Below are 54,163 nucleotides of genomic sequence, written 5' to 3'. Positions count from 1 at the left end.
GTTCTCGAACAGCTGCGGGATGGCCAGCTGGCCGTTCGTCACCTTCACGCCGGCGGCGATCGCCATGAAGCCGAGGAGGGCGAGCAGGCCCAGCATCAGCGAGTACAGCGGCAGGATCGTGGTGTTGCGGCGGATCACGTTGCGGCTCCTGGAGGAGAGCGTCGCCGTGATCGAGTGCGGGTACATGAAGAGCGCCAGCGCCGAGCCGAGCGCGAGCGTCGCGTACGTCCACTGGCCGGCCTCGCCGGGCACGAGCGCGCCCTTCGGCTTGCCGGTGGCCGGGTTGATCGTCTTGTACGCCTCGGCCGCCTTGCCGAAGATCTCGTCGAAGCCGCCCAGCTTGATCGGGATGTAGATGATCGCCACCGCGATGACGATGTAGATCAGGGTGTCCTTGACGAAGGCGATGAGCGCCGGGGCGCGCAGGCCGGAGGAGTACGTGTACGCCGCGAGGACGCCGAAGGCGATGAGCAGCGGCAGGTCCTTGACGAACCAGTTGGTGTTCTCGCCGCCGCCGACGCCCATCACGTCCAGGACGGCCTGGATGCCGACGAGCTGGAGCGCGATGTACGGCATGGTGGCGAGGATGCCGGTGACCGCGACCGCGAGCGACAGGCCCTTGGAGCCGAAGCGGCCGCGCACGAAGTCGGAGGTGGTGACGTATCCGTGCTTGTGCGAGACCGACCAGAGGCGCGGCAGGAAGGTGAAGATCAGCGGGTACACCAGGATCGTGTACGGGACGGCGAAGAAGCCGGCCGCGCCCGCCGCGTAGATGGCCGCGGGGACGGCGACGAAGGTGTACGCCGTGTAGAGGTCGCCGCCGAGCAGGAACCAGGTGACCCAGGTGCCGAACGACCGGCCGCCCAGGCCCCATTCGTCGAGGCTGTTCTCGTTCTCGGCCTTGCGCCAGCGCGCGGCCAGGAAGCCCATGACCGTGACGGCCAGGAAGAAGAAGACGAAGACGCCGAGCGCCACGCCGTTCACGCCGTCCTTCATCGCGCGTCACCTCCCTTGCGGGCGCGCTGGTCCAGCTGCCACAGCTTGTACGCGACCATGGTGAGCACCGTGGAGATCAGCACCCAGAGCATCTGGTACCAGTAGAAGAACGGGATGCCGGCGAAGAGCGGTTCGACCTTCGCGTAGGAGCTCACCCAGAGCATGGCCACGAACGGGGCGAACAGACAGAGGGCGATCACCACTCTGAGCGGGGTGACGACCGATTGTTTCCCTTGTGCCGCTTGTGACATGGAGATCCCGTCCACTTTGCCGATGATCTGGTGACGCCGAGGAAATCTAGGGGACCGTCGCCGTTCTCGGAACCCCCGTCCGTATCACGGATCTGTTCCTCGGACGGTTCAGAGCCATCCCTCCTTCGTCGCCCGTACCCCCGCCTCGAACCGGCTGCGCGCGCCGAGCCTGTTCATCAGCTCCGAGCTCATCCGCCGCACGGTCCGCAGCGAGACCCCGAGCCGCCGGGCCGCGATGTCGTCCGTGCAGCCGATGCCGAGGAGCATCAGCAACTCCCGCTCCTGCGGGGAGAGGTCGTGGGCGTCGCGGCGCGGGGCCTCGCCGAAGGGGGTGCCCGCGTCCCACAGCCGGTCGAAGAGGACCATGAGCGCGTGGACCAGGCCGGGGCTGCGCACTTCGAGGGCGCCGGCGCGGCCGTCCTCCGGGTCGACGGGGACGAGGGCGGCCTCGCGGTCGACGATCACCATGAGCATCGGGACGACGGGCACGGTCCGCGCCTCGCCGCCGAGGTCGCAGTACCAGCGGACGTACTCGACGGTCGGCGGGTCGTTGCGGAAGCTCTCCTGGTAGATCGAGCGGATCCTCACCCCGCGTTCCAGGGCGAGTTGGTCGAGCGGCTGGCTCGCGTCCATCGTGTCGGGGAGCTGGGCGCCGCCGGGCAGCAGCGAGAGGCACTCGGTGCGGGCGTTCGCGGCCAGGTCCTCCAGGCGTTCGCGGACGTGGTCGAGGCCCGTGATGCGGTCCACGAGGTCGTGCCGGACGCCCGGTTCCGGGCAGTCGGCGTAGGAGGCGAGGATGCCGGCCACCGCCCGGCCCGCCTGCTCGACCTGGCGCTTGCGTTTGCTCAGCTCGGCCTCGGCGCGGGAGAGCAGGAACGAGAAGCCGACGTCCGGGTTGAAGGGTTCGACCTCTCCCGAGGTGTCGTCCATGAGGACGAGCTTGAGGTCCGCGAGGCAGGCGAGCGCCTCGCGGACCTCCGGCTCGGGGCGGCCCAGGTGGGCCGCCATGTCCGTCACGTCGTACTCGGGTCGCTCCAGGAGCAGTCGGTAGACGGCCTCCGTCGACTCCTGTATGCCGAGCGCCTCCAGCATCGGTGATTCCCCCTCGTCACGTTCCGTGGCGCGACCGGTCGGGCCGGTGATCGCGGTCGTCGATGCTAGAGGGGATGGTCCCTCTAGGTCTAGACCAATCGGAATGAACTCGCGGGTGAGGCCACGCGGGTACGGCGGCCAGCGCGTCCACCACCGCGCCCGCCGCGAACCCCGAGACCAGCAGGGCCAGTTCGACCTGCGGACCGATCCCCACCGCGAGCACCGCCAGCGCGCCCGCGCCCGCCGCCACGATCCCCGCCCGGCCGGGGCCGCCCGCCGACCGCTCCAGCGACACGCAGAACGCGAAGGTGCCCACCACCAGCGGCACCCAGCCCGTCACCGCGCCGGCCCCCGCGGGGCCCCACTGCCACAGCACCACGAGCGCCCCCGCCGACGCGCCCGCCGCGAGCAGCCCGCCGAGGACCGCCCGCGCCGCCGGACCCCGCCCCCGCCGCCGGGCGAGGACCCCGAACGCGGCCAGGGCCGCCGACGGGACCGCGTACGGCAGCAGCCCGTACACCCCGTCCACCAGATCCCGGTCCACCACACCCGAACCGCCCACCAGGGCGCCCGTGCCGGCCAGCGCCGACCGCAGCGCCGTCACCGTCCCCGCCCCGGCCGCCGTCATCGGCTCCGCCTCCGGCACGACGACCACCAGGGCGGAGCCCGGGCGGCGCCAGTCGGCGGGCGCCGCCGCGAGCAGCACGCCCGGCACCCGCGCCGCCCGCGCGGCCACCGCCGCCGCGTCCGCGCCCTCGGGTACCAGGACCTCCAGCGGGTTCAGCACCCCCGAGGGCACGCCGGCCGCCGTCAGCAGGTCCAGACCGTCCCGGGCCGGACCGCTCGCCACCAGGGCACGCGCCTCCGGGTTGCCGACCCGCAGCTGCGTGGCCGCGCCGGTGAGCAGGACGAGGAGGGCGAGACCGACGGCGGGGAGAGACGCGGAGAGGACCCGGTTGCCCTGGACGGGACCGGCCGCCGGGAGCGCGCGGGGGATCCGTACGGGCCTCGGCACCGCCCGAGGCCCCACCACCGGCCCCACCACCGGCCCCAGCGTGAGCGCCGCCGCCGTGCCCACCGCGCAGACCGCGAGGCCCGCCACCCCGACCGACCGCAGGAACGCCGCCGGGAAGAGCGCCAGGACCGCGCAGGCCGCCGCGCCCGCCGCGCCGCCCGTCACCGCCGCACGGGCCGCGGCCGCACCCGGCGGCCGCGCCCGGCGGTGCACCGCGACCACGAGCGCCGTCACCGGCACCAGGTACACCACGACGAAGCTGATCTCGGTGAACCCCGCCACCGCCTCCACCAGGACCAGCGCCCCCACCGAGGTCACGGCCGCGAGCAGCAGCGGCGCCAGGACCCCGAGCGGCGAGCGGAACGCCAGGACCAGCACGAGCAGCAGCCCCACCGCGCAGACCGCCTTCGCCGCGAGGGCCACCGCGCCCGGCCCCGCGAGCGCGCTGTCGTGCTGGAGCGGCAGGACGCCCGTCACCTCGACCCGGGCGCCGGGCAGCGCCGACCGCAGCCCCGCGCGCAGCGTGACCGCCGCCTCCTCGACCGCCGTCAGGCCCGCCAGGTCCGGCTTCCCGGCGGCCGGGTAGACCAGCGCGTACTCGGTCCGCCCGTCCGCGCCGAGGAACCCCTCGTCGCCCGTCGCCGCGTACGAGACGGTCCGCGCGCCCGGCCCCGCCGCCCGCTCCAGAGCGTCCGCGAGGGCCTGTGCGTCCCGCGCATCCGGCCAGGTCACGACCGCGACCAGCGGGGCGACCGCGGCCCCGTTCCCGTACCGCTCCTGGACCGCCAGGTTCGCCCGGTGGCCCGGCCCGTCGGACGCGGTGAAGGACTGGTCGAGCCGCCCGAGGCCGAGCACCGCCACCGCCCCGCCGAGCAGCAGCACGAGCAGCCACACCACCCCGACCGCCACCCGGTGCCGCAGCGCCGCGGTCCGTACGCGCTCAGTCCACATCGTCGAGCTGCTTCCTGAGCTCCTCGTCCAGCCGCAGCCCCACCGCGCCCAGGGTCTCGTCCAGCTGCTCCGGCGAACTCGCCCCGATCACCGGAAGGACGGGCAGCTCACCGCCCGACGCCCAGGCCAGGACCACCTGGTTCGCGGTCACCCCGAGCTCCGCCGCCACCTCGGCGAGCACCTTCAGACGCCGCTCGGAGCCCGCGTGCCGGTACTGCTCCGGGATCTCCTTGCCCGGATCGGTGTACGCCCCCGTCAGCTGGGTCGTGTACGCCGTGAACGTCAGCTCCGGCCGCGTCCCCAGGTAGTCGAGCAGCTCCTCCGAGGCGTGCGGGTTCACCCCGAACTCCGCCCCGGGGCGCGGCCGGAGGTAGGTGTACCGCTGCTGCACGGCCGCGTAGTCCGGCAGGTCGGCGGCGGCCGCCGCGCCCCGGGACTCCTCGATCCGCCAGGCCGCGAAGTTCGAGCAGCCGGCCCGGCCGATCTTCCCGACGTCCGCGAGCTCGGCGAAGACGCCCATCGTCTCCGCGACCGGCGTCGCCCGGTCGTCGATGTGCGCGTAGTACAGGTCGATCCGGTCCGTGCCCAGGTTCCGCAGGCTCGCCTCCACCTGGCGGCGGACCACCGGCGCCGAGAGGCCCTCCGCGCACTCCGGCCAGGCCGAGCCCGGCGGGTCCGGCAGCGCACCGACCTTCGTGGCGATGACCATCTCGTCCCGGACGCCCCGGCTGCGCAGCCAGCGCCCGATGAGCAGCTCGCTCTCGGCGCCGGTCGCGCCCGGCTCCCAGAAGGCGTAGGTGTTCGCGGTGTCGATGAAGGTGCCGCCTGCCTCGTGGAAGCGGTCGAGGACGGCGAAGGCCGCGGCCTCGTCGATCCGGGTGCCGAACGGCAGGGTGCCCAGGCAGAGCGTGGACACACGGGGGCCGTCGGGGCCGCCCAGGTTCGTGTACTCCATGGTCGTGTCTTCTCTCTCAGAGGGTGACGGTCAGTTCCTGGACGAGGTGGTCCGAGAGGCCCTCCGCGTCACGGAAGCGGTACGAGCCGACCCGGGCGCCGCCGCCGGTGAACGCCCAGTCGATCCGCCAGAGCCGCAGCCGCGCACGGGCGTTCCAGCTGGCCGGCAGGACCGAACGGCAGGCGCCGACCGCGTCGCGCAGCGAGCGGGGCATCCGGCGGATGTCGCCGATGGCGGCGCTGGTGTTGAAGTCGCCGGTCACCAGGACCGGGTGCGGATTGCCCCGCAGATCGGCGACGAGCGCCGCGTACTCCCGGTCGCGGGCCGCCGCCCGGCGCCGCATGTCCCGGAAGAACGCCGGACGCAGCGGGTTCATCACCGTGAGCTGCACCGGGATGTGCACGTTGTACGTCGACAGGACACCGTCCCCGACCCGCAGGTCCACCCGCAGCGAGCAGGCGCCGACCGGCACCGGCGGCCCGGCGGGCGGGAACCGGGACAGCGTCACGGAGTTGTTGCCGACGGCCAGGTGGTGGCCGGGGAACTCCGCCCGCAGCCGGGCCTCGTCGTCGATGTCCCAGACCTCGCCGCCCTCGAAGCCGTTCAGGTACTCCTGGAGGACGTACACGTCGGCGCCGAGCGAGCGCAGGAAGGCGTAGTAGCGGTCGGGGTCGCCGCCCTGGTTCCAGTGCTGGGTGTTCCAGGACACCAGCCGCAGCCCCTCCCCGCCGGCCGCACGGCGGAGCCCCCGCAGGTTGATCCCGTTCTGCGGCCACGCCACGAGGAGGCAGCCCGCGGCGAGCGCCGCCGCGAGCCGGCCGCCGGCGGCGAGCGCGGCGGCGAGCAGGGCGAGCGGCACGGCCGCGAGGGCCACCGGCGGAAGCAGCGAGACCGCGAGCCACGGCCACCAGCGGCCGTTGAGCACCAGGTGCAGGGCCAGGAAGACCGCCCAGGCGAGGGCGCAGTACAGGACCATCGCCGTCATCCGCTCCCCGGCAGCGACACCCACAGGTCCTGCACGGCATGGTCGGACAGCTCCTCCGGAGCGCCGAAGTCGTACCGCTCGGCCCGCGCCCCGTTCCCGGTGAACGCCCAGTCGGTCCGCCAGAAGGGCTTCCAGCCGCCCTCCTCCCAGCTCGTCGGGTACGGGTCGGTGCTAACCTCCGCCGCGTCGTCGAGGCGCTCCCGCAGCGGGTCCAGGTCCGACATCGCGGCCGTCGCGTTGAAGTCGCCGGCCACGACCACGGGGTTGCGGTTGGCCGCCAGGTCGGCTTCGAGGCCCTCGTACTGCGCCCGGCGGGGGGCGAACCGTTCCCGCATGTGGCGGTAGAAGGCGGCGGAGAGGAGACCGTCCGGCATGCTGTTCCACACCGGCATGTGCACGTTGTAGAAGGACACCGTGCGGCCCCTGACCAGGACGTCCGTGCGCAGCACCTTGTTCGCGCGGTACTCCGTCGGCCAGTCCGCGCCGGGCGGCACCTCCCGGGCCGGGCCCACGGCCGGCTGCCGCAGGATCGGGAAGCGGGAGAGCGTCACCAGCTCGCCCCGGACCGCGAGCCGGTAGCCGGGGAACTCCCGGCGCAGCCGCGCCAGGTCGTCGACCGGCAGCTTCTCCTTCCGGTCGGCGGTGACGTGCTGGTACTCGTGCAGCAGGTACACGTCGGCGTCCTTCGCCTTCAGGAAGGCGTAGAAGTGGTCCTGGGTGCCGAGGAGCTGGTTCCACGAGTTGGTGTTCCAGGCGAAGACCCGCACCGCGTCCGGTCCCGGCCGCGGCTCCGTCCGCCACAGGGCCGCCGGGTCGAGGCCCGACTGCCCGAAGCCCAGGAGGAGGGCGAGCGCGGCGGCGGCGAGGGCCCGCCACCTGGCCGCGACCCGGGCGAGCGGGACGAGGGCCGCGAGGGCCAGGGGCACCAGGACGAAGGCGGCCGGCGGCACGATGCCGACGAGCTGCCCGAGCCAGACGCGGCCGTCCGCCGCCCACTCGACGAGGAGCAGGACGAGCCAGGCGAGGGCGGCTCCCAGGACGAGCGGGTTCCGGCGGTTCCGTACGGGCACGTCCCGAGCCGGCGCGAGCGTGTCAGCCACGGTCGGCACCCACGGTCGCCCGCGCGAGGTCGGGCCGCGGCTGCGGGTCGTACAGGTGCCGGAACCGCTTCGAGCACAGCCACTGCACGCCCGCGACCCCGATCGCCGCGAACACCGTCAGGTTCACCAGGAAGTTGACCGCCACGAAGTACCCGAGGAACAGCCGCCCCCGGTGCCGCCGCACCTCGCGGTACATGTCCAGGTCGCCCCAGACGCCGAGCAGGAACAGGGCGAGCGGGAGCAGTGCCCACGCGGCCCCCCACAGCAGGGGCGCGGCGAGGGCGGCGACCGTCAGGGGCGCGGCCAGGCTGGCGCCCGCGCGCGGGCCGGTGACGAAGCCGCCCTGGAGGTGGCGCCGGCCGAGGATGAGGGGCACGGCGAGCCGGGCGCGGGCGAAGACCTTGTCGAGGACGATCCGCACGGTGTCGTCGTGGTCGTGCCGGCCGCGCACCTCCAGGGAGCTGAGCACCGTGTACCGCTCGGAGATCCGGCGCCCGTAGTCCTGGTCCTCGGTGTGCCGCAGGATCGGGTTGAACGGCCCGACCTCGTCGAAGACCCGCCGGGGCATGGCCAGGATCGCGGTGTGGACGGTGTCGATGACCCCCTCCGACTTCAGCAGCAGGTAGTACTGCTGGAGCGAGCGGTACTCCTCGATCAGGCTGTCCCGGATCAGCGGCTCCGGCTCGTAGGTGCCGCAGATCGCGCCGTACCCCTGCCCGGAGGCGAGGAGTTCGACGGACTTCGCGACCGCGTCGGGGTGCATGGCGACGTCGGAGTCGAGGAAGACCAGGATCTCGCCGGAGGAGAGCTCCGCGCCGAGGTTGCGGGCGACGGCGACCCCGCTGTTGACGCCGGTGGAGACCACGCGCGCGCCGGCCGCGGAGGCGATCGCCGCGGAGTCGTCGGTGGAGCAGTCGTCGACGACGACGATCTCGACGTTCGGGTACGTCTGGGCGAGGGCGGCCTCGACGCACAGGCCGATCGAGCGGCCGTAGTTGTAGTTGGGGACGATGACGGAGACCAGGGGGAGGGACATGATCGGGTACTCCTAGAAGAGGACCTTGGCGAGGGAGAGGGCCCCCTGCCGCCACGGTTCGACACTGGTGACGCCCTCGCTCTTCCGCGCGGGGCGGGCGGTCCGCTGCTGTGCCTGCTGTTGTGCCTGCCACCAGGCGAAGGTGCGCAGGATCGCGTCCTGGTTGGAGTGCTTCGGCCGGAAGCCGAGGACGTCCCTGGCCTTGTCGGTGGAGACGAAGCTGTCGTCGAGGAGCTTGTGGAGCAGGCGTCCGTAGACGGGGGAGAGTCCGGAGCGCTGGAGCAGGCTGAGCGCGGCGAGCGCGGGCCTCGCGGGCAGCGAGCGGACCCGCTTGCCGTGCCCGGCCGCGTCCAGGACGGCCTGGAAGTCCTCGCGTATCGTGCCGAACTCGGTGGCGCCGAGGTTGAACGTGTCGTCGGCGCGCTCGGCGGGCGCCTCCATCGCGGTGACGACCGCGTCGACCAGGTCGGCCACGTCGAACATCTGGATGCGGACGTCGCCCCGGCCGAGGACGGGGAAGTTCCGGCCCTCGGCCGCCCACTCGAAGAGCATCGCGAAGAGCCCCATCCGGCCGGGCCCGAGGAAGGTCTTGGGCCGCAGGATCGGCACGCACGTCCCCCGTCCCCGGAAGCGCTCCGCGACCTCCTCGGCCTCCGCCTTCGCGGCGCTGTACGTGTCGACGGGCTCGCGCGGGTACTCCTCCGGGGTCGGCACCACCTTCGGCAGTCCGTACACGGCGGTCGAGGAGATGTGCACGACCCTGGGCACGGCGTTCGCCTCGGCGGCCGCCAGGACCGCCTCCGTGCCGCCGACGATCACCGAGCGGATGGTGTCCGCCGGGTAGCTGGGCAGGGCGGCGGCGCAGTGCACCACCACGTCGGCGTCCGCCGTGGCCCGCTTCATCGCCGCGGCGTCCCGGACGTCCGTGACCATGTGAGTGAGGTTCGCGTGCTCCGTGCGCGGGGCCCGCAGGTCCACGCAGTGCACCTGCCGGCCCTCGTCGAGCAGCCGCTCGATCAGGGTCGAACCGAGCATTCCGGCACCGCCGGTGACCACGATGCGCTCTACCACAGCGACGACACCTTCTCCTTGACGAAACGGGTGAGCAGACGGGGCAGACCCTGGGCCAGGGTCTTGTCGAGGCAGTCCAGGAAGAACTCGACCTCGTGCGGCTCGGCGACCAGCGAGGGGGCGACCATCAGCGGGTTGTCGCCGTTGAGCGTGTAGTACGTGTAGACGCCGTGGTCCCGGTACAGGGCGTTGACCACCGACGAGGTGACGAGCTTGGTGCGGAAGCGCGGGTCCTTCGTCATCGCGCCCGGCACCAGCTTCGTCAGCACCTCCAGGACCTTCGGGCCCTTGTGCAGGAAGACGCCGTGCAGCGCGCCGTGGCCGCGGACCTCGGCGACCACGTCCGGGTACTCCTTCGCGATCCGCTCCAGACCGGGGGCGAGGATCCGCTCGATGTCCCGGGCGCGGGCCGGATAGTCGTCCTCGACGGCCACGTTGACGGCCTCGATGGCGGTGACCGCCTCCTCGCCGAAGCCGTAGTAGGTGGTGGACGTCGACTGCAGCAGGGCGTCCGTGAGGTTGTCGTACGCCTTGCGGAAGACCGGCTCGCGGGCGACGAACGCGGAGATGGAGGACTTGCCGCCGCCGAAGGACTTCGAGGTGGTGAGGATGTCGGGGACCAGACCCTCGTACCGCATGAAGTGGAAGAGGGTGCCCGTCTTGCCCCAGCCGGTGTAGATCTCGTCGAAGAGCAGCACGATGTCCTCGGCCGTGCACAGTTCCCGCAGTCCGCGCAGGAACTCCTCCGAGCACTCGTTCATCGTCGACGCCGACAGCGGCTCGATGAGGATCGCGTACACATCGGACTCGCCCTTGTCGGTGCGGAGTTCGGCGACCAGCTTCCGTACGGACTCCAGGTCGCCGTACCGGAAGATCCCCACGCCGGGGATGCCGGGGAATTGGAACGTCGAGGCGTTCTGGCCGGTCAGGCTGCCCGAGCCGAGCAGCTTGCCGTGGAAGGAGATGTCGGCCCGCAGCACCCGGGAGCGCCGGCCGCCGTGGTACTTGTACGCCAGCTTGACCGCGCCCTCGACCGCCTCCGCACCGGAGTTGGGGAAGAACGACATGGTCAGGTCGCCGGGCAGCAGTTCCGCCAGGTTGTGGCCGAGGGCCGCGATGTACGGCGAGAAGTAGGTCTTGTGGACCTCCATGCTCCTGCGCTCCTGGAAGCGCTGCCGGGCGGCGAGGATCCGGGGGTGGTTGTGGCCGTGGTTGAGGACGCCGACCCCGCCGGTGAAGTCCAGGACGCGGCGGCCGTCGCGCTGGGTGATCCACACGCCCTCCGCGCTCTCGACGAGCTCCTGGCCGAAGCCGAAGGAGGTCATCAGGGAGACCTGGCTCTTGTTGACGTGGTCCTTGTACAGGCCGTGGACCTGCTTGGTCGTCAGCGACTCGCAGTCGTCGACGGTGTAGAGGGCGGTCATGTCCGTTCCTTCGGGTCGGTGGGGGGAGTCGTGCGGCGGGGGAGGGTCAGGAGGAGGGCGGCGCCCCCGACGAGGACCTCGCTGAGGGTGCAGACCACCCGGCTGGCGACCGCGGCGGCGGTCGCCTCCTGCCAGGGCAGGACGGCGGTCAGGGCCAGGAGCAGCAGGGCCTCGCGGGCGCCCCAGCCGTCCGGCAGCACCACGACGAGGCTGGCGGCGGCGGTGGCCAGGGCGAAGCCGCCCACGCAGACCGGCAGCGCGGTCAGCGGCGGGGCGCCGAGCATCACGGCGAGCGCCCACAGGTGGAGCCCGCCGACCGCCCAGGAACCGGTCGCGGAGGCCAGCGCCCGGCGCATGCCCCGGTCGCTCGCCCGGGCCTCGGGGGCGGGCCGGCGGGCCAGGCGGGCGGCGGTGGCGGCCAGGCGGTGGAGCAGTCGCGGTTTCACGACGAGCAGCAGGGTGACCGCGCCCGGCAGCACCAGCCACCAGGCCTCGGCCCCGATCGTCCAGGGCGCGGCGACCGGGCCGACGGCGAGACCGGTGAGGACGGCCACGATCAGGTTGAGCAGGAAGACGGCGAGCACGACCGGAGCCGGCACCCCGGCCGCGCCGCCCATCCGCAGCTGGGCGAGGACGCCCCAGACGGCGCCCGGCACGTACTTGCCGAGGTAGGAGGTGAAGTAGATCCGGGTCGCGGTCCGGCCCGGCACCCGCGGCCCCAGGTCGGACAGCAGGGTCCGCCAGGTGGCCATGGACAGCAGCACGGCGCCGGCGTTGGCCGCGAGCGCCGCCAGGAGGTACGGGACGGATCCGGGCCGCAGGACCAGGGCGGCGAGCTCGCCGGCCCGGCCGTACAGGGCGAAGCCGATGCCCGTGACGACCGCGACGGGGAAGAGGACGGGGAGCAGGCGCCGTACGCCGCCGGGGGCGGGGACGGTGACCGCCGTCATGAGCCGATCCGGCCCAGCAGCCACGCGCCGGCGAGCAGCGCCGACCACAGCAGGGCGTTGGAGACGGTCATCCGGTCGCTGAACAGGGCCCGCGAGGGGTTCCCGCCGCCCGCGTCGACCACGATCAGCTGGAGGTAGCGGGCGAGGCCGAAGAGCGCGAAGGGGGCGGTGAGCACCGCTACCAGCGGGCCGTGCGCGCCGAAGACCGGGCTGCCCTGGACGTACAGCACGTAGCTGACGGCCGTGAGGACCGCGGTGAAGGCGAGCAGCTGGTCGAGGAAGCCGAGGGTGTAGCCGCGCAGCGCGGGCCGGTGCAGCACCCCGCCGACCGCCATCTCGTGCCGCCGCTTGCCGAGGATCAGCAGCAGGCAGAGCGAGAAGACGCAGAGCGCGAGCCAGTCCGGCACCGGGTTCCCGGAGGCCAGGCACCCCTGGGCGAGGCGCAGCACGAATCCGAGGGCCACGATGAAGACGTCGAGCAGCGGGACGTGCTTGAGGCCCTTGCTGTACGCGGCGTTGAGCGCGACGTACGCGGCGACCGGCCACCAGTCCGCGAGCCCGGCCGTGCCGGTGAGCGAGGTCAGGCCGACGGTGACCGCGAGGAGGGCGGCCAGCGCGGCGGCGAAGGACACGGCGGTGGCGACGCCGATCCGCCCGGCGGCGATCGGCCGGTGCCGCTTCTCCGGGTGACGCCGGTCGCGGTCCCGGTCGCCGATGTCGTTGACCAGGTAGATCAGCGCGGACGCGAGGGTGAAGACGGCGATCGCGGCCAGCGCGCCGCCGAGCGCGGCGCCGTCGAGGTGGGGGGCGCCGAGCAGGCCGAGGGGGACGACGACCAGGTTCTTCGTCCACTGTCCGGGGCGGACGAGGGCGGTGAGGTCGGCGAGACGACCGGGGGGACGGGAGGCCGGCGGACGGACCGCCGGCGCCTCACGTCCGGTCAGCGTGGGCGTGGCCATGGACGTACTCCTGTGGGGAGGGGCGTACGGAGGTGGAGGTGGGGGAGGCGGTGGCGTCCCGGCGGCGCACGCTCGGGCCGAAGTCCGGCTCGGTGAGCCAGCGGACGGCGCCGCGGGCCGCGCCGAGGACGATCGCCTGGTGGAGCAGGAAGTGGACCGCGGTGAAGTAGAGGAGGAAGCCCGGGCCCCGGGTCCGCAGCGCGAACCGGCTCAGACCCGGATCCGCGCAGGCGAAGAGCAGCGCGCACAGCGCCGGGACGAGCAGCAGCCAGGGGGACAGCAGACCGAGGAGCAGGGTGGGGAGGGTCAGCGCGGCGGCGAGGACGCCGAGCGGCCGGTTGGCGGTGAGCCCGCCCTCCCGCATCTGCCCGAGCGCCGCGATCAGCAGCTGCGAGCGCCGGTACTGCTCCGAGAGCATCGCTCCGAGCCGGTCCACGTCGTCGTGGCGGCCGCGGATCGCCTCGGTCATCAGGATCCGGTGGGAGCGGACGAGCCGGCCGCTGTACTCGACGTCCTCGGAGTCCCGGAGGTTCTCGTCGAAGGGACCGGTCTCCTCGAAGACCTCCTTGCGGATGGCGCCGAGGGCGAAGAAGGCGGTGCGGACCTCGCCGGCGGCGCGGCGGCGCCAGAAGTGGGCGTGGAGGGCGTGGTAGCGCTCGACGGGCCCGTCGTCGAAGAGCGGTTCGGGGTCGAGGACGCCGTGGACGCAGCCGAGGCCGGGGTCGTCCCGGAGCAGGTCGGCGGCGTGGGCGAGGGCCTCGGGGTGGAGGGCGGTGTCGGAGTCGAGGAAGAAGAGGACCTCGCCGCGGGCGGCGGCGGCCCCCATGTTCCGGGCGGCGGACACCCCGCGGTTGTGGGGGTTGGCGATGAGGACGACGCCGAACTCGCGGGCGATGTCCCGGGAGCGGTCCGTGCTGGCGTCGTCCACGACGATGACGTCGAGCGGGGCGTGGGTCTGGGCGAAGACCGAGGTGAGGCAGGCGCGCAGGGTCTTCTCGTAGTTGTAGTTGGGGATGATGACGGACACGCTGGGACGGGCCCTGGGCATGGGGGTTCCTTGGTGGGGTTCCGTGGGGCGGGGCTCTTCGGGCGGTGGGGGGCGTCAGAGGAGCCGGAAGTCCGCGATGCGGTGGCGGGAGAGCTCGGGGGAGTGGCCGAGGAGGAGCCGGCAGAGCCGCAGCGCGTGGCCGACGGCCTCGATCTCGTCGGGGCCCCGGATGTACAGGGCGAGCCGGACGGTCCGGTCGAGGACCAGCGCCCGGGCGGACTCGAAGCGGTCCTGCGGCCGGGCGACGCGGTGCAGCGTCTCGACGAGCCGTGCGGCGGACGGGGACGGCGGGGGGCCGGTGTCCGGTGCGGGGTCGTCGTCCGGTGCCCTCATCGAGACGCCGATGAGATAGATGGGGATCAGCCCCAGGAGAAGCCGTCGTTGACGTCGCCGGGCTGCGGGGTCGCGGTGACCGCGGAGGCGGTGACGGCGGCCGTCCCGGCGGGCGCCGGCTGGGCGGCCAGGACGAGGGTCAGCGCGGCCGCGGCGGGGACGGCGAGGGCGACGGCGGCACGGAGCTGAATGCGGGCGAAGGTGGCGAAACGGGCGCTGCTGGGCATGGCGGGGCTGCCTTCCTGGACGGTGCGGAACGGGGATCGCGGGGTGGTTCCCCCGGGGCCGCTCCCGGGCTCTGCCGGGCGGCTTCGACATGTCCAAGACTGGCCTGCCGGGGGTGCCCTGTCACCGGAGAACGGCTGGCGCCAACCGCGTGGCCGTTAGGGGCCAGCGCGTGCCGCGGGCTTCCGCGCGCCGTTCACCAGGGGCTTTCCGGGAGGCGTCACGTTCCTGCCGGGCGGAAGGTGCCGGGTGCCCGTCACGTCTCCGTACGGCCCGCGTGAGGCCTCCCGGAACGGCGGACGGCCGCTGGAACGGCGAACGGCCGCTGGAACGGCGAACGGCCGCACCCCCCGCCGGGGTGCGGCCGTTCATGTCGTACGGGAAGGGGCTCAGCCGTTGGGGCGCTTCAGGCGCGCCACGAACTTGTACCGGTCGCCCCGGTAGACGGACCGCACCCACTCCACCGGCTCGCCCTGGGCGTCCAGCGAGTGGCGGGAGAGCATCAGCATCGGCAGGCCCACGTCCGTGCCGAGCAGCCCGGCCTCGCGCGGGGTGGCGAGGGAGGTCTCGATGGTCTCCTCGGCCTCGGCGAGGTGCACGTCGTAGACCTCGGCGAGCGCCGTGTACAGCGAGGTGTACTTCACGAGCGAGCGGCGCAGCGCGGGGAAGCGCTTCGCCGACAGGTGGGTGGTCTCGATGGCCATCGGCTCGCCGCTCGCGAGGCGCAGGCGCTCGATGCGGAGCACCCGGCCGCCGGCCGAGATGTCGAGCAGCCCGGCGAGGGTGTCGTCGGCCGTGACGTACCCGATGTCGAGGAGCTGCGAGGTGGGCTCCAGGCCCTGGGCGCGCATGTCCTCCGTGTAGGAGGTGAGCTGCAGGGCCTGCGAGACCTTGGGCTTGGCCACGAACGTGCCCTTGCCCTGGATGCGCTCCAGACGGCCCTCGACGACCAGCTCCTGGAGCGCCTGGCGCACGGTGGTGCGCGAGGTGTCGAACTCGGCGGCGAGCGTGCGCTCCGGCGGGACCGGCGTGCCGGGCGGCAGGGTCTCCGTCATGTCGAGCAAGTGTCGCTTGAGCCGGTAGTACTTGGGCACGCGCGCGGTGCGGGTGGGTGCCCCGCTCTCTGTCTCCGTACTGCCCGCGTCCGTGGCCATGGCCTGCCTTCCCGACTCCTGTGCTGCTGCCGTCACCGGCTCCTCCGTCTGTCGCGGCTCACATGGTGGCACGGACCGGTCACGGGTCGTCGCCCTCCCTCAGGTGTCGGTCCGATAACGGACGCGACTGCCCTTCTTATACACCCTTGACACCCCTAAAGGTCTAGGCCAAGCTCCGGGTACTGGTCTAAACCATTAAAGACCAGGTCCCAGCCCCACGAGCATTACCTGACGTATGTCTTCGCGCGGTGGGCAGGGGTTGCAGGCATCCCTGAGGAGGGTGGCGTGAAGCGCAAGCTCATCGCGGCGATCGGCGTCGCGGGCATGATGGTCTCCATCGCTGCGTGTGGTTCCGACAGCGGCAGTGACAAGGGCAAGGACGGCGGCAAGGCCGCCGGGGGCGACAAGACCCTGACCGTCTGGGTGATGGACGGTTCCGCGCCGGACGCCTGGATGGCCGAGGTGAACAAGGCCTTCGAGGCCAAGCACCCGGGCGTCAAGGTCAAGGTCGAGAAGCAGATCTGGAACGGCATCCAGGAGAAGGTCACCACCGCCCTCTCCGAGGACACCCCGCCGGACGTCCTGGAGCTCGGCAACACGCAGACCGCGGGCTACGCGGTCACCGGCGGTCTCGCCGACCTGTCCGGCGACAAGGCCACGCTCGGCTACGACGCCTGGAACAAGGGCATGGTCGCCTCCAACGAGCTGGACGGCAAGCTCTACTCCGCCCCGTGGTACGCCGCCAACCGCGTCGTCGTCTACGACAAGGCCGCCTTCAAGAAGGCCGGCGTCACCCCGCCGAAGACCCGCGCCGAGTGGATCGACGGTCTGAAGAAGCTCAAGGCGTCCGACCCGAAGTCGCAGGCCATCTACCTGCCGGGTCAGTCCTGGTACGTCCTCGCCGGCCTCATCTGGGACGAGGGCAGCGACCTGGCGGTCAAGGACGGCGACAAGTGGAAGGGCAACCTGTCCTCCCCCGAGGCCGTCAGCGCCATGAACTTCTACAAGGAGCTGGCGTCCTACTCGACCGCTCCGAAGGACAAGGACGAGGCGACCCCGCAGCAGTCCACCGACATCATCCCCAAGGGCGGCGTGGCGTCCTGGATCGGTCTCGGCTGGGAGGCCGGCGGCGCGATCGACGCCATGAAGAAGGCCGGCAAGACCGCCGACTTCGGCTACTTCCCGATCCCGGGCAAGACCGCCGACAAGCCGGGCTCCGTCTTCCTCGGCGGCTCGAACCTCGCCATCGCCGAGCGCTCCAAGAACAAGGACCTCGCGAAGGAGTGGCTGGCCCTCGCCGCCGGCAAGGAGTTCATGACGAAGTACGCGACCGCCACCGAGGGCGCGCTGCTTCCGAACACCGACTCCGCGCAGTTCAAGCCCGCCGCCGGCTCCTTCGCCGAGGCCATGGCGGCCTCGTCCGCCTCCGGCAAGGTCACCCCGGTCACCCCGGGCTGGGCGAACGTCGAGACCGCCCCGAACCCGATCAAGGACTACATGACCAAGGTCCTGAAGGGCGAGGACGCCAAGAAGGCCGGCGAGGCGGCCGACAAGGTCATCAACGAGCGCATCAACCAGCAGTAATCCGTAGCCCCGGTGGTGCGGCCGGTGTCGCACCGGCCGCACCACCGGCGCGTTGCAGCGATGCAGTGATCAGCGGCCCGCTCCCCCGGGCCGTGCCCCGGTGGGCGCGGGAGCCCCAGAACCGCGAGGAATAAGACCATGACCGTGGACTCCCAGGGGACGGCGACCGCCGGTCCCCAGGACGCGCCCGGGAGGGCGGCAGGGAAGTCTCAGACTCCGCCACCCTCTTCGGGCCCGAAGGAAGTCCTTCAGCCTCCACGCGGCAGACGCTCCCTGCCCAGCGGGGTGCTGCCGTACCTGCTCGTCGCGCCTGCCCTGCTGTCCATGGCGGTGCTGCTGCTCTACCCGCTGATCCGCAACGTGATCCTCTCCTTCCAGCAGCTCAACCGGAAGGAGTTCATCACCCGCGAGACGGTCTGGACCGGCTTCGACAACTACACGGAGCTCCTCGGCGACGGGGACTTCTGGACCGTCGTCGTCCGAAGCGTCGTCTTCACCGCCGTCAACGTCGCGCTGATCATGGCGATCGGCACGGCCATCGGCCTGCTGCTCAACCGCCTCGGCAAGAAGATGCGACTGGTCCTCTCGCTGGCCCTGATGTTCGCCTGGGCCATGCCGATCGTCGCCTCCGTCACGGTCTTCCGCTGGCTCTTCGACGAGCAGTTCGGCGTCGTGAACTGGCTGATGCGCACGCTGGGCTTCTCCGGCTACGACCAGCACAACTGGTTCGAGACCGGCTTCTCCACCCTGGTCATCGTCCTGATCCTGCTCGTCTGGGGCTCCGTCCCCTTCGTCGCCCTCAACATGTACGCCGGCCTGACCACCATCGGCTCCGAGCTGTACGAGGCCGCGAAGATGGACGGCGCGAGCGGCTGGCGCACCTTCTGGGCCGTGGTCTTCCCGAACCTGAAGTCCTTCTTCATGATCACGACGTTCCTGGAGATCATCTGGATCTTCAAGGCGTTCGCCCAGGTCTACGCCATGAACCTCGGCGGTCCCGACCGAGGCTCCGAGACCCTCCCGGTCTTCGCCTACATCGAGGGCGTCGGCCAGTTCCACTACGGCGTCGCCGCCGCCATCTCCATCCTGACGATCGTGATGCTCATCGCGGTCATGTCCTTCTACTTCCGCCTGATCCTGAAGGAGGAGGAGGAGCTGTGAGCGCCGCCACCACCACCCCGACTCCGCAGAAGCTGCGCACCCGCAAGCCGCTCACGGTCGGTGCGGTCGCCAAGAACCTCGGCGCCCTCGTGCTCGCCGTCGTGTTCGTCTTCCCGGTCTACTGGATGTTCTCGTCCTCGCTGAAGCCGCAGCACGAGATCATGACCAAGGACCCGGTCTTCGTCTTCACCCCGACGTTCGAGAACTACAAGACCGCGACCGGCGTCGACCTCTTCTGGACGTACGTCACGAACAGCCTCACGGTCACCATCGGCGCCGTCCTGCTCGCCCTGGTCGTCGCCCTGGCCGCGAGCTTCGCGATCGCCCGCCTCAGGTTCAAGGGGCGCAAGGGCATCGTCCTCATCGTGATGATGGCGCAGATGGCCCCCTGGGAGGTCATGGTCATCGCGATGTACATGATCTCCCGCGAGAACGACCTGCTGAACAGCATCCCGATGCTGACGCTCATCTACTTCGTCATGGTCCTCCCCTTCACGATCTGGACCCTGCGCGGCTTCATCGCCGCCGTCCCGGTCGAGCTGGAGGAGGCCGCCCAGATCGACGGCTGCACCCGGGGCCAGGCCTTCCGCAAGGTGATCTTCCCGCTGCTCGCGCCCGGCCTGATGTCGACCTCGCTCTTCGGCTTCATCACCGCCTGGAACGAGTTCGCCATGATCCTCATGCTGAACAAGGAGAAGGAGTCGCAGACCCTGACGCTCTGGCTGACCCAGTTCCAGACCGCGTTCGGCAGCGACTGGGGCGCCACCATGGCCGCCTCCACGCTCTTCGCCCTCCCCGTGCTCATCGTCTTCCTGTTCCTCCAGCGCAAGGCCGTCGGCGGCATGACCGCCGGCGCGGTGAAGGGATAACGGCTCGCCATGACCACACTCGTACACGGCTCGGACACCCTGACCCGTGACGCGCTCACGGTCCTCCAGCCCGGCTTCGTCGGCACCACCGCGCCCGACTGGCTGCTCCGCCGCATCGGCGAGGGCCTGTCCTCGGTCGGCCTGTTCGGCCGGAACATCGTCAGCCCCGAGCAGCTCGCCGCGCTCACCGCGCAGCTGCGCGCCGAGCGGGACGACGTCCTCGTCGCCATCGACGAGGAGGGCGGGGACGTCACCCGCCTCGAGGTCAAGCAGGGCTCGTCCTTCCCCGGCAACTACGCCCTCGGCAGCGTCGACGACGTCGAGCTCACCCGGGCCGTGGCCCGCGAGCTCGGCCGCCGGCTCGTGCAGTGCGGCGTCGACCTGAACTGGGCGCCCTCGGCGGACGTCAACTCCAACGCCGAGAACCCCGTCATCGGCGTCCGCTCCTTCGGACCCGACCCGGACCTCGTCGCCCGGCACACCGTGGCGTACGTCGACGGCCTCCAGGGCGTCGGGGTCGCGGCCTGCACGAAGCACTTCCCCGGACACGGCGACACCAACGTGGATTCCCACGACGCGCTGCCCCGGATCGATGTGGACCTCGCCACACTGCACGCCCGTGAGCTGGTACCTTTCCGCGCGGCCGTCGCCGCGGGTACCAAAGCGGTCATGAGCGCGCATATTCTGCTCTCCGCGCTCGACCCCCACCGTCCGGCCACCCTGAGCCCGCAGATCCTCACCGGTCTGCTGCGCCAGGAGCTGGGCTTCGAGGGGCTGATCGTCACCGACGGCATGGAGATGCAGGCCGTCGCGGCGACGTACGGCATCGAGCGCGGATCGGTCCTCGCGATCGCCGCGGGCGCCGACGCCATCTGCGTCGGCGGCGGGCTGTGCGACGAGGACACCGTGCTGCAACTGCGCGACGCGCTGGTGAACGCGGTACGGACCGGTGAACTGCCCGAGGAGCGGCTGGCCGACGCCGCGGCGCGCGTGCGCGCCCTGGCGGCCTGGACCCAGGCGCACCGGGCCAGGGGGGCTGGATCGGTGCCGGGCGCGGCAGTGCAGGAGGGGACCGCGCCCGGCACCGACATCGGACTCGTGGCCGCCCGCCGGGCCCTCAAGGTGACCCGCGGGGAGCACCCCCACACGCCGATGTCCGACGCCCCCTACGTGGCCTCCTTCACCCCGGTCGCGAACTTCGCGGTCGGCGACGAGACGCCCTGGGGCATCGCGGCCGAGCTGGAGCGCCTGCTCCCCGGCACGGAGACCGGCTCGTACGACGAGCCGTCCGTGGACGCCGTCCTGGCCGCCGCGGGGGAGCGGCGCATCGTCGCGGTCGTACGGGACGCCCACCGGCACCCGTGGATGATCCAGGCCCTCGACGGCCTCCTCGCGGACCGCCCCGACACCGTCGTGGTCGAGATGGGCCTCAACGAGGCGGAGCCCCGCGGGGCCCTGCACATCGCCACGCACGGCGCGGCCCGGGTCTGCGGCCGCGCGGCGGCGGAGGCCGTGGTCGGCACCGGCGCCTGAGGGGGCGTACGGGAAAGGGGCCCGGTACCTGGAGGTGATTCCAGGTGCCGGGCCCCTTCGCGTACGTACCTCTCAGATGCCCTGCCAGGAGGGCTTGTTCGCGAAGGTGTGGCGGAAGTAGTCCGCGAGCTTCAGCTTGGAGGCGGCCGCCTCGTCCACGACCACCGTGGCGTGCGGGTGCAGCTGGAGCGCGGAGGCCGGCACGAGCGCCGCCACCGGGCCCTCGACGGTCTGCGCCACGGCCTCCGCCTTGCCCTCGCCGGTGGCGAGCAGCACCAGGTGGCGAGCCTCCAGGATGGTGCCGATGCCCTGGGTGATGACGTGGTGCGGCACCTGCTCTATGTCGTTGTCGAAGAAGCGGGCGTTGTCCACGCGGGTCTGTTCGGTGAGCGTCTTGATGCGGGTGCGGGAGGCGAGCGAGGAGCACGGCTCGTTGAAGCCGATGTGCCCGTCGGTGCCGATGCCGAGGATCTGCAGGTCCACGCCACCGGCCTCGGCCAGCGCCCTGTCGTAGGCCTCGCAGGCCGCCAGGACGTCCTCGGCGGAGCCGTCGGGGCCCATGAAGGCCTCGGGGGAGAGCCCGAGCGGCTCGACGACCTGGCGGAGCACGGTGGAGCGGTACGACTCCGGGTGCCCCGCGGGCAGGCCGACGTACTCGTCGAGCTGGGCGATCCGCGCCCGGGAGGCGTCCACGGCGCCGGCGGAGACCTGGGCGACAAGGGCGTCGTAGATCGGGATCGGGGTCGAGCCCGTGGCCACGCCGAGCAGCGCGTCGGGCTTGCGGCGCAGGAGGTCGGCGATGCCGTCCGCGATGAGCTCGCCGCCGGCCTTGGCGTCCTTGACGATGACAACTTCCACGCTGTGCCTGCCGATCTGGTGAGGGGCTGCTGAAAGGACCGTGTGGTATAGACCAATCTAAGTCCAAATCTAGCAGAGGGGAGGCCTTCCCCTCATGCCGTTCCGCCCCGCGGACGGCACCGCCTCCATCGTCGGTCGCCCCCGCCCCACCAGCCACTCGAACCCCGCCGGAGCCCCGGCGCCGGGCCGACTCGGGCCCCACGTCAGACCGGAGCGGACCCCCGCGTCACACCGCCCCGCGCGCCGCGGCTCAGGCCGGTCCGGACCTCCGCGTCACACCGCCCCCACGCCGCGGCTCAGGCCGGTCCGGAGCCGCGCCTCACACCGCCCCGCGCCCTGCGGCTCAGGTCGGTCCGGACCCCCGCACCAGACCGGCCCCGGGTGCCCCCGTCAGGCCAGTGAGCCTCCCGTCGCGTCGATCCAGTCGCCCGTCACCCAGCGGGCGTCGTCGGAGGCCAGGAAGGCCACCACGTCCGCTATCTCCGGCGGCGTCCCGACCGCGCCCAGCGTCGACATCGCCGCCGCCCCGGCCCACGCCTCCTCGTTCCCCCGCAGCCAGCCCGCGTTGATGTCCGTGTCGACGATCCCCGGCGCCACCGCGTTGACCGTGATCCCGCGCGGGCCGAGCACCTTTGACAGATAGCGCGTGAAGACGTCCAGCGCGCCCTTCGACATCGCGTACGCCATCAGGTCCGGCATGGCCGCCGCCCTGCTCAGGCCCGTCGAGACGTTGATGATCCGGCCGCCGTCCCGCAGTCGCTCCGCCCCCAGCTGCGCCAGGAAGAACGGCGCCTTCGTGTTGACCGCGAAGATCCGGTCGTACTCCTCGTCACCGATCGTCGCGAACGGCTGCGACGCCCCGATCCCCGCGTTGTTCACCAGGATGTCCAGGCCGTCCGCGTGCGCGTCGAAGGCCCGCCACAGCGCCGCCGCGTCCCCCGGCACCCCCAGCTCCTGACCCACCGCGAAGGCCGAGCCGCCGGCCGCCTCGATCGCGGCGACCGTGTCCTTCGCCGCCGCCTCGTTCGTCCCGTAGTGCACCGCGACCCGCGCGCCCTCGCGGCCGAGCCGCTCGGCGATCCCCCGTCCGATGCCCCGGCTCCCGCCCGTGACCAGCGCCGTCTTCCCGGCCAGCCTTCCGTCGAGCACGCCCATGGCGACGCCCCCCTCTTTCTGTAGTGGTCGTTACGTAAAGACCGTACCCCATGATTCGTAACGAGCGCTATAGAATTCACTCCATGGTGACGAGACAGCGCGGCCGCCCCCGCTCCTTCGACCGGCTCACGGCCCTGGAGCAGGCGACGATGGCCTTCTGGGAGCACGGCTACGAGACGACCTCCGTCTCCGACCTCACGCGCGTCATGGGCATCAGCGCGCCCAGCCTCTACGCGGCCTTCGGCGACAAGAAGACGCTGTTCGAGGAGGTCGTCGAGGCCTACGCGCTCGGTTACGGGGCCTACGGCAGCCGTGCCTTCGCCGAGGAGCCGACCGCCCGCGCCGCCGTGGGGCGCATGCTGCGCGAGGCCGCCGTGGTCTTCACCGAGCCCGGCCATCCGCACGGCTGCCTGATGATCTCGGCCGCCGTGAACTGCTCGACCCCGGAGGTCGAGGAGGCCCTGCGCGCCCGGCGCAACGACAACCTGGCCGCGTTCGAGAACCGCATCCGCCAAGACGTGGAGGCGGGCGAGCTTCCGCCGGGCACCGACCCGCACGCGCTGGCCCGGCTGGCCGGCGCCGTCCTCCAGGGCATGTCCCTGCAGGCCCGCGACGGGGCGACGGCCGAGGAGCTGACGGCGGTGGCGGACGCGGCGATGCGGGCCTGGCCCACGGCCCGAGGCGGGGAAGTCGAACCGAAGGGGCCCTGAAGCACCCGCGGGCCGCGGCGCCTGGCGGGACCCTCGGCCCGCCCGGCACCGCAGCCCGGAGTAGCTCGGCCGGGGGTGTGCGGTCCCTCGGCCGTGTGGGAGGTCTCGGCGCAGTCAGGGCAGAGAGCGCCGGGTACCTCGTTCCATCCTCCTGTGCGGGGAGGATGGAGGCTCTGTGTTTTTCATTGTGGACTAGACCATTCTTGTCTGTCCATCCACAGGAACGCGGTGTTTCCCGGCCCATCCTCCAACACGCAGCCCCGGAGATCCAGGTTCACGGCCCCTGTAATTCCGCAGGTACGCTCGCACCGTGCCCTCCATGAACGACCTCGTCCGCCAGCACACCGCCCTGAGCGACTCCGACCTCGAGTGGCTCCATCTGCTGGTGTCGGAGTGGCAGCTGCTCTCCGACCTCTCCTTCGCCGACCTCGTGCTCTGGGTCCCGACCCTCGACGGCACGCGGTACGTCTCCGTGGCCCAGATGCGGCCCAACACCGGCCCCACCTCCTACCAGGACGACATGGTCGGCCACCTGGTCCCGCGAGGCCGCCGTCCGCTGCTCGACGCCGCCCTCGACGAGGGCCGGATCGTCCGCGAGGGCGACCCGGAGTGGCGCGAGGAGGTTCCGGTCCGGGTCGAGTCCATCCCCGTGCGCCGCGAGGGCCGGGTCCTCGGCGTCATCGCCCGCAACACCAACCTGCTGACCGTGCGCACCCCCTCCCGCCTGGAGCTCACCTACCTCCAGTCGGCCTCCGACCTCGCGCAGATGATCGCTGCCGGAACGTTCCCCTTCCCCGGCGAGCAGGTCGACATGGACTCCTCGCCGCGCGCCGGCGACGGTCTCGTCCGCCTCGACGCCGAGGGCGTCGTCCAGTACGCCTCGCCGAACGCGCTCTCCGCGTACCACCGGCTCGGTCTCGCCGCCGACCTGGTCGGCCAGGACCTCGGCCAGATCACCGCCGAACTCGCCCCCTCCCGGGGCCCGGTGGACGAGGCCCTGGTCAAGCTGGCCTCCGGCTACGCGCCCCGCGAGTTCGAGGTCGAGGGCAACGGCGGGGTGATCCAGCTGCGGGCGATCCCGCTCAAGCCCAAGGGCACCCGCATCGGTTCGCTCGTCCTGCTCCGGGACGTCACCGAACTGCGTCGCCGCGAGCGCGAGTTGATCACCAAGGACGCCACCATCCGGGAGATCCACCACCGGGTGAAGAACAACCTCCAGACGGTGGCCGCCCTGCTCCGCCTCCAGGCCCGCCGGATGGACTCCGACCGGGGCCGCGAAGCCCTCAACGAGGCCGTGCGGCGCGTCGGTTCGATCGCGATCGTCCATGAGACGCTGTCCCAGAACCTGGACGAGCGCGTCCAGTTCGACGAGATCGCCGACCGGGTCATCGCGATGGTCGCCGAGATCTCCCCGGGCAAGGTCACCTGCCGGCGCAACGGCCGCTTCGGCATCCTCGACGCCGAGGTCGCCACCCCGCTCTCCATGGTCCTCACCGAGATCCTGCAGAACGCTCTCGAACACGCCTTCGCGCAGGGGGAGCAGGGAACGGTCGAGGTCAGCGCCGTCCGCGGCGAGAGCCGGACGGACGCCCGACTCCTGATCACGGTCCAGGACGACGGCCGCGGTCTGCCCGAGGGCTTCGACCCGCAGCGGGCCGGCAACCTCGGCCTGCAGATCGTGCGGACGCTCGTCGAGGGCGAGCTCGGCGGCAGCTTCGACATGCAGCCGGGGACCGAGCGCGGCACGAAGGTGGTCCTCGACATCCCCGTACAGCCCCAGAAGTGAAGCGAGTTCAGCGAGCCCGCGAGTTCACAGCAGCGAGCCCCGGACCGAAGAGAATCGGTCCGGGGCTCGAATGCTGTGGGTTACTGCTGCGTGCTGCGGCTCGAAGGCGGTGATTGCGTACGCGGTGTACGCGCCGCTGCCTCAGGCTGTGCAGGTGGCTCAGGCGCTGGCGTTACGCGCCCGGTTGCGAGCGGCACGGCGCTTCATCGCGCGGCGCTCGTCCTCGCTGAGGCCACCCCAGACGCCGGAGTCCTGACCGGACTCGAGCGCCCACTGCAGGCACTGCTCCATGACGGGGCAGCGGCGGCAGACGGCCTTGGCTTCCTCGATCTGCAGCAGCGCAGGACCGGTGTTGCCGATGGGGAAGAACAGCTCGGGGTCTTCCTCACGACAAACGGCGTTGTGACGCCAGTCCATGGCTGCTACCTCTCTCAGTGTTTCGTGCGAGTTGCTTGTGAATGTGAACGCTTTCACGAATCCCCCCGCAAGGGAAGGGCCGACTGCCAGGAGAACTGGTGTGGTCCTTGTGCTGAGGAGGGGTTCTGGCTCTCAGTGGAGGCCGGTCTTGCGGGCCGTCCCGATCGCCAAGAAGAGACTCCCAAACCCCAGCAACGGATACAACCCCTTCCGGAAAGTTTTTTTTGATTCCTCGGTGTCGGCTAGGTCACAGCCGTACTTCTAAGGGGTGGATGCGCGCCTAAACGTTCGAGTGAAAGGACTTTGGGCCCTTCCACTCACACAATCACACGCAGTGCACGGCGTACGCCTGTGAACGTCACGCTCGTACGCAGTCCGAGGTGGTCTCCGTCCATCTGCAGGGGGAGGGGAACCTTCGAATGCAAGGTGAAGTCGGTCAGGTCGTGCAGAGACACGGCATGCTTGCCGCGCGGACCCCGTTCCGGGGTCGAGGTGAGCAGCTGGGTGGCGTACCGGGCCACCGCCGGAGTGGAGAGCCGGCGCAGCCCGAGCACGTCGAGCGCCGTCTCGAAGGACGCCTCCGGGGACGCGTACACCGGACGATTGCCCAGGTAGGTCCAGGGGGAGGTGTTGCAGATTATGGAGAGGACGAGGTCCTCGACCGGCTCCGCGCCCGGGCGCTCCAGGGTGATCGTGCCGTGCCGGCGGTTCGGCTCCTCCAGGAACTGGCGCACCACCTGACGCAGATAGAGGGCGTGCGTCGACCTCTTCCCGCGCTCGCGCTGCTGTTCGACCCGGCCGATGACGCTCGCGTCGAAACCGAGTCCGGCACAGAACGTGAACCAGCGTTCGGGCACCGACTCGTCCTCGGTGCCCGGCGTCCCGGACGCGAGCCCGAGGCTCACCGTGCGTGTCCGCCGCTCACGCAGCGCGTCGAGCAGGGCGCCGGTCGCCTCCACGGCGTCGTTCGGCAGTCCGAGGGCGCGGGCGAAGACGTTGGTCGAGCCGCCGGGGACGACCGCGAGGCTCGGCAGCCGGTCCGGATCGGGGCCGCCGTGCAGCAGTCCGTTGACGACCTCGTTCACCGTGCCGTCCCCGCCGAGGGCCACGACCAGGTCGATGTTCCCGGCCTCGGCGGCCCGCCGGCCCAGGTCGCGCGCGTGCCCGCGGTACTCGGTGGTGACGGCCTCCAGCTTCATCTCGCTGGCCAGCGCGTGGATGAGCACGTCACGGGTGCGGGCACTGGTGGTGGTGGCTGCCGGGTTGACCACGAGAAGTGCGCGCATGAGCGCCAGCGTACCTACCCGGCGGTACCGGGCGCAGTCCAGGCCCGACGGGTGGACACGCCGGTCCCGGGCCCCGGGGCCGCACTGCCCGACCGGCGGGCGCGCACCGGGCCGGGGCCCTGACCCCCTACCCGGTGCCCCCGGGGCACCGGGCGCCCCGGTTACCCTGCCCTCTATGAGCAGTGCGGAGCAGACCCCCCGGCCCACCCGTCTCGCCGCCGCCGCGGCCGTCGCCGGGGTCGAGGCCCTCGGGCTTGTCGCCGGTGGTGTGTACATGGCGGTGAACGCCCTGACCGGGACGGCCGGCGACCTCACCGGCGCCGTCATGGGCGCGGTCACGCTCGTCGCCCTCGGTCTGATCCCGCTCGTGGCCGCGCGCGGCCTGTGGCTGCGCCGCTCCTGGAGCCGCGGCCCGGCCGTCATCACCCAGATCCTGGCCCTGCCCGTCGCCTGGCAGATGCTCCAGGCGAACAGCGTGATGATCCCGGCCGGCATCGTCCTGGGCGTCCTCGCGGTGACCGGGCTCGTCCTCCTCGTGAACCCGGCCACGACCGAGGCGCTCGGCATCCGGCGCCCCGGCCAGGAGGCCTGACCTACTCCTCCACCAGAAGCTTCTCCCTCAGCTGCGCCAGGGTCCGCGCCAGCAGCCGGGACACGTGCATCTGGGAGATGCCGACCTCCTGCGCGATCTGCGACTGGGTCATGTTCCCGAAGAAGCGAAGCAGCAGGATCCGCTTCTCCCGCGGCGGCAGGTCCTCCAGGAGCGGCTTGAGCGACTCGCGGTACTCGACCCCCTCCAGGGCCTCGTCCTCCGCGCCCAGCGTGTCCGCCACCGCCGGCGACTCGTCGTCGGTGTCGGGGACGTCCAGGGAGAGCGTCGAGTAGGCGTTGGCCGACTCCAGCCCCTCCAGGACCTCCTCCTCGGAGATCCCGAGCCGCTCCGCCAGCTCGTGCACCGTCGGCGAGCGGCCGTGCTGCTGCGAGAGCTCGGCGGTCGCCGTGGTGAGCGAGAGCCGCAGCTCCTGGAGCCGGCGCGGCACCCGGACCGCCCACCCCTTGTCACGGAAGTGGCGCTTGATCTCGCCGACGACCGTCGGCGTCGCGTACGTGGAGAACTCCACCCCGCGCTCCGGGTCGAACCGGTCGACCGACTTGATCAGGCCGATCGTCGCCACCTGGGTCAGGTCGTCCAGCGGCTCGCCGCGGTTGCGGAAGCGCCGCGCCAGGTGCTCCACGAGCGGCAGGTGCATCCGTACCAGCCGGTTGCGCAGCTCCGCCTTCTCCGGGGAGCCCTCGGGCAGCTCGCGCAGCTCGATGAAGAGGGCGCGGGCGCCGCTCCGGTCGTGCGGGTCCGGGGCGGCGTCGTCCTCGTCGCCGTCCTCGGCCGCAGCCTTGTCCGAAGCCTCGGCCGGCGTCTCCTCGGCCTCGTCGGGGATCCGCGGCCCGGGAGCCGCGGAGGCCTCCGCCGTCCCGGGAACCTCGGGGTGCTGCTCGTGCTCGCTCATCTGGTCCGCCTGCTCCGTAGCGACCCTGTTCGGCCGCGCCTGCTGCTCAGGGATGCCGGCCGTCGCGTCCCCGCTCCTCACGCCGGGCCTGGCCCCGCGCCGCGCTGTTTGTACAGGCTGATCGAGACCGTACGGTCATCGGCCACCGACGACTCCACCTTTCCGGCCAGCGCCGACAGCACGGTCCACGCGAAGGTGTCCCGCTCCGGCGCCCTGCCGTCGGTCGTCGGTGCGGAGACGGTCACGTCGAGGGAGTCGTCGACCAGCCGGAAGACACAGCTGAGGACGGACCCCGGCACGGCCTGCTGGAGCAGGATGGCGCAGGCCTCGTCGACCGCGATCCGCAAGTCCTCGATCTCGTCGAGGGTGAAGTCCAAGCGCGCCGCGAGACCGGCCGTGGCCGTACGCAGCACGGACAGATAGGCACCCGCAGCGGGCAGCCGGACTTCCACGAAGTCCTGGGTCCCGGGCTCGCCTGCGATCTGGGACACCCTCACCTCCAAGGTGGCACAAGCTCATTCGGGGCTCGGGGGGAGAGCCCCCGAACCGGGCGGTACGCAGGGAGCCTGCGCGGTCCGCCGTGACGCTATCGCGATCCATCCTGCCGTGTCGCCGTGAGCCCCGGAGACCAGGGCTTCCTCGCCCTGCTCCCGGAGACCCGGCCTCGGAGACCCCGCCCCGGAGACCCGGCCCCGGAGCCGCGGCCCCGACCCGGCAGTCGCGGAGACCCTCGGCCCCCACCCCGGCGGCCGCGGAGACCCGCGGAGGGTTGACGTACCCAACCGTCAGACGATCGAACCGTCGACGAAGCACCAGCGCCAGGCCTCGCCCGGCTCGAAGGTCCGCATCACCGGATGCCCGGTCGTGGAGAAGTGCCCCGTCGCGTGCCGCCCCGGCGAGGAGTCGCAGCAGCCCACGTGCCCGCAGCCCAGGCAGAGCCGCAGCTGGACCGGGTGCGTGCCGTCCGACAGGCATTCGAGGCAGGTCTCGGTCAGCGGCGCCGGCTCGGGGCGCGGGATTTCGGCTACGTGCAGGCACTCGCTCATGATGGCCAGGTTACGTTGCGGCACGGAACGGGGTCGGGCATGGACGCACTACAGCTGGTGGCACTGGTGGCGGCGAGCGCGGCCGTGGCCGGGTTCGCCCGCAGGTCCCCGGTGCCCGCCCCGCTGCTCCTGGTAGCCGTCGGCCTCATCGCCTCGTACCTGCCGGGGGTCCCCGACTACACCCTCGATCCGCACATCGTGCTGCCGCTGATCCTGCCCCCGCTCCTCTACACGGCCGCCGTCGACTCCTCGTACCTCGACCTGCGGGCCAACATCCGGCCCGTCGCGCTGCTCTCCGTCGGGTACGTCCTCTTCGCCACCGTGGCCGTGGGCTGGCTCGCGTACCTCCTCGTGCCCGACCTGCCGCTCACCGCCGCCCTCGTGCTCGGCGCCGTGATCGCCCCGCCGGACGCGGTCGCCGCCACCGCCATCGCCCGCAGGCTCGGCCTGCCGAACCGGATCACCACGATCCTCCAGGGCGAGTCCCTCGTGAACGACGCCACCGCGATCACCGCGTACAAGGTGGCCCTCGCGGCCGCCGTGGGGGAGGGCATCAGCTGGGCGGGAGGCTTCGGGGAGTTCCTGCTCGCCGCGGTCGGCGGCATCGGCGTCGGTCTGGTCCTGATGGTGCCGATCCACTGGCTGCGCACGCACCTGCGTGAGGCCCTGCTCCAGAACACCCTCTCCCTGCTGATCCCGTTCATCGCGTACGCCGCCGCCGAGGAGGTCGGCGCCTCCGGCGTGCTCGCGGTCGTCGTGGTCGGCCTCTTCCTCGGCCACAAGGCCTGGCAGGTCGACTTCGCCACCCGGCTCCAGGAGGAGGCCGTCTGGAAGATGGTCGCCTTCATCCTGGAGTCCGCCGTCTTCGCCCTGATCGGCCTCCAGCTGCCCTTCGTCGTCCAGGGGCTCGGGCCGTACGGGGTCGGGGAGGCGGCCTGGTACGCGGTCGGGGTCTTCGTCGCCGTGGTCGTCGTCCGGTTCGTCTGGGTCTACCCCGCGACCTTCCTGCCCCGCTGGATGTCCGCGCGCATCCGGGAGCGGGAGCCCGAGGTGGACTGGCGGGCGCCGCTCGTCGTCGGCTGGGCCGGCATGCGCGGCGTGGTCTCCCTGGCGATCGCCTTCTCCATCCCCGTCCTCATCGACGGCGAGGAGTTCCCGGCCCGGAACCTCGTCCTCTTCCTCACCTTCACCACCGTGATCGGCACCCTCGTCGTGCAGGGCCTCACCCTGCCGCCCCTGATCCGGCTCCTGAAGCTCCCCGGACGGGACAGGTACACCGAGACGCTGGCCGAGGCGCAGGCCCAGAGCGAGGCCTCGCGCGCCGCCGAGGAACGCCTCGACGAGCTCCTCGCCGACGAGCGCAACGCCCTGCCGAAACCCCTCGTCGACCGGCTGCGCACGGTCCTGGAGCGCCGCCGCAACTCCGTGTGGGAGCGCCTCGGCGCGGTCAACGAGGTCACCGGGGAGACCGCGGACGACACCTACCGGCGCCTCTCGCGCGAGGTGATCGACGCCGAACGCGAGGTCTTCGTACGGCTGCGCGACGCCCGCCGCATCGACGACGAGATGATGCGCAGCCTGCTCCGCCGCCTCGACCTGGAGGAGGCGGCGGCCTACCGGGAGACGGACTGACGGACCGGTGGGTCCTGCCCGGCGGATCATGGCCGGGGGCCGGGGGCCGGGGGCCGGCTCTAGGCGGCCTCCGGCGCTCCCGTGATCACCGCCGCGAGCCGGGTGCCGGCAGGGAAGGCGCCCTCCTCCGCGAGGGCCGTCAGGCCGTACAGCATTTTGGCGACATACAGTCGCTCGATGGCGAGTCCATGCCGCGCCTCGAAGTCCTGTGCGAACGCTTCCAGAGCGGGGGGTACGCGCGCGTACCCCCCGCCGTGGAAGCGCTCGTCCAGGGTCCAGTCCCCGCGCGGTCCGCCGAAGGCCGCCTCCTGGAGCGCCCGGACCTCCCCGCCGAGGAAGCCTCCCCTGAGCACCGGGACACCGAGGATCCGGCCTTCGAAGCCGGCCGCGAGCCCCGCCAGGGTGCCGCCCGTGCCGCAGGCGACGGCGGCCACGTCGGCGAGGCCGGCGAGCTCGCGGCCCAGCTCCACGCACCCGTGGACGGCGAGCGTGTTGCTGCCGCCCTCCGGGACCACGTACGCGTGGGCGGGGGCCCGCTCCAGGAGCGCGGCGAGCGTGGCCGGGTCGTTCTTCGCGCGGTACGTGGCCCGGTCCACGAACTCGAGACGCATCCCGTCCGCCGCGCACCGCGCGAGGGACGGGTTCAGCGGCCGCCCGGCCAGCTCGTCGCCGCGGACCACCCCGACCGTCGGGAAGCCGAGCAGCCGGCCGGCGGCGGCCGTCGCCCGCAGGTGGTTCGAGTACGCGCCGCCGAAGGTGAGCACGGGCCGGCCGGCCGCCTCGCGCAGGTTGAGCGTGAGCTTGCGCCACTTGTTGCCGGGCAGGTCCGGGTGGATCAGGTCCTCGCGCTTCAGCAGCAGCGTGAGGCCGCGCCGGGTGAAGCGCTCGTCCTCCACCGGCTCCAGGGGCGAGGGGAGCCGGGGCCGCAGGTGGGAGAGGTCGAGCGCGTTCACCCGGCCATTCTCGCCGCTCCCCGGCCGGGTCCGATCGGGAGGCACCCCGCGACCGGACCTGCTCGTGAAGCACCCCTGGGGTCAGCGCAGCCGGTCCGCGATCCGCTCCCGCATCGACGCCATCGTGAACCCGCGCGGGTCCACCTTGCCCGGCTGCCATTCCAGGTGCCCGATGACCGAGCGGTGCGTCCAGCCGTGCACCCGGCAGACGGCGGCCGCCGCCTTCGCGATGGCCTCCAGCTGGACCTTCGGCCACGGGTCCTCGCCGTCGCCGAGGTTCTCGCACTCGAAGCCGTAGAAGTGCCGGTTGCCGTCCGTGGTGGCCTCGTCGTCCGGCGGCAGCCGCCGCTCGGCGATGACCGCGCGGAGGACCTCGTCGTCGCCGAGCCCCGCGTGGTTGGCGCGCCCGTAGCCGACGAGGTGGACCGTGCCGTCCTTGGCGATCACGCCGTGGCAGAGCGGCCCCGGCAGGGCCTCGTAACCGTCCCGGCAGATCCGGACCGTGCGGGCGGTGCCGCGGGTCACGGTGTGGTGGATCATCACGCCGTTCACCGGGCCCCAGGGGCCCTTGTGGTTGCGGTTGTGGGTGGACCAGTCGCCGACCTGGACGACCGTGAGTCCCTCGTCGCGCAGCGCGCGGAGGAACCTGTCCGCGGACATGGGTGAGGACATGACCGACTCCTTCCGGAGGACGGGGTGAGCTTCCGGAGTACCGGATTCCGCCACTCCACCGCCATCCGTTCGAACCGCGTGCGAGCCGATCCGGTCAGATCGTCAGGAGACGTGCGGGGCTGCGCTGTTCGGATGGAAATCGCGTGACATGCCCCGAAGATCATCGAACAGTCCCACTCGAAAGTGTAATGGCGTCGACACGCTCCGTGCTGAAAGGCTTCACTCGAAGACTCAGGCATACGAGAGGGAGTTCCATGTCCGTTGGTTCGGTTGGCGACGAGGTCCGTGCGGAGCAGCAGGCCCCGCAGCAGAGTCTCGGCACCGCCGCCGCGCGGAACCTCGCCACGACCACCAAGTCGGCCCCGCAGATGCAGGAGATCACCTCCCGGTGGCTGCTGCGGACGCTGCCGTGGGTCCAGGTGCAGGGCGGCACGTACCGGGTGAACCGGAGGCTCAGCTACTCCGTGGGTGACGGCCGCGTCACCTTCGTGCAGACCGGCGAGCGCGTCGCGGTGATCCCCGCGGAACTCGGTGAACTCCCCGCCCTGCGCGGCTACGAGGACGAGAGCGCGCTGACCGAGCTCGCGTCCCGCTGCACCCAGCGGGAGTTCGCGGCGGGCGAGGTCATCGCCGTCGCGGGCGCCCCCACCGACCGGGTGTACCTCCTCGCGCACGGCCGCATCGAGCAGATCGGCGAGGGGCCCTACGGCGACGAGGCCGTGCTCGGCGTCCTCGCCGACGGCGCCTACCTCGGCGAGGACGCCCTGCTCGACGAGGACGCCACCTGGGACTGGACGGCCCGGGCCGCCACCGCCTGCACGGTCCTGGAGCTCACCCGCAGCGACGTGCGGAACCTCGCGGAGCGGGCCGGCTCGCTCGCCGCCCACCTCGCGGGCGTGGCCTCGATGCCCGAGCAGCGCACCAACACGTACGGCGAGGCCGCGATCGACCTCTCCGCCGGCCACGTAGGCGAGGCGGTCGTCCCGCACACCTTCGTCGACTACGACGCCTCGCCCCGCGAGTACGAGCTGAGCGTCGCCCAGACCGTGCTGAAGGTCCACAGCCGCGTCGCCGACCTCTACAACCAGCCGATGAACCAGACCGAGCAGCAGTTGCGGCTCACGGTCGAGGCGCTCCGCGAGCGCCAGGAGCACGAGCTCATCAACAACAAGGAGTTCGGCCTCCTCTCCAACTGCGACTACGGGCAGCGGATCCAGCCGCACGACGGCGCCCCCAGCCCGGACGACATGGACGAGCTGCTCTCCCGCCGCCGGGGCTCCAAGATGTTCCTCGCCCACCCGCGCGCCATCGCCGCCTTCGGCCGCGAGCTCAACAAGCGCGGCCTGGTGCCCGAGACGATCGAGATCGCGGGCAACCGCATCCCGACCTGGCGCGGTGTGCCGATCTACCCGTGCAACAAGATCCCGGTCTCGGACGCCCGGACCACCTCGATCATCTGCATGCGTACCGGCGAGGCCGACCAGGGCGTGATCGGTCTGCACCAGACCGGCCTCCCCGACGAGATCGAGCCGAGCCTCTCCGTCCGCTTCATGGGCATCGACGAGCAGGCGATCATCTCCTACCTCGTCACGGCCTACTACTCGGCGGCGATCCTCGTCCCGGACGCCCTGGGCGTCCTGGAGAACGTCGAGGTCAGCCGCTGGCGTTGAGCCGGCGACACCCGGGGGCGGGCACCGAACCGGCCCGCCCTCGGGTGCTCCCCGCCCGCCACGGCTCGTGCCGGCTCGCGTCGGCGAATCGGCGAAGGATACGAAGGAAATCACCGTGACCATGACCAGCACGGATGCCGTCGCCGATGGCCAGGGGGCCGTGACGCTCCTGGACCGGACGCGTACCGCCGTCAATCCCCAACTGCGCTCGACCGTCGAGTCCCTGCCGGACTCCATGAGGCGCGTGGCGATGTACCACTTCGGCTGGGAGCGCGCCGACGGCACCCCGGACGCGGGGCAGTCGGGCAAGGCGATCCGGCCCGCCCTGGTCCTCGCGGCGGCCCGCGCGCTCGGCGCCGACGAGACCCGGGCCGTGAAGGCCGCGGCGGCCGTGGAGCTCGCGCACAACTTCACCCTGCTCCACGACGACATCGTCGACGAGGACCCGACCCGGCGGCACCGGCCCACCGCCTGGACCGTCTTCGGGATCCCCGACGCCCTCATGGCCGGCGACGCGATGAGCGCGCTCGCCCTGCGGCTGCTCGCCGAGGACCCCCACCCCGCCTCGGCGGCGGCCGCGGCACGCCTGGCCGCCTGCGTCATCGAGCTGTGCGCCGGCCAGCAGGCCGACTGCGCCTTCGAGCAGCGCGACCCGCGCGAGGTCTCCCTCGACGAGTGCCTGGCCATGGCCACCGCCAAGACGGGCGCGCTGCTCGGCTGCTCCTGCGCCCTCGGCGCGCTCTACGCGGGCGCGGGGGAGGAGGAGGTCGCGGCGATGGACGCCTTCGGCCGGGAGGCCGGTCTCGCCTTCCAGCTGATCGACGACCTCATCGGCATCTGGGGCGACCCGGACCGCACGGGCAAGCCGGCCGGCGCCGACCTCGTCGCCCACAAGAAGTCGCTTCCCGTGGTGGCGGCGCTCACCTCCGGCACCGCAGCCGGGGAGGAGCTGGCCGAGCTGTACTCCCGCCCGACCCTCGACGCGGCGGCGGTACGGGCGGCGGCGGACGCCGTCGAGCGGGCCGGCGGCCGTGACTGGGCGCAGGCCCAGGCGGCCGAGCGCATGGGCCGCGCCGTCGAGCACCTCGCCCAGGCGGTGCCGGACCTGTCGGCGGCGGAGGACCTGCTCGCCCTCGCGGAGTTCGTCACGCGGCGCACGCGCTGATCAGATCTCCGGGACGATCCGGGTGACCACGGTCTCGATCATGTCGTCCAGATCCCGGTCGCCGAGGACCCCGGGGACGGTGAAGTGGTCGAGGAGCAGTCCGGTGAGGGCGAAGTACAGCAGCCGGACCGTGTCCGCGTCCCCGGGCATCCCGGCGGCGAGGTGCCCCTGGATGTTCGCCTCCAGGTCGGAGCGGAGCACCTGGGTGAGCTGGGTCCTCAGCTCGGGCCGGCGGACGGCTTCGAGGCGGAGCTCGAAGAGCCCGAGGTAGCAGGTGCGCTCGGCGGCGAGCCGCCGGGCGATCCAGCGCATCAGGTCGAGCACCAGTTCCCGGCTGGGCGCGGGGGCCATGGCGGTCTCCGCGTCGACCGGGTCCGGGGTCAGCCGGACGAAGATCCGGTCGCCGACCTGGGAGAGCAGCTGGTCCCGGTCGCTGAAGTAGTTGGACGAGGTGCCCGTGGGGACCCCCGCCCGGGCGTCGACCGCCCGGAAGGTCAGCCCGCGGGCACCTTCGTCGGCCAGGACCTCGATCGCGGCGTCGAGCAGGCTCGTACGGCGTTCCGGGTTTCTCGCCACGTCGGACTCCCTCGAAATAAATGTCTTGCGTAACCACTACAGATGAAGCACTATAACTGTCGTGGTTGCGAACGCGGCCGCACTCCTGAGACGAAGAGGAACGGTTTGCGCAAGCTCACGTACTACATCGCCTGCACCATCGACGGCTTCATCGGCGACCCCGAGGGTGACGCCACCTCCATGTTCACGTTCACGACCGGCGAGTACATGGCGGCCATGAGCGCCGAGTACCCCGAGACCATCCCGACGCAGGCGCGGGAGGTGTTCGGGGTCGACGCCGAGAACAAGCACTACGACACCCTCATCCAGGGCAGGCGGTCGTACCAGCTCGCCCTCGACATCGGCGTCACCAGCCCGTACAACCATCTGCGCGAGTTCGTGGTCACCCGCTCGCTCACCGAGTCGCCCCACCCCAACGTCGAGCTGATCGCCGACGACCTGGTGGGCCGGGTCCGCGAGCTCAAGGCCGAGGACAGCCCGCTGGGCATCTACCTCTGCGGCGGCTCCACCATCGCCGGTGAGCTCATCGAGGAGATCGACGAGCTGGTCATCAAGACCTACCCGCAGGTCTACGGCTCCGGCATGCCGATGTTCGGCGCCGGCTTCGAGCCCCGCGACTTCGAGCTGGGCGAGGTGCGCGCCTTCGACAACGGCGTGCTCGTCCGGACGTACACCAGGAAGCGGTAGCGCCGGTGCCGGCGGTGGGCGGCGTCGCGCGGGGCGACCTACCCTGGATGCATGGGTGAGGAGACGCACCGCACGACGCGGGACCCCCTCGTCGAGCGGCACTGCCCGGCCTGCGGTGAACCGCTCGGCACGGTGGCCACCCGGCACAAGGTCCTCGGGGCCTGGGTGCCGGAGTGGGAGGTGCAGCCCTGCCGCAACCCCGACTGCCCGCTCTACGAGGGTGCGGAAGCCGCTACCACGCACGTGACCGGCAAGAACGGCGAGATCGGGAGAAGTCCGGCCCCGGGGTGACCGGACGCGCGGCGGAGCCGGTCAGACCGCTACAGTCCGCGCATGTCATCGGAGTCGACAGAAGTCTGGACCGGCTGGTACCGGGACCGCAGCGGCGCGGAAGCGATCGTCATCACGGCCGACGGGCGGCACGTCGCCACCCGGATCAGGGGGATCGAGTACACGGGCGAGAGCTTCGCCGCGCTCAGTGCCGCCGACGAGGGCGGGCGGGCCCTCACGGGCTGCGTCCTGGAGTGGGACCTGCCGCTCCCCGTCGTCGTGGACGGCGCCGCCCAGCAGGCCACGCTGGCCTGCCTGCTGACGCTCGGTGAGCGCGCCGACCTCAGCCTGACGCTGCACTACGGCGGCGCCGCCTTCGAGGCGTGTGTCGCGGGGGGCGATTTCGACGGAGCCCTGGAGCGGGTACGGAGCCAGCTGCCGCCCGGCGCGGACTTCGGCCGCAGGCTCCTCCAGACGGCCTGAGACCGGGCGGCCTGAGGTCAGACGGCCTGAGGTCAGACGGCCTGAGGCCAGGCGGCTTGAGACGGCGAACGGTGGCGCCCCGGGGAGGGGGCGCCACCGTCGTACGCGACTCCTGGTCAGCCCTTGAACGCGGAGGCGAGACCGTAACGCCACAACTGGTCGACGCGGGACCGCTCCTGCGCGTTCGGCTGGGCGTTCTGGCAGGACGTGCCGGGGCCGCCGCCCGACATCAACTCGCTGCACGGGCCGCTGTAGTGGTCCGGGAGCCCGAGGACGTGCCCGGTCTCGTGGGCCGTGACCCGGGTCGAGTTGTACTGCTGGTTCTGCCGGTAGTCGAGGAAGATGTAGCCGCTGCCGTGGCCGTCGGTGCTGGCGTACGAGCCGCGGGAGTCGTTGCCCTCGTAGTACGCGAAGTCGGGGTTGCTGCCCTCGACGAGCCGGACGTTCGCCACCGAGCTGTTCCATATCTGGGCCGAGCGGGCGATCTGGGTGCGGAAGCTCGGCGCGTTGGCGGTGCTGTAGACGACGGTGACGGCGGTCGCGCCGGGGACGGCGGCCCGCTTCTTCGCCACCGACTTCACGACGGCGTCGAAGAAGGCCTGGTTGGCCTTGGCCTCCTCGGCCGAACCGGCGTAGTTCCGTGTGAGGGTGCCCGTGCCGACCGCTGCCGCCGGGGCCGTACCGAGGGAAGCGGCGAGACCGAGACCGAGGGCGGCGGTCAGCACGGAGGTGAGGACCTTGGGGTGACGCATGGGGGGCTCCTCCTGTTGGTGTCGGGGAGAGTCTCGGGGGAGCGGGCCCGCGCGGGGATGATGCCAACCGCCGATAACCCCACGGCATCACGAGATCCAGGCCACCCAACTACCCTGAATTCAAAGGGAATTGAGGGCGTCTGGTCATCTGGTGCGACTCCATGCCCCGCCCTACCCTCGGGGCATGGAGCTGGAGGTGAGACACCTGCGCGCGCTCTGCGCCATCGCGGACGCGGGAAGCCTGCACAAGGCGGCCCGGCAACTCGGCGTCAGCCAGCCCTCGTTGACCACCCAGCTGCGCCGGATCGAGAACTCCCTCGGCGCCGAACTCTTCTCCCGCGGCCGCACCGGCTGCCGCCCCACCCCGCTCGGCCGTTCCCTGCTCAGCCGGGCCCGGCCCCTGGTCGCCGACATGGCCGCGCTCGTCACCGAGACCCGGGCGGCGGCCGCCCGCGCCGACGGGCCCGGGCTCCGCGTCGGCTCCACCGCCAGCCGGGCGCTCCCGGGCTGGCTGCGCCGGCTCCGGCAGCGACTGCCGGACACGGACGTCGGCCTCCGGGTGGACGTCTCCGCCAACGCGCTGCTGCGCACGGTCGCCGCCGGGCAGCTCGACGTGGCCTTCGTGCACGAGGTGGAGGGCTGCCCCCTACGGGTCCCCGAAGGCCTGACGGGCCGGATCCTCGTGGACCGCGAACCGCAGTTCATCTCCATGGCCCACGACCACCCGGCCGCCGCCCGCCCCGTCGTGGACCTCGCCGACCTCGCCGCCGACCACTGGATGGTCGACCCGACCGTCGACGGCGAATGGGACGGCCTCCGACGGGTCCTCGACGCCGCCGGCATCGACCCGCCCCTGCTGCACGGCGACTACCACACGGCCGCCTCGCTCATCGTCCTCGGCGAGGCCGTCGCCCCCTGCCAGCCCACCTCGGGCCCGCGCGAGGACATGGCCATCCGGCCCCTGCGCGGCGACCCGCTGGGCGTCCGGCTCCTCCTCTACGCCCGTCCGGGGGCACCCCTGGACGTCCTGTACGCCGAACTCGCGGCGGCCTACCGGGAGGTGGCCCTGCGGGCGGCCCCGTACCGCGAGTGGCTCCGCCGGCAGGGCGAGACGGCCATGCTGTCGGTGGGACCGTGCATGATGACCGTATGAGCGAAGATCCCGGCCAGGCAGAGGTACGCCACGCACGCCCGGAGGATCTCCCCCGCGTCGTCGAACTCATCACCGAACACGCCGCGTACGAGAAGGCCGCACCCCCGGCCCCGGGCCTGACGGACCGCCTCGCCGCCCTCCTCTTCGGCCCCGAGCCGCCCCGCCTCCGCTGCTTCGTGGCCGCCCTCCCCGACGGCACCCTCGCGGGCTACGCCACCTGCGCCCCGGAGCTCTCCACCTGGGACGGCACGGAGTACCTCCACATGGACTGCCTCTACCTCGCGGAACCCTCCCGGGGCCACGGCCTCGGCCCCCTCATGATGGCCGCGATCCGCACAGAGGCCCGCACCCTGGGCCTCCCGGAACTCCAGTGGCAGACCCCCGCCTGGAACGAGAACGCGATCCGCTTCTACGACCGCCTGGGCGCCACCTCGAAGGAGAAACGGCGCTACACGCTGCCGACGGAGGCGTAGGGCGTCCCGAACGCCCCGGCCGTCTCCCGTTCCGTCTCCCGAACGCCCGGAGGGGTACGACCGCCGTGCGGTCGTACCCCTCCGGAAGGGAATCGGAAGGTCAGGCCTTCTTCGTCTCCCAGAAGATGCGGTCGATCTCGGCGATGAGCTCCAGCGCCTTCTCGCCCGTCTTCGGGTCCGTCGACGCCTTGGCGGCCGAGAGGGCCTTCAGGGTGTCGTTGACCAGCTGGTTGAGCTCGGGGTACTTCTCGAAGTGCGGGGCCTTGAAGTAGTCGCTCCAGAGCACCGAGACGTGGTGCTTGGCGAGCTCGGCGCGCTGCTCCTTGATGACCGTGGCGCGCGCGCGGAAGTGCGGGTCCTCGTTGGCCAGGTACTTCTCCTGGACAGCCTTGACGGACTCGGCCTCGATGCGGGCCTGGGCGGGGTCGTACACGCCGCACGGGAGGTCGCAGTGGGCGCTGACCTTCACCTTGGGGGCAAACAGGCGGGAGAGCATTGAGCCGTCCTTCCTCGTGATCGTCTTCTCAGGTGGGACATTACTCGGTGAGAAGGGCGTTTTCGCGGGCGCCCCCTGGGGCTTAGGTCAAAAGTCCAGGGTCAGTATGGGTCGAGTGGACGAGTGAACGAGTCGACTCGGTGTGGAGCGGGAGGTGCCCAGTGACGGGATCGGGGCGGGAGCGGGTGGCCGAGGCGAGTTCGCCGCCGTTCGGGATCGCCGAGGTGACCGGGATTTCCATGGTGCCCACGCTGTTGCACGGGGATCAGTTGCTCGTGCAGTACGGGGCTCGGCTGCGGCCCGGGGTCGTGGCCGTGCTGCGGCATCCGCTCCAGCAGGATCTGCTCATCGTGAAGCGGCTGATCGAGCGACGTGACGGCGGCTGGTGGGTGCTGGGCGACAACCCGGACGCCGAGGGGGACAGCCGGGTCTTCGGGGCCGTACCGCCCGATCTGGTTCTCGGGCGGGTGCGGGCGCGGTACCGGCCGGTGACGCCGGGGCGTCAGCGGTCGCCGGCCGTGATGCTCTCCTGGCTGGTGTCCTCGGTCAGGCCCGTCCGGTCCGACCGCTCGGCCTCCAGGCGCTTGCGGGCCCGGTAGGCGGCCACGTTGGCGCGGGTCGCGCAGCGGTCCGAGCAGTAGCGGCGGGAGCGGTTGGTGGAGGTGTCCAGGTAGGCGTTGCGGCAGGGCGGCGCCTGGCAGAGTCCGAGCCGGTCCGCGCCGAACTCGGTCAGGTGGAAGGCGAGGCCCATCGCCGAGATGGCGGCGTAGCCCGTGGTCGCGTTCGAGGAGTGATCGGCGAGGTGCATGTGCCACCGGGGCCGGCCCTCCTCGTCGAGGGTGTCGTGGCCGGAGATCTGCGGGCTGACGGGGAACTCCAGGAGGAGCGAGTTCAGCAGGTCCACCGCGCCCGTGTGGTTGCCCTCGTCGGCCGCGGCGAAGACCGCCCGGAGGCGGGCCCGCACCGTGCGGAAGCGCGGCAGGTCGGCCTCCGTGACCCTCCTGGCCATCTGCGTGGCGGGGCCGAAGAGGTCCCGGAGCACCTCGACGGAGGTCAGGGCGTCCTTGCTGCGGGCCGGCTCCTCGGTGTTGACCAGACGTACGGCGAAGTCCGAGTAATGGGCCAGTTCCACTTGTAGTCCTTACTTCGGCGGGCTAGTGTCTCGCTCGGAAGGGGTAACGCCTGTTTCCCCTTCGAGGGTATTACGAACGCGGGGAGGACGGGTCATGACCGGAACCGACTGGGCGGGCTGGCAGCAGAGCTGGGACCGTCAGCAGGAGTGGTACATGCCGGACCGTGAGGAGCGGTTCCGCGTGATGCTCGACATGGTCGAGGCGCTGGTGGGACCGAAGCCCCGCGTCCTCGACCTCGCGTGCGGTACGGGGAGTATCACGAGCCGGCTCCTCCGGCGGTTCCCCGACGCGACCAGTATCGGCGTCGACCTCGACCCGGCCCTCCTCGCCATCGCCGAGGGCTCCTTCGCGGGCGACGAGCGCGTCACCTTCGTGACCGCCGACCTCAAGGACCCCTCGTGGGCCGAGAGCCTGCCGTACGGCTCGTACGACGCCGTCCTGACCGCCACCGCCCTCCACTGGCTCCACAGCGAGCCCCTGACCGCCCTCTACGGGCAGCTGGCCGGTCTCGTCCGCGAGGGCGGGGTCTTCATGAACGCCGACCACATGATCGACGAGGCCACGCCCCGCATCAACGCCGCCGAGCGCGCCCAGCGGCACGCCCGCATGGACCGGGAGAAGGCCGCCGGGGTCCTCGACTGGGCCGACTGGTGGGCCCTCGCCGCCCAGGACCCGGTCCTCGCCGGGCCCACCGCCCGCCGCTTCGAGATCTACGGCGAGCACGCCGACGGCGACACGCCCTCGCCCCGCTGGCACGCCGAGGCCCTGCGCGCCGCCGGCTTCGGCGAGGCCCGGCCGGTCTGGTCCTCGCCCTCCGACACCCTCCTCCTCGCCGTGAAGTAGCCCGAGGAGGACGAAGAAGGGGCGGTGCGGGCCTCCCGGCCCGTACCGCCCCTTCCTCCGCGTCTCAGAGCACCTTCGAGAGGAACGCCTTCGTACGGTCCTGCTGCGGGTTCGTCAGGACGTCCCGCGGGTTGCCCGACTCGACCACGACGCCGCCGTCCATGAAGACCAGCGAGTCGCCGACCTCGCGGGCGAAGCCCATCTCGTGCGTGACGACGATCATCGTCATGCCCGACTCGGCGAGGTCCCGCATGACGTCGAGGACGTCACCGACGAGCTCCGGGTCGAGCGCCGAGGTCGGCTCGTCGAAGAGCATCAGCTTCGGCTCCATCGCCAGAGCACGGGCGATGGCCACGCGCTGCTGCTGGCCGCCGGAGAGCTGCGACGGGTAGTTGCCCATCTTGTCGCCGAGGCCGACCCGGTCGAGCAGGCGCTCGGCCCGCTCGCGCGCCACCGCCTTGGACTCGCCCTTCACCTGGATGGGCGCCTCCATGACGTTGGCCAGGGCCGTCATGTGGGGGAAGAGGTTGAAGCGCTGGAAGACCATGCCGATGTCACGGCGCTGGACCGCGACCTCGCTGTCCTTCAGCTCGTAGAGCTTGTCGCCCTTCTGCTTGTAGCCCACCAGCTCGCCGTCGACGGAGAGCCGGCCGCCGTCGATGCGCTCCAGGTGGTTGATGCAGCGCAGGAAGGTCGACTTTCCGGAGCCGGAGGGGCCGACGAGGCAGAAGACCTCGCCGTTCTGCACCTCCAGGTCGATGCCGCGGAGGATGTGGGCCGCGCCGTAGGACTTGTGGACGCCTTCGGCCTTGACCATGGGCTGACCGGTCATGCCTTCGCCTCCGGGGAACGCTTGAACGTGGTGAGGTTCTTCTTGACGCGCTGGAACGGGGTGGCCGGCAGGTTGCGCGTCGAACCGCGGGCGAAGCGGCGCTCCAGGTAGTACTGGCCGACGCTGAACACGCTGGTCAGCGCCAGGTACCAGATGGAGGCCACGAACAGCATCTCCATCACGGCGCCCGCCGTGTTGCCGATGTTCGACGAGGCACGGAGGAGTTCGGTGTACTGCACGGCCGAGACCAGGGACGAGGTCTTCAGCATGTTGATGAACTCGTTGCCCGTCGGCGGCACGATCACCCGCATGGCCTGCGGGAGCACGATGCGGCCCATGGTCTTCGTCGAGGACATGCCCAGCGCGTGCGCCGCCTCGGTCTGGCCCTCGTCGACCGACTGGATGCCGGCGCGGACGATCTCCGCCATGTAGGCGCCCTCGTTCAGGCCGAGGCCGAGCAGGGCCACCATGAACGGCGTCATGACGTCCACGGTCTCGTTCTTGTAGATCGGCCCGAGGTTGATGTAGTGGAAGATCAGCGACAGGTTGAACCACACCAGCAGCTGCACGTACACCGGGGTGCCGCGGAAGAACCAGATGTAGAGCCAGGCGACCGCGCCGGTCACCGGGTTCTTGGAGAGCCGCATCACGGCGAAGACGATGCCGAGGACGAGGCCCAGGGCCATCGCCGAGATGCTGATGATGATGGTGTTCCACATGCCGTCGATGACGGAGGGGTCGAACACCTTGTCCCACACCGTCGCCCAGACGACATCGCCCTGGGAGAAGGCGTAGACGAGCCAGCCGAGGAGGACGACGACCACGACGGCGCTGACCCAGCGGCCGTAGTGGCGCACGGGGATGGCCTTGATCGCCTCGTACGGGAGGCCCGAGGGGGTGGATCCGGACGGAGCGGCGGCCGGTTCCTTGCTGATCTTGTCAGTCATGACGACTGCCCTTCAGTGGTACGAGGAGAGGTCACTTGCCGGCGTTGATCGTGGCCGACTTGACCGCGCTGTCCTCGACGTTCCACTTCTTGAGGGCCTCGGCGTAGGACCCGTCCTTGATGGCCGCGTCGAGGGCTTCCTTGACGGCGTCGCGCAGCTGGGTGTTGTCCTTCGAGACGCCGATGCCGAAGAGGCCGACGTCGCTCTGGTTGCCGGTGACCTCGAAGTCGTTGCCGCCGCCCGAGGTCTTCGCGATGTACGAGGCGACCGGGTAGTCGTTCAGGTCGGCGACCGCGCCGCCGGCCTTCACGCGGGTCTGGGCCTCGGCGTCGGTGTCGAAGGCCTGGATGGTCAGCTTCTTGTCGCCGCACTTGGTGGCCTGCGCCTTGAAGGTGTCCTCGTAGATCGTGCCGCGCTGGACGGCCACGGTCTTGCCGCAGAGGTCGTCGAGGGAGTTGATGCCCTGCGGGTTGCCCTTCTTGACCAGCAGGGAGACGCCGGAGCTGAAGTAGTCGACGAAGTCGATGCCCTTGCCGATCTTCTTCCCGTTGTCGTCCAGGCCCTCCTGGCGCTTCTTGTTGTCCGTCATCGCGGACATGATCAGCTGCTGGCGGCCGGTGTAGATCGAGGTGATCAGGCCGTCGAAGGTGCCCGAGATGAACTCGAACTTGACGCCGAGCTGCTTGCTGAGGGCCTCCGCGATGGCCGGGTCGACACCGACGATCTTGCCGCCCTCGGTGAACTCCATCGGGGCGTACGAGGCGTCCGTGCCGACCTTGATGACACCCGCCTTCTGGATGTCGGCGGGGAGCTTCGAGAAGAGCGGGGCCTTGCTCGCGGCGGCCGAGCCGGACTCCTTCGTGCCGCCCGCGCTCTCGGTCTGGTCGCCACAGGCGGTCAGCAGCATCGAGCCGGCGACCGCGATGGCGGCGACCGCGGCAAGACGGGACGTGCGGGTCTTGGCGGTCGTACAGCGCGTGGAGCGTGCGGTCATGGTCGGGTTCCTCCGGCGTGTGAGGTGCTGCCAGGTATCGCGTACACAACTTCGAGTGTCGCGACCTCGTGTGATTACGGCATCTTGCCATTCGGACTGCCACAAACCGACGGCCACGGATGTCAAAATCGGATAACAGGTGACCCCGAAATCCCGACAGGCCGGTACATCAGGGCCGGATCTTCTGCGGAATCTCTTCCCCATCACCGAAAAATCTGCGGTTCATCTCGCCATTCGGACGATTGGAAGGCCGCCAATCGGGTGCGGAAACCATCTATCGGGACATCGGGTGACGTGTCGTTCTCCGTCCGCGTCCGGATGCACTCGGTATGAGTCGCGTCACCGAGCGGATATGGACTCGTCTGCGGTGCCGTCTGTCCGGTAAGAAGGATCCTTACACCCCTCATCCGGGGCTCAGGGCGCGTTGTGCGGCGCGCCCGCGCGGCTGCCAGACACGGCGGCCGCGGGACCCGCCCACCGCTCCACACCAGGAGCGGCCAACCCTCAAATGCAGCAGACTCAAGGGGTCAACCCAATGGCAGCGGAAATCGTCAATCCTCACAACGGCAGCGGTACGGAAGCTCCCGAGGAGCCCTTCGATCCTGTCTTCGCCCTTCACCGGGGCGGCAAGATGGCCGTGGCGGCCACCGTCCCCCTCCGGGACAAGGACGACCTGTCCCTCGCGTACACGCCCGGCGTCGCCAAGGTGTGCACCGCGATCGCCGAGCAGCCCGAGCTGGTCAACGACTACACCTGGAAGTCCCAGGTCGTGGCCGTCGTGACCGACGGCACGGCCGTCCTCGGCCTCGGCGACATCGGCCCGGAGGCCTCCCTCCCGGTCATGGAGGGGAAGGCCATCCTCTTCAAGCAGTTCGGCGGCGTGGACGCGGTCCCGATCGCCCTCGCCACCACCGACACCGACGAGATCGTCGAGACCGTCGTCCGCCTCGCCCCCTCCTTCGGCGGGGTGAACCTGGAGGACATCTCGGCCCCGCGGTGCTTCGAGATCGAGCGCAAGCTCCAGGAGCGCCTCGACATCCCGGTCTTCCACGACGACCAGCACGGCACCGCGATCGTCACGCTCGCGGCCCTCCGCAACGCGGCGAAGCTGACCGGCCGGACCCTCGGCGACCTGCGCGGTGTCATCTCCGGCGCCGGCGCGGCCGGTGTGGCCATCGCGAAGTTCCTCCTGGAGGCCGGCCTCGGCGACGTCGCCGTCGCCGACCGCAAGGGCATCGTCAGCCGCGACCGCGAGGACCTCACGGACGTCAAGCGCGAGATCGCCGAGCTCACCAACAAGGCGGGCCTCAGCGGCTCCCTGGAGAGCGCCCTGGCCGGCGCGGACGTCTTCATCGGCGTCTCCGGCGGTACGGTCCCCGAGGCGGCCGTCGCCGCGATGGCCCCGAACTCCTTCGTGTTCGCCATGGCCAACCCGAACCCCGAGGTCCACCCCGACGTCGCGCACAAGTACGCGGCCGTCGTGGCGACCGGCCGTTCGGACTACCCGAACCAGATCAACAACGTCCTCGCGTTCCCCGGCATCTTCGCCGGCGCGCTCCAGGTCCGGGCCTCCCGGATCACCGAGGGCATGAAGATCGCCGCGGCCAACGCCATCGCGGACGTCGTGGGCGACGAGCTCGCCGCCGACTGCGTGATCCCGTCGCCGTTCGACGAGCGGGTCGCCCCGGCCGTCGCGGCCGCGGTCGCCGCCGCCGCCCGCGCCGAGGGCGTCGCCCGCCGCTGACGCGGTTCGCCTCCACCGAAGGGCCCCGTTCCGGACTGCACCGGGACGGGGCCCTTCGGCGTGCGGGGACGTGCGGTGCGGTCGGGTCGGGTCCGGTCGCGTGCCGGTCCGGCTCTGTCCAGGCGACACGGGTCACACCGGGGCGTGGTTCCGTCACGTACCGGAGGCGCCCTAGGGTCGGGGCCATGTTCGCTGCCTACGCTGCCCGAATCGACCGCGACCAGCCCCTGAACGGCCTCGAATTGGGCGAACGTCCCGAACCCGAGGCGCGCCCCGGGTGGACCACCGTCACCGTCAAGGCCGCCTCGCTCAACCACCACGACCTGTGGTCGCTGCGCGGGGTCGGACTGCCCGAGGAGAAGCTGCCGATGATCCTCGGCTGCGACGCCGCCGGCATCGACGAGGACGGCAACGAGGTCGTCCTGCACTCCGTCATCGGCCAGACGGGCCACGGCGTCGGTCCGGATGAGCCCCGGTCCATCCTCACCGAGCGCTACCAGGGCACCTTCGCCGAGCGCGTGACCGTCCCCAGCTGGAACGTGCTGCGCAAGCCGAAGGAGCTGTCCTTCGAGGAGGCCGCCTGCCTCCCCACCGCCTGGCTGACCGCCTACCGCATGCTCTTCACCAACGCCGGCGTGCGGCCCGGCGACTCCGTGCTCGTGCAGGGCGCGGGCGGCGGCGTCGCCACCGCCGCGATCGCCCTCGGCAAGGCGGCCGGCCTGCGGGTCTTCGCCACCAGCCGCGACGAGGCCAAGCGGAAGCGGGCCGTCGAGCTCGGCGCCGTCGAGGCGTACGAGCCGGGGGCGCGGCTCCCGCAGCGGGTGGACGCCGTCATCGAGACCGTCGGAGCCGCCACCTGGTCGCACTCGGTCAAGTCCCTGCGGCCCGGCGGCACGCTCGTCATCTCGGGCGCCACGAGCGGCGACCGCCCGTCGCACGCCGAACTGACCCGGATCTTCTTCCTGGAACTGAAGGTCGTCGGCTCGACCATGGGTTCCAAGGACGAGCTGGAGGACCTCCTCTCCTTCTGCGCGGCGACGGGCCTCCGGCCGGTGATCGACGAGGTCCTGCCGCTGGACCGGGCGCGCGAGGGCTTCGAGAAGATGGCCTCCGGCGAGCTCTTCGGAAAGATCGTTCTGAAGACCTCCTGACCGACATCTTGAAGTAGGTCGGTCGACCTGATGGGATCTCCGGCACGAGAAACGTGAACATCGCTCACCTTGTCGTGCCGGAGGCCCCCTTGTTGCGAACCACCCTCGCGGCGACCGTCGTCGTCGCCTCGCTGCTCGCCCCGACCGCCGCCAGGGCGGAGACCGGCGGTGACGCGATACCCGCCCTCACCGACTCACGCGGCCGGGTCCTCACCCTGCGCGGCTGGAACGTCGCGGACAAGTCGCACAGCGGCGACTCCGCCCTCTCCGGAATCACGGAGAAGCACTTCCGCGACATGCGGGCCAAGGGCTTCAACACCGCCCGGGTCCTGGTCTTCTGGGACGACCTGGAGCCCCGGCCCGGCCAGTACAGCCAGGCGTACCTGAGCAAGATCGAACGGGTCCTGGACTGGGCCCAGAAGTACGACGTCAAGGTCATCCTCGACGCCCACCAGGACGTCTACGGGCCCGCCTTCGGCTCCCGGGGCATCCCGGCGTGGGCGACCAGGACCGACGGGCTGCCGTTCACCCCGCACCCCGACGACTGGTTCTCCCAGTACTTCGAGCCCGCCGTCCAGCGCGCCTTCACCCACCTCTACGAGGACGCCGACCTCCAGCGCGCCCAGGCCCGCATGTGGCGGGTGCTCGCCGACCGCTTCGAGGACCACCCGGCCGTGCTCGGCTACGACCTCATCAACGAGCCGATGGGCGAGCTGCGCGAGGGCGAGGACCTCGCGACGGCCGCCCGGCGCATCGAACGCGACCAGATCACCCCGATGTACAACCGGATCGCGGACGCGATCCGTTCGGTCGACAAGGACGGGTGGGTCTTCGTCGAGCCGACCCCGATCGTGGGCGAGGGCGTGCCCACCGGTCTGGGGCGGATCGACGACCCCAAGGTCGTCTACGCCCCCCACTTCTACAACGGCACCATGGAGGCGGGCGGCGACTACGACCCGTCGGCCGGCTGGATCGAGAACTACGAGGCGGCGGTCACCCAGTACCCGAAGGAGTACAAGGTGCCCGTGATCGTGGGGGAGTGGGGGCCGCTCAACAACTCCCTGCCGAACATGAACCGCTTCTACCGCGAGGCCATGGCCTCCCTCGGCCGCTACGGCTCCGGCTGGACCGGCTGGGAGTGGTGCTACGGCGGCGGCTACTGCGCCGTGGACGGCACCGGGGCCTTCCGCACGAACAAGGAGCTGACCGCCGAGCCGTACGCGGAGGCGGTCGCGGGCCGGGTCCGCTCCGCGGCGTACGACGCGCCGTCCGGGGTCTACCGCCTGTCGTACGAGGCGGCCTCCCGGCGCGGCTCCCGCGTCACCGAACTCTCCCTGCCGCCCGGCGACTGGCGCGTGACGGCCCACGGTGCCGCGCTGGTGCTCCGCAAGGACCGGGGCCGAGCCTGGATCCTCGCGACGCCCGGCGCCCGGGTGACGGTGACGGTCACGCGCGGCTGAGGCCCCAGGGGGAGGGGTGGGGCGGGGCCCGGGTGGGCCCCGGCCCCGTCAGCTCCTTCTCTCCGGGTGAAGGAGGGCCGTGATGTGGGTCGCCGCGGCCGACAAGTGGTCCCGGGTCTCCCTGAGCTGGTCCTCCGTCACGCCGTGGTCGCGGGCCGCGTCGCGGATCTCGTCGCGGAAGCGGTCGAGGAGGCGGTCGAGGTCGCGGGCCGGGTCGCCCGAGCCCGTCGTGTCCCGCGCCCATTCCGGCGCCTCGCCGGCCGGGGCCTTCGTGAACCGGGGGTCCGGCGTCGCGGCCTTCGGATGGGTCGTGCCCGTCACCAGGTCGCCGAGCTGGGCCGTGATGCCCGAGATCCCCTCCCAGACCCCCTTGGGCCAGTCGCCCCGCGCGAACCGGTCCTGGACCTCGTCCTGCACCTGCTGGGCGATGCGCTGGAACTCCTTCGCCTGGCGGCGCGCCGACCGGGCCTCCTCGCGGGCCTCGCGGGCCTGCCGCTTCCACTCCTGCTTGAAGCGGCGCATCTCCTCCTTCGCCTCGGCGAAGGAAGGGGGATCCACCGTGCGGTTCTGTCCGGCGGCGGCACGCATCTCGCTGCGCACCCGGCCGGCCGCGCCCCGCACGTCCTCGCGGATCTCCGCCGCCAGCTCCGAGACCGACTCGCGGATCTCCCGCTCCAGGTCGTCCAGTTCGGCGCCGCGCCCGGCCAACTCGGCGCGGCCGGCGTCGGTGATCGAGTAGACCTTGCGGCCCCCTTCGCTGGCGTGGGTGACGAGGCCCTCGGCCTCCAACTTGGCGAGGCGCGGGTACACCGTGCCCGCCGAGGGCGCGTACAGCCCCTGGAAGCGCTCCTCCAGGAGGCGGATCACCTCGTACCCGTGGCGCGGGGCCTCGTCGAGCAGCTTGAGCAGATACAGGCGGAGGCGTCCGTGGGCGAAGACGGGCGGCATGTCAGAGCACCTTTCCGGTCGCGGAGGGGTCGGACGAGGGGGCGGCGTCGCCGTCCTCCTCGGGCTCGGGGCGGCGGAGCAGGGCGATGGAGCCGGAGACGGTGGTCGCCTTGAGCGTGCCCCGGCCCGAACCGAGCGTGCCCGTGATGGACTTGGCGCCCCACTGGCCTCCCACCCGCAGGTCCTCGAAGGCATTCGACACGGCGCCGCTCGTCGTGCTCGCCTCGACCCGGGCGTCGGCCGGGTGCGGGAGCCGGATCGCGACCTCGCCGGAGACGCTGGTGAGCCGGATGTCGGCGGGCGGCCCGTCGAGCCGGGTCGGGTCGAGGTCGATGACCATGTCGCCGCTGACCGTGTCGGCCTTCACGGAGGAGCCCGAGCCCTCGATCACCGTCACGTCTCCGGTCACGGAGTTGACGCGCAGCGCGCCGGTGACGGACTGGGCCTCCAGGTTCCCCGAGACGCTCTCGGCGCGGACCGGGCCGGAGAGTCCGAGGAGGGTGGTGTCGCCCGTGACGCCGCGCACCTCCGTACGCCCTCTGATCCCCGTGACGACCGCCTCGGCGCCGACCACGCCCACCTCGACGTCGACGCCCGCGGGGACGGCGACGGAGACGACCGCCCGGCGGCGGTACTCCTTGCGCTCGAACCACTTGAGGATGCTCTTCCAGTGAAGGTCCTCGTAGGTCACGGTCAGCGTGGAGCCGTCCTGCGTCACGATCAGCGGCGGGCCCTCGATCTCGGAGACCTCCACGCGGGCGGAACTCTCGTCCGTCCCCACCACGTTCACCGTGCCGTTGACGATGCGGACCTGCAGCAGCGTCACGGGGTCGGCCGGAGCCAGCTTCGTCGGCTCGGTGACGGACCACTCTGTCATGGTGCTGACCTCCCGTATCGGCAACGCAACATATCGCGTTTCTCGATAGACACGATATATCGCGGCCTCGTGGAGTCAACCCTGAGTCGACCCCGACTCATCCCTGACAGGGGCGGGGCAATCGCGGTCTTATGCGGACAAATTGGCCTAGCGTGGGGCCATGAACGCGACACCCGGACCGCCGCACCCCGCCGGAGCCCTGCTGCTCTGCCGCGCCGAGCCCCCGGAGGTCCGGCCGTCGGCCCAACTCCTCCGGGAACGGCTGCTCCTCGCCCCCGCGGGCGCCGAGTGGACCGTGCTCGTACCGGAGGGGAAGCCCTGGCTGCACGGCGGGGAGCCCGTCGAGCAGGTCGTCACCGGCTGGGCCACCGCCCTCGCCGTCCCGGCCGCCGGCCGGCCGGTCGTCGCGCTCTGGTGGGACCGCGACCGGGCCGGCCTCACGCTCGCCGCCGGCTTCCGCCGCGCGGTCGGTTACACCTGGCTCGCGGACGGCACCCCCGTCGGCGAGGACGAGGCCATGCGCACCTTCGCCGCCCGTCTCGCCCTCGATCCCGTCCTGGACGTGCAGGCCCTCGAACCGCTCACCGAGCCCGACCCGGACGCCGACGCCCACGCCCGGCTCGTCGGGGTCGTCGCGGTCCTCGCCCGCGCCGGACTCGCCCTGCCCGCCGGGATCGTCCCGGGCGAGAGCGCCGACCGGCTCCGGGCCGCGGCCCTCGCCGGGGGCGCCGAACGGCTCGAACGGACCGGATGGCTCGACGCCGTGCGCGCCGAGCTGGACGTGGTGGAGGACGGCCCCATCGGCCCGTACCTGCGCGGCCCCAAGGCGCGCGTACTGAGCGGGGCGCAGCTCCTCGTGGGGGTGCCGCTGCTGCTGTGGGGCGCGGGCCGCCGCAGCGGCGGCTGGGCGACGGCCGGCGCGCTGCTCGTCGCGCACGGCGCGCTCGGACTCGCCTACGACCGGCTGCGGGAGCGGTGAGCCGGCGGCCGGTACCGGCATTGCGGAGTGCGCGACCGGCTGCGGGAGCGGTGACCCGCAACCGGGAGGGAGCTCCTACTCGTCCTCGTCCTCGTCGTCGTCCAGACGGGCCAGCCAGGTCGCGAGGCGCTCTACCGGCACCTCGAAGTCGGGGTTGAGGTCGACGAACGTCCGCAGCTGCTCGGCGAGCCACTCGAAGGTGACCTCCTCCTCGCCGCGCCGCTTCTCCAGTTCCTCGATGCCACGGTCGGTGAAGTACATGCGATCAGGATAGGCCGTACCCCTCACGTCCCCTGTCGCCCGTCAGTCCCACCGATTAGCCTTCTGGATCCAACATCGCTTCGGGGAGCGGGGGCCGCTGTGGCACACGGGATCGCTCGGATTCGACTGGACGACGGCACGCCCGTGTGGGCGCGCGTCAGCGACGCGGAGGAGCTCGGCCGGGGCGGCGGGTTCCAGGACACCGGCGTCAGGGACCGGGTGGTCTCGATGGCCGGCGGGCTCACGGACGTCGTGCGCGGGGTCGTCGGCTCCCTGCGCGCCGGGCTCGACCCGCAGGGCTCCGTGGAGGTCGCCGTCAGCTTCGGCATCGAACTGTCGGCGCAGTCCGGCAAGGTGATCGGCGTCCTCGCGGACGGCTCGGGCAAGGCCTCCGTGAACGTGTCCCTGACCTGGACCGAACAGGGCCCGCCGACCGCGCCGGCCGCACCCGCGGCGGAGTCCGCGCCCGCCTCCGCCGAGCCGGAGGCCGCGCAGCAGCCGTCGGGGGTGACCCGGCAGCGGCGTCCGGCGGCCGATGGCACCGTATGAGCGCCTTCGACGCTCTCGTGCGCCCCGCACTCGTACGCATCGGCGCTCCCGACGGCGGGTATGACCCGCACGGCGGCCAGTTCTGGGGGACCGGCTTCTTCATCGCCCCCGGCTGGGTGCTGACCTGTGCCCATGTCGTGGCCGAAGGGGGTGGCGAGGTGTGGAGGAAGAAGCCTGCCGTCGGCATCACCTGGCAGGACGGCAAGAGGACGCGCCAGTCCATCGGCACGGTGGTCCTCGCCCTGCCCCGGCCCGAGGACCCCGGTGCGCGCCCCGAGCCCTGGGGCTTCCCCGACGTCGCCCTCGTGCGCGTGCCCGGCACGCTCAAGGCCTCCTGCGTCCGGCTCGCCGAGCGGCCTCCGGCCCGCACCACCGAGGTCGGCCTGCACGGCTGGTCCCGGGAGACCGGGGAGCTGGGCATCCGCCAGGTGCACGGCCGGCTGACCGGCGTCGACGCCCGCGCCCTCGTGACGGAGGGGGTGCTGCCCGTCGAGGGCTGCTCCGGCGGCCCCGTCGTCGACGACCTCCAGGGCGCCGTGATCGGCTTCAACAAGGGACGCTGGTCCGACCAGGGCGCCCTCGTCCCCCTCGCCGCCCTGCGCTGCCTGCACGACGCGCCCGGGGGCAGGTTCTGGGCCGAGGCACTGCGTGACCACGACCGTCATCACCTCGACCACTACCTCCAGTCCCTCGACTACGGATCCGACTGGACGCGCGCGCAGCAGCAGCTCGGCGGCCCGCACCCGCTGAGCCCGCAACTCCGCACCCGGTTACGGGGGCAGCTCTCCGCGCTGCCCGCCCCGATCAACGCCGGCGAGATCATGGACCTGGTCGACCGGGTCAGGGCCTGGATCAGGAACAGCACCACCCCGGACGCCTTCGAGGACGACCCGCGCACCTGGAGCGAGGGCGCCGCACTGCTGTACGGGCTGCGGGCGCCCGACCGCACCGATCCGGGCGACCCCGGCCTCGACGCCGTGCTCCTGTACGCCGCCCATGTCGTCCGGC

The 54,163-nt window shown here is 71.8% G+C and carries 58 protein-coding genes (2 of these 58 running past the window's edge); 23 read left to right on the top strand and 35 right to left on the bottom strand.

What is annotated here, in order from left to right; translation table 11 throughout:
* From mctP to GGE06_RS19960, 16 genes are all read right to left on the bottom strand, one after another.
* A protein-coding gene (gene mctP, locus GGE06_RS20035; protein WP_116158931.1) for a monocarboxylate uptake permease MctP crosses the window boundary here: on the bottom strand, window positions 1-996 show its 5' portion. The gene continues 627 nt to the left of window position 1, outside the view; the window shows 996 of its 1,623 coding nt (coding positions 1-996); its start codon is at window positions 994-996; the stop codon falls past the left edge of the window.
* Window positions 993-1,247 carry a DUF3311 domain-containing protein gene (locus GGE06_RS20030; protein WP_116158930.1) on the bottom strand — a complete coding sequence of 85 codons (255 nt, stop codon included), beginning with the start codon at window positions 1,245-1,247 and terminating at the stop codon, window positions 993-995. Before GGE06_RS20030 ends, mctP begins: the two co-directional genes overlap by 4 nt.
* A gap of 108 nt (window positions 1,248-1,355) precedes the next feature.
* Entirely contained in the window at window positions 1,356-2,339 is a 984-nt protein-coding gene (locus tag GGE06_RS20025; RefSeq protein WP_116158929.1) for a LuxR C-terminal-related transcriptional regulator, read from the bottom strand.
* Window positions 2,340-2,355: 16 nt separating this feature from the next.
* Window positions 2,356-4,305, bottom strand: coding sequence for an MMPL family transporter (locus tag GGE06_RS20020; protein WP_184931390.1), 1,950 nt, complete (start codon window positions 4,303-4,305; stop codon window positions 2,356-2,358).
* Window positions 4,295-5,260, bottom strand: coding sequence for an aldo/keto reductase (locus GGE06_RS20015; protein ID WP_184931389.1), 966 nt, complete (start codon window positions 5,258-5,260; stop codon window positions 4,295-4,297). Before GGE06_RS20015 ends, GGE06_RS20020 begins: the two co-directional genes overlap by 11 nt.
* Window positions 5,261-5,276: 16 nt before the next feature.
* Complete coding sequence (locus tag GGE06_RS20010) at window positions 5,277-6,245, bottom strand: endonuclease/exonuclease/phosphatase family protein (RefSeq protein WP_184931388.1); 969 nt, start codon at window positions 6,243-6,245, stop codon at window positions 5,277-5,279.
* Window positions 6,242-7,345: an endonuclease/exonuclease/phosphatase family protein gene (locus tag GGE06_RS43760; protein ID WP_184931387.1), complete on the bottom strand. Its 1,104-nt coding sequence runs from the start codon at window positions 7,343-7,345 to the stop codon at window positions 6,242-6,244. The genes GGE06_RS20010 and GGE06_RS43760 overlap by 4 nt, the downstream gene beginning before the upstream one ends.
* Entirely contained in the window at window positions 7,338-8,381 is a 1,044-nt protein-coding gene (locus tag GGE06_RS20000; protein WP_116158924.1) for a glycosyltransferase family 2 protein, read from the bottom strand. The genes GGE06_RS43760 and GGE06_RS20000 overlap by 8 nt, the downstream gene beginning before the upstream one ends.
* A 12-nt stretch (window positions 8,382-8,393) precedes the next feature.
* On the bottom strand, window positions 8,394-9,452 hold the full coding sequence (locus GGE06_RS19995) for an NAD-dependent epimerase/dehydratase family protein (RefSeq protein WP_184931386.1): 1,059 nt from the start codon (window positions 9,450-9,452) through the stop codon (window positions 8,394-8,396).
* Entirely contained in the window at window positions 9,446-10,876 is a 1,431-nt protein-coding gene (locus tag GGE06_RS19990; protein ID WP_116158922.1) for an aspartate aminotransferase family protein, read from the bottom strand. The genes GGE06_RS19995 and GGE06_RS19990 overlap by 7 nt, the downstream gene beginning before the upstream one ends.
* Entirely contained in the window at window positions 10,873-11,826 is a 954-nt protein-coding gene (locus GGE06_RS19985; protein WP_116158921.1) for a lysylphosphatidylglycerol synthase domain-containing protein, read from the bottom strand. The genes GGE06_RS19990 and GGE06_RS19985 overlap by 4 nt, the downstream gene beginning before the upstream one ends.
* The gene (locus GGE06_RS19980; RefSeq protein ID WP_184931385.1) at window positions 11,823-12,785 is read right to left on the bottom strand and encodes a UbiA prenyltransferase family protein; all 963 of its coding nucleotides are present in this window, start codon (window positions 12,783-12,785) and stop codon (window positions 11,823-11,825) included. The genes GGE06_RS19985 and GGE06_RS19980 overlap by 4 nt, the downstream gene beginning before the upstream one ends.
* A complete protein-coding gene (locus GGE06_RS19975; RefSeq protein ID WP_116158920.1) occupies window positions 12,757-13,833 on the bottom strand; it encodes a glycosyltransferase family 2 protein in 1,077 nt (358 codons plus the stop codon). Before GGE06_RS19975 ends, GGE06_RS19980 begins: the two co-directional genes overlap by 29 nt.
* A 54-nt stretch (window positions 13,834-13,887) precedes the next feature.
* A complete protein-coding gene (locus GGE06_RS19970; RefSeq protein WP_116158919.1) occupies window positions 13,888-14,166 on the bottom strand; it encodes a hypothetical protein in 279 nt (92 codons plus the stop codon).
* Window positions 14,167-14,192: 26 nt separating this feature from the next.
* Window positions 14,193-14,393, bottom strand: coding sequence for a hypothetical protein (locus GGE06_RS19965; RefSeq protein ID WP_116158918.1), 201 nt, complete (start codon window positions 14,391-14,393; stop codon window positions 14,193-14,195).
* Between the two features lie 387 nt (window positions 14,394-14,780).
* A complete protein-coding gene (locus GGE06_RS19960; RefSeq protein WP_116158917.1) occupies window positions 14,781-15,545 on the bottom strand; it encodes a GntR family transcriptional regulator in 765 nt (254 codons plus the stop codon).
* A 285-nt stretch (window positions 15,546-15,830) separates the two neighbouring features.
* Here GGE06_RS19960 and GGE06_RS19955 point away from each other — a divergent pair, with 285 nt between their 5' ends.
* From GGE06_RS19955 to GGE06_RS19940, 4 genes are all read left to right on the top strand, one after another.
* On the top strand, window positions 15,831-17,129 hold the full coding sequence (locus GGE06_RS19955) for an extracellular solute-binding protein (protein WP_116158916.1): 1,299 nt from the start codon (window positions 15,831-15,833) through the stop codon (window positions 17,127-17,129).
* Window positions 17,130-17,267: 138 nt separating this feature from the next.
* The gene (locus tag GGE06_RS19950; RefSeq protein WP_116158915.1) at window positions 17,268-18,290 is read left to right on the top strand and encodes a carbohydrate ABC transporter permease; all 1,023 of its coding nucleotides are present in this window, start codon (window positions 17,268-17,270) and stop codon (window positions 18,288-18,290) included.
* Between the two features lie 32 nt (window positions 18,291-18,322).
* Entirely contained in the window at window positions 18,323-19,159 is an 837-nt protein-coding gene (locus GGE06_RS19945; protein ID WP_116165321.1) for a carbohydrate ABC transporter permease, read from the top strand.
* 9 nt (window positions 19,160-19,168) lie between these two features.
* On the top strand, window positions 19,169-20,692 hold the full coding sequence (locus tag GGE06_RS19940; RefSeq protein ID WP_116158914.1) for a glycoside hydrolase family 3 protein: 1,524 nt from the start codon (window positions 19,169-19,171) through the stop codon (window positions 20,690-20,692).
* Between the two features lie 72 nt (window positions 20,693-20,764).
* Here the strand turns inward: GGE06_RS19940 and nagB are convergent, their stop codons facing one another.
* A complete protein-coding gene (gene nagB, locus GGE06_RS19935; RefSeq protein ID WP_116158913.1) occupies window positions 20,765-21,550 on the bottom strand; it encodes a glucosamine-6-phosphate deaminase in 786 nt (261 codons plus the stop codon).
* Between the two features lie 390 nt (window positions 21,551-21,940).
* A complete protein-coding gene (locus GGE06_RS19930; RefSeq protein ID WP_116158912.1) occupies window positions 21,941-22,705 on the bottom strand; it encodes an SDR family oxidoreductase in 765 nt (254 codons plus the stop codon).
* Between the two features lie 83 nt (window positions 22,706-22,788).
* Here GGE06_RS19930 and GGE06_RS19925 point away from each other — a divergent pair, with 83 nt between their 5' ends.
* A complete protein-coding gene (locus GGE06_RS19925) occupies window positions 22,789-23,415 on the top strand; it encodes a TetR/AcrR family transcriptional regulator (protein ID WP_184931384.1) in 627 nt (208 codons plus the stop codon).
* Between the two features lie 319 nt (window positions 23,416-23,734).
* Window positions 23,735-25,201: a sensor histidine kinase gene (locus GGE06_RS19920; protein WP_116158910.1), complete on the top strand. Its 1,467-nt coding sequence runs from the start codon at window positions 23,735-23,737 to the stop codon at window positions 25,199-25,201.
* A gap of 159 nt (window positions 25,202-25,360) precedes the next feature.
* Here GGE06_RS19920 and GGE06_RS19915 read toward each other — a convergent pair whose 3' ends face one another.
* Both GGE06_RS19915 and GGE06_RS19910 read right to left on the bottom strand, forming a co-directional pair.
* Window positions 25,361-25,618 (bottom strand): WhiB family transcriptional regulator, encoded by a 258-nt coding sequence (locus tag GGE06_RS19915; protein WP_003953983.1) that lies wholly within the window; start codon window positions 25,616-25,618, stop codon window positions 25,361-25,363.
* 317 nt (window positions 25,619-25,935) lie between these two features.
* Complete coding sequence (locus GGE06_RS19910) at window positions 25,936-26,904, bottom strand: diacylglycerol/lipid kinase family protein (RefSeq protein ID WP_116158909.1); 969 nt, start codon at window positions 26,902-26,904, stop codon at window positions 25,936-25,938.
* Between the two features lie 175 nt (window positions 26,905-27,079).
* On the opposite strand from GGE06_RS19910, the gene GGE06_RS19905 reads away from it, so the two are divergent.
* A complete protein-coding gene (locus GGE06_RS19905; RefSeq protein ID WP_116158908.1) occupies window positions 27,080-27,496 on the top strand; it encodes a hypothetical protein in 417 nt (138 codons plus the stop codon).
* Window position 27,497: 1 nt separating this feature from the next.
* Here the strand turns inward: GGE06_RS19905 and GGE06_RS19900 are convergent, their stop codons facing one another.
* From GGE06_RS19900 to GGE06_RS19890, 3 genes are all read right to left on the bottom strand, one after another.
* Entirely contained in the window at window positions 27,498-28,490 is a 993-nt protein-coding gene (locus GGE06_RS19900) for an RNA polymerase sigma factor SigF (protein WP_184931383.1), read from the bottom strand.
* Complete coding sequence (locus GGE06_RS19895; protein WP_019889334.1) at window positions 28,487-28,900, bottom strand: ATP-binding protein; 414 nt, start codon at window positions 28,898-28,900, stop codon at window positions 28,487-28,489. Before GGE06_RS19895 ends, GGE06_RS19900 begins: the two co-directional genes overlap by 4 nt.
* A 294-nt stretch (window positions 28,901-29,194) precedes the next feature.
* Window positions 29,195-29,455, bottom strand: coding sequence for a UBP-type zinc finger domain-containing protein (locus tag GGE06_RS19890; protein WP_116158906.1), 261 nt, complete (start codon window positions 29,453-29,455; stop codon window positions 29,195-29,197).
* Window positions 29,456-29,494: 39 nt separating this feature from the next.
* Between GGE06_RS19890 and GGE06_RS19885 the strand changes: the two genes are divergently transcribed.
* Complete coding sequence (locus GGE06_RS19885) at window positions 29,495-31,087, top strand: Na+/H+ antiporter (protein ID WP_184931382.1); 1,593 nt, start codon at window positions 29,495-29,497, stop codon at window positions 31,085-31,087.
* Window positions 31,088-31,146: 59 nt separating this feature from the next.
* Here the strand turns inward: GGE06_RS19885 and GGE06_RS19880 are convergent, their stop codons facing one another.
* Together GGE06_RS19880 and GGE06_RS19875 are read right to left on the bottom strand one after the other, a co-directional pair.
* The gene (locus GGE06_RS19880; RefSeq protein WP_184931381.1) at window positions 31,147-32,040 is read right to left on the bottom strand and encodes a 1-aminocyclopropane-1-carboxylate deaminase/D-cysteine desulfhydrase; all 894 of its coding nucleotides are present in this window, start codon (window positions 32,038-32,040) and stop codon (window positions 31,147-31,149) included.
* Window positions 32,041-32,121: 81 nt separating this feature from the next.
* Complete coding sequence (locus GGE06_RS19875) at window positions 32,122-32,712, bottom strand: peptidoglycan recognition protein family protein (protein ID WP_116158903.1); 591 nt, start codon at window positions 32,710-32,712, stop codon at window positions 32,122-32,124.
* 254 nt (window positions 32,713-32,966) lie between these two features.
* Here GGE06_RS19875 and GGE06_RS19870 point away from each other — a divergent pair, with 254 nt between their 5' ends.
* Window positions 32,967-34,382 (top strand): family 2B encapsulin nanocompartment shell protein, encoded by a 1,416-nt coding sequence (locus tag GGE06_RS19870; protein WP_116158902.1) that lies wholly within the window; start codon window positions 32,967-32,969, stop codon window positions 34,380-34,382.
* A gap of 121 nt (window positions 34,383-34,503) precedes the next feature.
* A complete protein-coding gene (locus GGE06_RS19865; protein ID WP_184931433.1) occupies window positions 34,504-35,547 on the top strand; it encodes a family 2 encapsulin nanocompartment cargo protein polyprenyl transferase in 1,044 nt (347 codons plus the stop codon).
* Here GGE06_RS19865 and GGE06_RS19860 read toward each other — a convergent pair whose 3' ends face one another.
* Window positions 35,548-36,123 carry a TetR/AcrR family transcriptional regulator gene (locus GGE06_RS19860; protein ID WP_184931380.1) on the bottom strand — a complete coding sequence of 192 codons (576 nt, stop codon included), beginning with the start codon at window positions 36,121-36,123 and terminating at the stop codon, window positions 35,548-35,550. It lies immediately after the preceding gene.
* Between the two features lie 105 nt (window positions 36,124-36,228).
* On the opposite strand from GGE06_RS19860, the gene GGE06_RS19855 reads away from it, so the two are divergent.
* From GGE06_RS19855 to GGE06_RS19845, 3 genes are read left to right on the top strand one after another with little or no spacing between them, the layout of a single operon-like run.
* Window positions 36,229-36,810, top strand: a complete 582-nt coding sequence (locus tag GGE06_RS19855; protein ID WP_116158899.1) for a dihydrofolate reductase family protein — start codon at window positions 36,229-36,231, stop codon at window positions 36,808-36,810.
* Window positions 36,811-36,861: 51 nt separating this feature from the next.
* Window positions 36,862-37,101 carry a hypothetical protein gene (locus GGE06_RS19850; protein WP_116158898.1) on the top strand — a complete coding sequence of 80 codons (240 nt, stop codon included), beginning with the start codon at window positions 36,862-36,864 and terminating at the stop codon, window positions 37,099-37,101.
* Between the two features lie 42 nt (window positions 37,102-37,143).
* On the top strand, window positions 37,144-37,563 hold the full coding sequence (locus GGE06_RS19845) for a DUF6304 family protein (protein ID WP_116158897.1): 420 nt from the start codon (window positions 37,144-37,146) through the stop codon (window positions 37,561-37,563).
* Between the two features lie 116 nt (window positions 37,564-37,679).
* On the opposite strand, the gene snpA is transcribed toward GGE06_RS19845, so the two are convergent.
* The gene (gene snpA, locus GGE06_RS19840; RefSeq protein WP_116158896.1) at window positions 37,680-38,315 is read right to left on the bottom strand and encodes a snapalysin; all 636 of its coding nucleotides are present in this window, start codon (window positions 38,313-38,315) and stop codon (window positions 37,680-37,682) included.
* Between the two features lie 184 nt (window positions 38,316-38,499).
* On the opposite strand from snpA, the gene GGE06_RS19835 reads away from it, so the two are divergent.
* Both GGE06_RS19835 and GGE06_RS19830 read left to right on the top strand, forming a co-directional pair.
* Window positions 38,500-39,468, top strand: a complete 969-nt coding sequence (locus GGE06_RS19835) for a LysR family transcriptional regulator (RefSeq protein WP_184931379.1) — start codon at window positions 38,500-38,502, stop codon at window positions 39,466-39,468.
* Window positions 39,465-39,941: a GNAT family N-acetyltransferase gene (locus GGE06_RS19830; RefSeq protein ID WP_116158895.1), complete on the top strand. Its 477-nt coding sequence runs from the start codon at window positions 39,465-39,467 to the stop codon at window positions 39,939-39,941. Before GGE06_RS19835 ends, GGE06_RS19830 begins: the two co-directional genes overlap by 4 nt.
* A 100-nt stretch (window positions 39,942-40,041) precedes the next feature.
* Here the strand turns inward: GGE06_RS19830 and sodN are convergent, their stop codons facing one another.
* Window positions 40,042-40,437: a superoxide dismutase, Ni gene (gene sodN, locus GGE06_RS19825; RefSeq protein ID WP_041131199.1), complete on the bottom strand. Its 396-nt coding sequence runs from the start codon at window positions 40,435-40,437 to the stop codon at window positions 40,042-40,044.
* 161 nt (window positions 40,438-40,598) lie between these two features.
* Here sodN and sodX point away from each other — a divergent pair, with 161 nt between their 5' ends.
* Entirely contained in the window at window positions 40,599-41,036 is a 438-nt protein-coding gene (gene sodX / locus GGE06_RS19820) for a nickel-type superoxide dismutase maturation protease (protein ID WP_116158877.1), read from the top strand.
* Here sodX and GGE06_RS19815 read toward each other — a convergent pair.
* The gene (locus GGE06_RS19815) at window positions 40,940-41,569 is read right to left on the bottom strand and encodes a CGNR zinc finger domain-containing protein (RefSeq protein WP_116158876.1); all 630 of its coding nucleotides are present in this window, start codon (window positions 41,567-41,569) and stop codon (window positions 40,940-40,942) included. The genes sodX and GGE06_RS19815 overlap by 97 nt on opposite strands.
* Before the next feature lie 94 nt (window positions 41,570-41,663).
* Here GGE06_RS19815 and GGE06_RS19810 point away from each other — a divergent pair, with 94 nt between their 5' ends.
* Window positions 41,664-42,413, top strand: coding sequence for a class I SAM-dependent methyltransferase (locus GGE06_RS19810; protein WP_116158875.1), 750 nt, complete (start codon window positions 41,664-41,666; stop codon window positions 42,411-42,413).
* 64 nt (window positions 42,414-42,477) lie between these two features.
* On the opposite strand, the gene GGE06_RS19805 is transcribed toward GGE06_RS19810, so the two are convergent.
* The 3 genes from GGE06_RS19805 to GGE06_RS19795 are packed head-to-tail and all read right to left on the bottom strand — an operon-like array spanning window position 42,478 to window position 45,186.
* Window positions 42,478-43,245: an amino acid ABC transporter ATP-binding protein gene (locus tag GGE06_RS19805; protein WP_041131203.1), complete on the bottom strand. Its 768-nt coding sequence runs from the start codon at window positions 43,243-43,245 to the stop codon at window positions 42,478-42,480.
* Window positions 43,242-44,192, bottom strand: a complete 951-nt coding sequence (locus GGE06_RS19800; RefSeq protein WP_116158874.1) for an amino acid ABC transporter permease — start codon at window positions 44,190-44,192, stop codon at window positions 43,242-43,244. The genes GGE06_RS19805 and GGE06_RS19800 overlap by 4 nt, the downstream gene beginning before the upstream one ends.
* Before the next feature lie 31 nt (window positions 44,193-44,223).
* Complete coding sequence (locus GGE06_RS19795) at window positions 44,224-45,186, bottom strand: ABC transporter substrate-binding protein (RefSeq protein ID WP_116158873.1); 963 nt, start codon at window positions 45,184-45,186, stop codon at window positions 44,224-44,226.
* A gap of 535 nt (window positions 45,187-45,721) precedes the next feature.
* Here GGE06_RS19795 and GGE06_RS19790 point away from each other — a divergent pair.
* The 3 genes from GGE06_RS19790 to GGE06_RS19780 all read left to right on the top strand — a co-directional run bounded on the left by GGE06_RS19790 (window position 45,722) and on the right by GGE06_RS19780 (window position 49,541).
* Window positions 45,722-46,930, top strand: a complete 1,209-nt coding sequence (locus tag GGE06_RS19790; RefSeq protein WP_184931378.1) for an NAD(P)-dependent malic enzyme — start codon at window positions 45,722-45,724, stop codon at window positions 46,928-46,930.
* 185 nt (window positions 46,931-47,115) lie between these two features.
* Complete coding sequence (locus GGE06_RS19785; RefSeq protein ID WP_030688786.1) at window positions 47,116-48,081, top strand: zinc-binding dehydrogenase; 966 nt, start codon at window positions 47,116-47,118, stop codon at window positions 48,079-48,081.
* 89 nt (window positions 48,082-48,170) lie between these two features.
* A complete protein-coding gene (locus GGE06_RS19780) occupies window positions 48,171-49,541 on the top strand; it encodes a cellulase family glycosylhydrolase (protein WP_116158871.1) in 1,371 nt (456 codons plus the stop codon).
* 48 nt (window positions 49,542-49,589) lie between these two features.
* On the opposite strand, the gene GGE06_RS19775 is transcribed toward GGE06_RS19780, so the two are convergent.
* Both GGE06_RS19775 and GGE06_RS19770 read right to left on the bottom strand, forming a co-directional pair.
* Window positions 49,590-50,489 carry a PadR family transcriptional regulator gene (locus tag GGE06_RS19775; protein WP_116158870.1) on the bottom strand — a complete coding sequence of 300 codons (900 nt, stop codon included), beginning with the start codon at window positions 50,487-50,489 and terminating at the stop codon, window positions 49,590-49,592.
* Window position 50,490: 1 nt separating this feature from the next.
* Entirely contained in the window at window positions 50,491-51,366 is an 876-nt protein-coding gene (locus GGE06_RS19770; RefSeq protein ID WP_116158869.1) for a DUF4097 family beta strand repeat-containing protein, read from the bottom strand.
* A gap of 160 nt (window positions 51,367-51,526) precedes the next feature.
* On the opposite strand from GGE06_RS19770, the gene GGE06_RS19765 reads away from it, so the two are divergent.
* Entirely contained in the window at window positions 51,527-52,345 is an 819-nt protein-coding gene (locus tag GGE06_RS19765; RefSeq protein WP_116158868.1) for a hypothetical protein, read from the top strand.
* A gap of 75 nt (window positions 52,346-52,420) precedes the next feature.
* Here GGE06_RS19765 and GGE06_RS19760 read toward each other — a convergent pair whose 3' ends face one another.
* Window positions 52,421-52,606, bottom strand: coding sequence for a DUF6104 family protein (locus GGE06_RS19760; protein WP_018102711.1), 186 nt, complete (start codon window positions 52,604-52,606; stop codon window positions 52,421-52,423).
* Window positions 52,607-52,705: 99 nt separating this feature from the next.
* On the opposite strand from GGE06_RS19760, the gene GGE06_RS19755 reads away from it, so the two are divergent.
* Entirely contained in the window at window positions 52,706-53,155 is a 450-nt protein-coding gene (locus GGE06_RS19755) for a CU044_2847 family protein (protein WP_116158867.1), read from the top strand.
* Window positions 53,152-54,163, top strand: the start of a protein-coding gene (locus GGE06_RS19750; protein WP_116158866.1) for a VMAP-C domain-containing protein. 1,022 nt of this gene lie beyond the right edge of the window; the window shows 1,012 of its 2,034 coding nt (coding positions 1-1,012); the start codon lies at window positions 53,152-53,154; its stop codon lies off the right edge, out of view. The genes GGE06_RS19755 and GGE06_RS19750 overlap by 4 nt, the downstream gene beginning before the upstream one ends.

The organism is Streptomyces nymphaeiformis (assembly GCF_014203895.1).
Classification (GTDB): domain Bacteria; phylum Actinomycetota; class Actinomycetes; order Streptomycetales; family Streptomycetaceae; genus Streptomyces; species Streptomyces nymphaeiformis.
The sequence above is the reverse complement of the archived record's forward strand: the minus strand, read 5'-3'. Positions and strand labels throughout refer to the sequence as shown.

Bases quoted from the DNA above. Each gene is read 5' to 3' on its own strand.
- GGE06_RS19835 (WP_184931379.1), top strand. From the start codon at position 38,500: ATGGAGCTGGAGGTGAGACACCTGCGCGCGCTCTGCGCCATCGCGGAC.
- GGE06_RS19810 (WP_116158875.1), top strand. From the start codon at position 41,664: ATGACCGGAACCGACTGGGCGGGCTGGCAGCAGAGCTGGGACCGTCAG.
- GGE06_RS19985 (WP_116158921.1), bottom strand. From the start codon at position 11,826: ATGACGGCGGTCACCGTCCCCGCCCCCGGCGGCGTACGGCGCCTGCTC.
- GGE06_RS19970 (WP_116158919.1), bottom strand. From the start codon at position 14,166: ATGAGGGCACCGGACGACGACCCCGCACCGGACACCGGCCCCCCGCCG.
- GGE06_RS19760 (WP_018102711.1), bottom strand. From the start codon at position 52,606: ATGTACTTCACCGACCGTGGCATCGAGGAACTGGAGAAGCGGCGCGGC.
- GGE06_RS19770 (WP_116158869.1), bottom strand. From the start codon at position 51,366: ATGACAGAGTGGTCCGTCACCGAGCCGACGAAGCTGGCTCCGGCCGAC.
- GGE06_RS20020 (WP_184931390.1), bottom strand. From the start codon at position 4,305: ATGTGGACTGAGCGCGTACGGACCGCGGCGCTGCGGCACCGGGTGGCG.
- GGE06_RS19790 (WP_184931378.1), top strand. From the start codon at position 45,722: ATGGCAGCGGAAATCGTCAATCCTCACAACGGCAGCGGTACGGAAGCT.
- GGE06_RS19885 (WP_184931382.1), top strand. From the start codon at position 29,495: ATGGACGCACTACAGCTGGTGGCACTGGTGGCGGCGAGCGCGGCCGTG.
- GGE06_RS19910 (WP_116158909.1), bottom strand. From the start codon at position 26,904: ATGCGCGCACTTCTCGTGGTCAACCCGGCAGCCACCACCACCAGTGCC.
- GGE06_RS19800 (WP_116158874.1), bottom strand. From the start codon at position 44,192: ATGACTGACAAGATCAGCAAGGAACCGGCCGCCGCTCCGTCCGGATCC.
- GGE06_RS20015 (WP_184931389.1), bottom strand. From the start codon at position 5,260: ATGGAGTACACGAACCTGGGCGGCCCCGACGGCCCCCGTGTGTCCACG.
- GGE06_RS19940 (WP_116158914.1), top strand. From the start codon at position 19,169: ATGACCACACTCGTACACGGCTCGGACACCCTGACCCGTGACGCGCTC.
- GGE06_RS19915 (WP_003953983.1), bottom strand. From the start codon at position 25,618: ATGGACTGGCGTCACAACGCCGTTTGTCGTGAGGAAGACCCCGAGCTG.
- GGE06_RS19960 (WP_116158917.1), bottom strand. From the start codon at position 15,545: ATGGCCACGGACGCGGGCAGTACGGAGACAGAGAGCGGGGCACCCACC.
- GGE06_RS19905 (WP_116158908.1), top strand. From the start codon at position 27,080: ATGAGCAGTGCGGAGCAGACCCCCCGGCCCACCCGTCTCGCCGCCGCC.
- GGE06_RS19805 (WP_041131203.1), bottom strand. From the start codon at position 43,245: ATGACCGGTCAGCCCATGGTCAAGGCCGAAGGCGTCCACAAGTCCTAC.
- GGE06_RS19765 (WP_116158868.1), top strand. From the start codon at position 51,527: ATGAACGCGACACCCGGACCGCCGCACCCCGCCGGAGCCCTGCTGCTC.
- GGE06_RS19975 (WP_116158920.1), bottom strand. From the start codon at position 13,833: ATGCCCAGGGCCCGTCCCAGCGTGTCCGTCATCATCCCCAACTACAAC.
- GGE06_RS19950 (WP_116158915.1), top strand. From the start codon at position 17,268: ATGACCGTGGACTCCCAGGGGACGGCGACCGCCGGTCCCCAGGACGCG.
- GGE06_RS19785 (WP_030688786.1), top strand. From the start codon at position 47,116: ATGTTCGCTGCCTACGCTGCCCGAATCGACCGCGACCAGCCCCTGAAC.
- GGE06_RS19925 (WP_184931384.1), top strand. From the start codon at position 22,789: ATGGTGACGAGACAGCGCGGCCGCCCCCGCTCCTTCGACCGGCTCACG.
- GGE06_RS19875 (WP_116158903.1), bottom strand. From the start codon at position 32,712: ATGTCCTCACCCATGTCCGCGGACAGGTTCCTCCGCGCGCTGCGCGAC.
- GGE06_RS19965 (WP_116158918.1), bottom strand. From the start codon at position 14,393: ATGCCCAGCAGCGCCCGTTTCGCCACCTTCGCCCGCATTCAGCTCCGT.
- GGE06_RS19990 (WP_116158922.1), bottom strand. From the start codon at position 10,876: ATGACCGCCCTCTACACCGTCGACGACTGCGAGTCGCTGACGACCAAG.
- GGE06_RS19980 (WP_184931385.1), bottom strand. From the start codon at position 12,785: ATGGCCACGCCCACGCTGACCGGACGTGAGGCGCCGGCGGTCCGTCCG.
- GGE06_RS19775 (WP_116158870.1), bottom strand. From the start codon at position 50,489: ATGCCGCCCGTCTTCGCCCACGGACGCCTCCGCCTGTATCTGCTCAAG.
- GGE06_RS19850 (WP_116158898.1), top strand. From the start codon at position 36,862: ATGGGTGAGGAGACGCACCGCACGACGCGGGACCCCCTCGTCGAGCGG.
- GGE06_RS20000 (WP_116158924.1), bottom strand. From the start codon at position 8,381: ATGTCCCTCCCCCTGGTCTCCGTCATCGTCCCCAACTACAACTACGGC.
- GGE06_RS19865 (WP_184931433.1), top strand. From the start codon at position 34,504: ATGACCAGCACGGATGCCGTCGCCGATGGCCAGGGGGCCGTGACGCTC.
- GGE06_RS19920 (WP_116158910.1), top strand. From the start codon at position 23,735: ATGAACGACCTCGTCCGCCAGCACACCGCCCTGAGCGACTCCGACCTC.
- GGE06_RS19795 (WP_116158873.1), bottom strand. From the start codon at position 45,186: ATGACCGCACGCTCCACGCGCTGTACGACCGCCAAGACCCGCACGTCC.
- GGE06_RS19870 (WP_116158902.1), top strand. From the start codon at position 32,967: ATGTCCGTTGGTTCGGTTGGCGACGAGGTCCGTGCGGAGCAGCAGGCC.
- GGE06_RS19890 (WP_116158906.1), bottom strand. From the start codon at position 29,455: ATGAGCGAGTGCCTGCACGTAGCCGAAATCCCGCGCCCCGAGCCGGCG.
- GGE06_RS19830 (WP_116158895.1), top strand. From the start codon at position 39,465: ATGAGCGAAGATCCCGGCCAGGCAGAGGTACGCCACGCACGCCCGGAG.
- sodN (WP_041131199.1), bottom strand. From the start codon at position 40,437: ATGCTCTCCCGCCTGTTTGCCCCCAAGGTGAAGGTCAGCGCCCACTGC.
- GGE06_RS19845 (WP_116158897.1), top strand. From the start codon at position 37,144: ATGTCATCGGAGTCGACAGAAGTCTGGACCGGCTGGTACCGGGACCGC.
- GGE06_RS20010 (WP_184931388.1), bottom strand. From the start codon at position 6,245: ATGACGGCGATGGTCCTGTACTGCGCCCTCGCCTGGGCGGTCTTCCTG.
- GGE06_RS20030 (WP_116158930.1), bottom strand. From the start codon at position 1,247: ATGTCACAAGCGGCACAAGGGAAACAATCGGTCGTCACCCCGCTCAGA.
- GGE06_RS20025 (WP_116158929.1), bottom strand. From the start codon at position 2,339: ATGCTGGAGGCGCTCGGCATACAGGAGTCGACGGAGGCCGTCTACCGA.
- snpA (WP_116158896.1), bottom strand. From the start codon at position 38,315: ATGCGTCACCCCAAGGTCCTCACCTCCGTGCTGACCGCCGCCCTCGGT.
- GGE06_RS19930 (WP_116158912.1), bottom strand. From the start codon at position 22,705: ATGGGCGTGCTCGACGGAAGGCTGGCCGGGAAGACGGCGCTGGTCACG.